The organism is Terribacillus aidingensis (assembly GCF_040703035.1).
Lineage (GTDB): Bacteria > Bacillota > Bacilli > Bacillales > Amphibacillaceae > Terribacillus.
The window spans coordinates 1,435,991-1,493,520 of sequence record NZ_CP159996.1; the positions used below are offsets into that span (position 1 = coordinate 1,435,991).

Annotated in this window: 64 protein-coding genes (2 of these 64 running past the window's edge); all 64 read left to right on the forward strand. The window is 44.9% G+C overall.

What is annotated here, in order from left to right; genetic code table 11:
• Positions 1–2,847: the 3' portion of a chromosome segregation protein SMC gene (smc, locus tag ABXS78_RS07690; protein ID WP_366249590.1), read on the forward strand. Its footprint begins 720 nt before the window's first position; only the last 2,847 of its 3,567 coding nucleotides appear in the window; its start codon lies off the left edge, out of view; the stop codon is at positions 2,845–2,847.
• Positions 2,848–2,862: 15 nt separating this feature from the next.
• Positions 2,863–3,873: a signal recognition particle-docking protein FtsY gene (gene ftsY / locus ABXS78_RS07695; RefSeq protein ID WP_366249591.1), complete on the forward strand. Its 1,011-nt coding sequence runs from the start codon at positions 2,863–2,865 to the stop codon at positions 3,871–3,873.
• 74 nt (positions 3,874–3,947) lie between these two features.
• A complete protein-coding gene (locus ABXS78_RS07700) occupies positions 3,948–4,274 on the forward strand; it encodes a putative DNA-binding protein (protein ID WP_095223094.1) in 327 nt (108 codons plus the stop codon).
• A 12-nt stretch (positions 4,275–4,286) separates the two neighbouring features.
• Positions 4,287–5,630: a signal recognition particle protein gene (gene ffh / locus ABXS78_RS07705; RefSeq protein WP_095223095.1), complete on the forward strand. Its 1,344-nt coding sequence runs from the start codon at positions 4,287–4,289 to the stop codon at positions 5,628–5,630.
• Between the two features lie 79 nt (positions 5,631–5,709).
• Positions 5,710–5,982, forward strand: a complete 273-nt coding sequence (rpsP, locus tag ABXS78_RS07710) for a 30S ribosomal protein S16 (protein ID WP_095217635.1) — start codon at positions 5,710–5,712, stop codon at positions 5,980–5,982.
• 14 nt (positions 5,983–5,996) lie between these two features.
• Positions 5,997–6,224 carry a KH domain-containing protein gene (locus ABXS78_RS07715; RefSeq protein WP_095223096.1) on the forward strand — a complete coding sequence of 76 codons (228 nt, stop codon included), beginning with the start codon at positions 5,997–5,999 and terminating at the stop codon, positions 6,222–6,224.
• A gap of 71 nt (positions 6,225–6,295) precedes the next feature.
• A complete protein-coding gene (locus ABXS78_RS07720; RefSeq protein ID WP_095223202.1) occupies positions 6,296–6,679 on the forward strand; it encodes a YlqD family protein in 384 nt (127 codons plus the stop codon).
• Between the two features lie 15 nt (positions 6,680–6,694).
• Positions 6,695–7,216 carry a ribosome maturation factor RimM gene (gene rimM, locus ABXS78_RS07725; protein WP_095223097.1) on the forward strand — a complete coding sequence of 174 codons (522 nt, stop codon included), beginning with the start codon at positions 6,695–6,697 and terminating at the stop codon, positions 7,214–7,216.
• Entirely contained in the window at positions 7,213–7,941 is a 729-nt protein-coding gene (gene trmD, locus ABXS78_RS07730; RefSeq protein WP_095223098.1) for a tRNA (guanosine(37)-N1)-methyltransferase TrmD, read from the forward strand. Before rimM ends, trmD begins: the two co-directional genes overlap by 4 nt.
• Positions 7,942–8,071: 130 nt before the next feature.
• Positions 8,072–8,416 (forward strand): 50S ribosomal protein L19, encoded by a 345-nt coding sequence (gene rplS, locus ABXS78_RS07735; protein WP_038560133.1) that lies wholly within the window; start codon positions 8,072–8,074, stop codon positions 8,414–8,416.
• 86 nt (positions 8,417–8,502) lie between these two features.
• Entirely contained in the window at positions 8,503–9,060 is a 558-nt protein-coding gene (lepB, locus tag ABXS78_RS07740; RefSeq protein WP_095223099.1) for a signal peptidase I, read from the forward strand.
• Positions 9,061–9,074: 14 nt separating this feature from the next.
• Positions 9,075–9,926: a ribosome biogenesis GTPase YlqF gene (gene ylqF / locus ABXS78_RS07745; RefSeq protein ID WP_366249592.1), complete on the forward strand. Its 852-nt coding sequence runs from the start codon at positions 9,075–9,077 to the stop codon at positions 9,924–9,926.
• Between the two features lie 81 nt (positions 9,927–10,007).
• Complete coding sequence (locus ABXS78_RS07750; RefSeq protein WP_366249593.1) at positions 10,008–10,784, forward strand: ribonuclease HII; 777 nt, start codon at positions 10,008–10,010, stop codon at positions 10,782–10,784.
• Between the two features lie 15 nt (positions 10,785–10,799).
• Complete coding sequence (locus tag ABXS78_RS07755; protein ID WP_366249594.1) at positions 10,800–12,575, forward strand: hypothetical protein; 1,776 nt, start codon at positions 10,800–10,802, stop codon at positions 12,573–12,575.
• Positions 12,572–12,847, forward strand: coding sequence for an EscU/YscU/HrcU family type III secretion system export apparatus switch protein (locus tag ABXS78_RS07760; RefSeq protein WP_366249595.1), 276 nt, complete (start codon positions 12,572–12,574; stop codon positions 12,845–12,847). The genes ABXS78_RS07755 and ABXS78_RS07760 overlap by 4 nt, the downstream gene beginning before the upstream one ends.
• A 200-nt stretch (positions 12,848–13,047) precedes the next feature.
• On the forward strand, positions 13,048–14,208 hold the full coding sequence (gene sucC / locus ABXS78_RS07765) for an ADP-forming succinate--CoA ligase subunit beta (RefSeq protein ID WP_095223104.1): 1,161 nt from the start codon (positions 13,048–13,050) through the stop codon (positions 14,206–14,208).
• Positions 14,209–14,226: 18 nt separating this feature from the next.
• On the forward strand, positions 14,227–15,129 hold the full coding sequence (gene sucD / locus ABXS78_RS07770; RefSeq protein ID WP_038560150.1) for a succinate--CoA ligase subunit alpha: 903 nt from the start codon (positions 14,227–14,229) through the stop codon (positions 15,127–15,129).
• 60 nt (positions 15,130–15,189) lie between these two features.
• Positions 15,190–16,086 carry a DNA-processing protein DprA gene (gene dprA / locus ABXS78_RS07775; RefSeq protein ID WP_366249596.1) on the forward strand — a complete coding sequence of 299 codons (897 nt, stop codon included), beginning with the start codon at positions 15,190–15,192 and terminating at the stop codon, positions 16,084–16,086.
• A 149-nt stretch (positions 16,087–16,235) separates the two neighbouring features.
• A complete protein-coding gene (topA, locus tag ABXS78_RS07780; RefSeq protein ID WP_366249597.1) occupies positions 16,236–18,314 on the forward strand; it encodes a type I DNA topoisomerase in 2,079 nt (692 codons plus the stop codon).
• 169 nt (positions 18,315–18,483) lie between these two features.
• Positions 18,484–19,788, forward strand: coding sequence for an FADH(2)-oxidizing methylenetetrahydrofolate--tRNA-(uracil(54)-C(5))-methyltransferase TrmFO (trmFO, locus tag ABXS78_RS07785; RefSeq protein WP_366249598.1), 1,305 nt, complete (start codon positions 18,484–18,486; stop codon positions 19,786–19,788).
• Positions 19,789–19,856: 68 nt separating this feature from the next.
• The gene (xerC, locus tag ABXS78_RS07790) at positions 19,857–20,765 is read left to right on the forward strand and encodes a tyrosine recombinase XerC (RefSeq protein WP_366249599.1); all 909 of its coding nucleotides are present in this window, start codon (positions 19,857–19,859) and stop codon (positions 20,763–20,765) included.
• A 15-nt stretch (positions 20,766–20,780) separates the two neighbouring features.
• A complete protein-coding gene (gene hslV, locus ABXS78_RS07795; protein WP_095223109.1) occupies positions 20,781–21,329 on the forward strand; it encodes an ATP-dependent protease subunit HslV in 549 nt (182 codons plus the stop codon).
• A gap of 2 nt (positions 21,330–21,331) precedes the next feature.
• Positions 21,332–22,720: an HslU--HslV peptidase ATPase subunit gene (gene hslU / locus ABXS78_RS07800; protein WP_095223110.1), complete on the forward strand. Its 1,389-nt coding sequence runs from the start codon at positions 21,332–21,334 to the stop codon at positions 22,718–22,720.
• A gap of 17 nt (positions 22,721–22,737) precedes the next feature.
• Positions 22,738–23,514, forward strand: a complete 777-nt coding sequence (codY, locus tag ABXS78_RS07805; protein WP_095223111.1) for a GTP-sensing pleiotropic transcriptional regulator CodY — start codon at positions 22,738–22,740, stop codon at positions 23,512–23,514.
• A gap of 411 nt (positions 23,515–23,925) precedes the next feature.
• Positions 23,926–24,324, forward strand: coding sequence for a flagellar basal body rod protein FlgB (flgB, locus tag ABXS78_RS07810; RefSeq protein ID WP_366249600.1), 399 nt, complete (start codon positions 23,926–23,928; stop codon positions 24,322–24,324).
• 2 nt (positions 24,325–24,326) lie between these two features.
• A complete protein-coding gene (gene flgC, locus ABXS78_RS07815) occupies positions 24,327–24,782 on the forward strand; it encodes a flagellar basal body rod protein FlgC (protein ID WP_366249601.1) in 456 nt (151 codons plus the stop codon).
• A gap of 13 nt (positions 24,783–24,795) precedes the next feature.
• Positions 24,796–25,095 carry a flagellar hook-basal body complex protein FliE gene (gene fliE / locus ABXS78_RS07820; protein WP_366249602.1) on the forward strand — a complete coding sequence of 100 codons (300 nt, stop codon included), beginning with the start codon at positions 24,796–24,798 and terminating at the stop codon, positions 25,093–25,095.
• 76 nt (positions 25,096–25,171) lie between these two features.
• Positions 25,172–26,785 (forward strand): flagellar basal-body MS-ring/collar protein FliF, encoded by a 1,614-nt coding sequence (fliF, locus tag ABXS78_RS07825; protein WP_366249603.1) that lies wholly within the window; start codon positions 25,172–25,174, stop codon positions 26,783–26,785.
• Positions 26,786–26,800: 15 nt separating this feature from the next.
• A complete protein-coding gene (gene fliG, locus ABXS78_RS07830; protein ID WP_095223116.1) occupies positions 26,801–27,814 on the forward strand; it encodes a flagellar motor switch protein FliG in 1,014 nt (337 codons plus the stop codon).
• Entirely contained in the window at positions 27,807–28,553 is a 747-nt protein-coding gene (gene fliH / locus ABXS78_RS07835; RefSeq protein WP_366249604.1) for a flagellar assembly protein FliH, read from the forward strand. Before fliG ends, fliH begins: the two co-directional genes overlap by 8 nt.
• The gene (gene fliI / locus ABXS78_RS07840; RefSeq protein ID WP_366249605.1) at positions 28,553–29,863 is read left to right on the forward strand and encodes a flagellar protein export ATPase FliI; all 1,311 of its coding nucleotides are present in this window, start codon (positions 28,553–28,555) and stop codon (positions 29,861–29,863) included. The genes fliH and fliI overlap by 1 nt, the downstream gene beginning before the upstream one ends.
• A 4-nt stretch (positions 29,864–29,867) precedes the next feature.
• Positions 29,868–30,314, forward strand: coding sequence for a flagellar export protein FliJ (gene fliJ, locus ABXS78_RS07845; protein ID WP_366249606.1), 447 nt, complete (start codon positions 29,868–29,870; stop codon positions 30,312–30,314).
• 3 nt (positions 30,315–30,317) lie between these two features.
• Positions 30,318–30,965, forward strand: coding sequence for a hypothetical protein (locus ABXS78_RS07850; RefSeq protein WP_366249607.1), 648 nt, complete (start codon positions 30,318–30,320; stop codon positions 30,963–30,965).
• A complete protein-coding gene (locus tag ABXS78_RS07855) occupies positions 30,958–32,343 on the forward strand; it encodes a flagellar hook-length control protein FliK (protein ID WP_366249608.1) in 1,386 nt (461 codons plus the stop codon). Before ABXS78_RS07850 ends, ABXS78_RS07855 begins: the two co-directional genes overlap by 8 nt.
• Positions 32,340–32,783 (forward strand): flagellar hook capping FlgD N-terminal domain-containing protein, encoded by a 444-nt coding sequence (locus tag ABXS78_RS07860; protein WP_095223122.1) that lies wholly within the window; start codon positions 32,340–32,342, stop codon positions 32,781–32,783. The genes ABXS78_RS07855 and ABXS78_RS07860 overlap by 4 nt, the downstream gene beginning before the upstream one ends.
• 24 nt (positions 32,784–32,807) lie before the next feature.
• Positions 32,808–33,635 (forward strand): flagellar basal body rod protein FlgG, encoded by an 828-nt coding sequence (gene flgG / locus ABXS78_RS07865; RefSeq protein ID WP_095223123.1) that lies wholly within the window; start codon positions 32,808–32,810, stop codon positions 33,633–33,635.
• A 38-nt stretch (positions 33,636–33,673) separates the two neighbouring features.
• Positions 33,674–33,892 (forward strand): flagellar FlbD family protein, encoded by a 219-nt coding sequence (locus ABXS78_RS07870; protein WP_095223124.1) that lies wholly within the window; start codon positions 33,674–33,676, stop codon positions 33,890–33,892.
• Complete coding sequence (locus ABXS78_RS07875; protein WP_095223125.1) at positions 33,882–34,295, forward strand: flagellar basal body-associated FliL family protein; 414 nt, start codon at positions 33,882–33,884, stop codon at positions 34,293–34,295. Before ABXS78_RS07870 ends, ABXS78_RS07875 begins: the two co-directional genes overlap by 11 nt.
• Before the next feature lie 32 nt (positions 34,296–34,327).
• Entirely contained in the window at positions 34,328–35,329 is a 1,002-nt protein-coding gene (gene fliM / locus ABXS78_RS07880) for a flagellar motor switch protein FliM (protein ID WP_095223126.1), read from the forward strand.
• The gene (gene fliY / locus ABXS78_RS07885) at positions 35,322–36,449 is read left to right on the forward strand and encodes a flagellar motor switch phosphatase FliY (protein ID WP_366249609.1); all 1,128 of its coding nucleotides are present in this window, start codon (positions 35,322–35,324) and stop codon (positions 36,447–36,449) included. Before fliM ends, fliY begins: the two co-directional genes overlap by 8 nt.
• A gap of 26 nt (positions 36,450–36,475) precedes the next feature.
• Entirely contained in the window at positions 36,476–36,838 is a 363-nt protein-coding gene (locus tag ABXS78_RS07890) for a response regulator (protein WP_095217667.1), read from the forward strand.
• Positions 36,839–36,854: 16 nt separating this feature from the next.
• Positions 36,855–37,541, forward strand: a complete 687-nt coding sequence (locus tag ABXS78_RS07895) for a flagellar biosynthetic protein FliO (RefSeq protein ID WP_366249610.1) — start codon at positions 36,855–36,857, stop codon at positions 37,539–37,541.
• Positions 37,534–38,199, forward strand: coding sequence for a flagellar type III secretion system pore protein FliP (gene fliP, locus ABXS78_RS07900; RefSeq protein ID WP_095223129.1), 666 nt, complete (start codon positions 37,534–37,536; stop codon positions 38,197–38,199). Before ABXS78_RS07895 ends, fliP begins: the two co-directional genes overlap by 8 nt.
• A 22-nt stretch (positions 38,200–38,221) precedes the next feature.
• Complete coding sequence (gene fliQ / locus ABXS78_RS07905) at positions 38,222–38,491, forward strand: flagellar biosynthesis protein FliQ (protein ID WP_038560224.1); 270 nt, start codon at positions 38,222–38,224, stop codon at positions 38,489–38,491.
• A 4-nt stretch (positions 38,492–38,495) separates the two neighbouring features.
• Positions 38,496–39,275: a flagellar biosynthetic protein FliR gene (fliR, locus tag ABXS78_RS07910; protein ID WP_095223130.1), complete on the forward strand. Its 780-nt coding sequence runs from the start codon at positions 38,496–38,498 to the stop codon at positions 39,273–39,275.
• Entirely contained in the window at positions 39,276–40,355 is a 1,080-nt protein-coding gene (gene flhB, locus ABXS78_RS07915; protein ID WP_366249611.1) for a flagellar biosynthesis protein FlhB, read from the forward strand.
• 18 nt (positions 40,356–40,373) lie between these two features.
• A complete protein-coding gene (gene flhA, locus ABXS78_RS07920; protein WP_095223132.1) occupies positions 40,374–42,407 on the forward strand; it encodes a flagellar biosynthesis protein FlhA in 2,034 nt (677 codons plus the stop codon).
• A complete protein-coding gene (gene flhF, locus ABXS78_RS07925; protein WP_366249612.1) occupies positions 42,404–43,504 on the forward strand; it encodes a flagellar biosynthesis protein FlhF in 1,101 nt (366 codons plus the stop codon). Before flhA ends, flhF begins: the two co-directional genes overlap by 4 nt.
• Complete coding sequence (locus tag ABXS78_RS07930; RefSeq protein WP_366249613.1) at positions 43,497–44,381, forward strand: MinD/ParA family protein; 885 nt, start codon at positions 43,497–43,499, stop codon at positions 44,379–44,381. The genes flhF and ABXS78_RS07930 overlap by 8 nt, the downstream gene beginning before the upstream one ends.
• A complete protein-coding gene (locus tag ABXS78_RS07935) occupies positions 44,353–45,429 on the forward strand; it encodes a chemotaxis response regulator protein-glutamate methylesterase (protein WP_366249614.1) in 1,077 nt (358 codons plus the stop codon). Before ABXS78_RS07930 ends, ABXS78_RS07935 begins: the two co-directional genes overlap by 29 nt.
• Positions 45,420–47,420, forward strand: coding sequence for a chemotaxis protein CheA (locus ABXS78_RS07940; RefSeq protein WP_366249615.1), 2,001 nt, complete (start codon positions 45,420–45,422; stop codon positions 47,418–47,420). The genes ABXS78_RS07935 and ABXS78_RS07940 overlap by 10 nt, the downstream gene beginning before the upstream one ends.
• A 12-nt stretch (positions 47,421–47,432) precedes the next feature.
• Positions 47,433–47,903 (forward strand): chemotaxis protein CheW, encoded by a 471-nt coding sequence (locus ABXS78_RS07945; protein ID WP_095223137.1) that lies wholly within the window; start codon positions 47,433–47,435, stop codon positions 47,901–47,903.
• The gene (locus tag ABXS78_RS07950; protein ID WP_366249616.1) at positions 47,903–48,547 is read left to right on the forward strand and encodes a chemotaxis protein CheC; all 645 of its coding nucleotides are present in this window, start codon (positions 47,903–47,905) and stop codon (positions 48,545–48,547) included. Before ABXS78_RS07945 ends, ABXS78_RS07950 begins: the two co-directional genes overlap by 1 nt.
• Positions 48,540–49,034 (forward strand): chemotaxis protein CheD, encoded by a 495-nt coding sequence (locus tag ABXS78_RS07955; protein ID WP_095223139.1) that lies wholly within the window; start codon positions 48,540–48,542, stop codon positions 49,032–49,034. The genes ABXS78_RS07950 and ABXS78_RS07955 overlap by 8 nt, the downstream gene beginning before the upstream one ends.
• 50 nt (positions 49,035–49,084) lie before the next feature.
• Complete coding sequence (locus ABXS78_RS07960) at positions 49,085–49,861, forward strand: FliA/WhiG family RNA polymerase sigma factor (RefSeq protein WP_366249617.1); 777 nt, start codon at positions 49,085–49,087, stop codon at positions 49,859–49,861.
• 36 nt (positions 49,862–49,897) lie between these two features.
• Positions 49,898–50,365, forward strand: coding sequence for a hypothetical protein (locus ABXS78_RS07965; protein ID WP_366249618.1), 468 nt, complete (start codon positions 49,898–49,900; stop codon positions 50,363–50,365).
• Between the two features lie 172 nt (positions 50,366–50,537).
• Positions 50,538–51,278 carry a 30S ribosomal protein S2 gene (gene rpsB, locus ABXS78_RS07970; RefSeq protein WP_095223141.1) on the forward strand — a complete coding sequence of 247 codons (741 nt, stop codon included), beginning with the start codon at positions 50,538–50,540 and terminating at the stop codon, positions 51,276–51,278.
• A gap of 83 nt (positions 51,279–51,361) precedes the next feature.
• Entirely contained in the window at positions 51,362–52,243 is an 882-nt protein-coding gene (gene tsf / locus ABXS78_RS07975; RefSeq protein WP_095223142.1) for a translation elongation factor Ts, read from the forward strand.
• 66 nt (positions 52,244–52,309) lie between these two features.
• Positions 52,310–53,035 carry a UMP kinase gene (pyrH, locus tag ABXS78_RS07980; RefSeq protein ID WP_366249899.1) on the forward strand — a complete coding sequence of 242 codons (726 nt, stop codon included), beginning with the start codon at positions 52,310–52,312 and terminating at the stop codon, positions 53,033–53,035.
• The gene (gene frr, locus ABXS78_RS07985) at positions 53,035–53,592 is read left to right on the forward strand and encodes a ribosome recycling factor (protein WP_366249619.1); all 558 of its coding nucleotides are present in this window, start codon (positions 53,035–53,037) and stop codon (positions 53,590–53,592) included. The genes pyrH and frr overlap by 1 nt, the downstream gene beginning before the upstream one ends.
• A 145-nt stretch (positions 53,593–53,737) precedes the next feature.
• Entirely contained in the window at positions 53,738–54,502 is a 765-nt protein-coding gene (locus tag ABXS78_RS07990) for an isoprenyl transferase (RefSeq protein ID WP_366249620.1), read from the forward strand.
• A 15-nt stretch (positions 54,503–54,517) separates the two neighbouring features.
• Positions 54,518–55,342: a phosphatidate cytidylyltransferase gene (locus ABXS78_RS07995; RefSeq protein ID WP_366249621.1), complete on the forward strand. Its 825-nt coding sequence runs from the start codon at positions 54,518–54,520 to the stop codon at positions 55,340–55,342.
• 25 nt (positions 55,343–55,367) lie between these two features.
• Positions 55,368–56,513 carry a 1-deoxy-D-xylulose-5-phosphate reductoisomerase gene (dxr, locus tag ABXS78_RS08000; RefSeq protein ID WP_095223147.1) on the forward strand — a complete coding sequence of 382 codons (1,146 nt, stop codon included), beginning with the start codon at positions 55,368–55,370 and terminating at the stop codon, positions 56,511–56,513.
• Between the two features lie 15 nt (positions 56,514–56,528).
• Positions 56,529–57,530 carry the 5' portion of an RIP metalloprotease RseP gene (gene rseP / locus ABXS78_RS08005; protein ID WP_366249622.1) on the forward strand. 255 nt of this gene lie beyond the right edge of the window, so 1,002 of the gene's 1,257 nt are visible here — the first part of the coding sequence; it begins with the start codon at positions 56,529–56,531; its stop codon lies off the right edge, out of view.

The following is a 57,530-nucleotide window of genomic DNA, read 5'->3' on the forward strand; positions in this document are numbered from 1 at the left end:
TGGCAAGCGGTTCTGCAAGAGCTTGAAGTGAACAAGCACGAGCTTGAAGTCCAGAAGCAGGCAATAGGCGAAAAAGAACAGCTGCTGGAATCGGAGAAGACAGAATTGCACGCGCTGGATGCTTCTCTCGACGAACTGCAAGCCTCCTTGCTAATTGTGACGCAAGAGCTTGAAAATCTGGAAGGCAAGAAACAGCTGTTGAATGAACGCTCCAAGCATCTGGCAGAAAACAAAGAAAAGCTGGAAAAAGATACAGAGCAGCTGGGAGTCACACTGGAGCAGCAGCTGAAACAGCTGGAGCAGGAACAAGCAGCCCTGGATGCGTTGGATTTGGAGAACAAAGCAATCAAATCAGATTTACGCTCATTGGACAAACAGCTATCCCGCACACAGGAAGATTTGAGTGAACAAATAGAAGAAAAGAAGAGTGATTATATCGATTTGCTGAATGAACAAGCAGCAAAGCGGAATGAGACGAACTCACTCAAACAGCAGCTCACTAGTATCGATGCGAAAAAAGAACGTCAGCGTACAAAATATAAAGATATCGTTTTGAATCGCGATGAAATCAGTGAAAAACGAGAACAATTGGCTGCAAGATTGAAAGATGCTACCGTAAGCCGCGAACAGGCTGAGGAAAAGGCAGATTCACTTCGGATGGAAGCAGCGCAAAAACGGGAGCAGTACCAGGAAGCACAGAGCAAACTGTACACCGGCTATCAGCATATCGAGAAGCTTCGTTCCAAGCAGGAGATGCTGCAGGAGATGAAAGAGGAGTTCCAAGGATTTTTCCAAGGAGTAAAAGCGATCCTCAAAGCGCGTCAGGATCAAAAGCTCGAAGGAATCAAGGGGGCTGTCATCGAGTTGATCGATGTACCATCCGCGTATGTCACAGCGATGGAAACCGCTCTTGGAGGTCAAGCTCAGCATATCGTGGTCGATACGGAGGCAAGTGCCCGTCAGGCAATCAATTGGCTGAAACAGACGCATAATGGCCGTGCTACATTTTTGCCGCTATCATCAATCCAGCCGAAACAGATACCGGCCAATGTGTTGGGGAATGCTTCCAATCGGGAAGGATTCATCGGTATTGCCGCAGATCTCATTAAGGTCGATCCCCAGTACAAGAGAGCAGTCGATTTTCTGTTAGGAAATGTGGTCATCGCAGAAGACTTGCAGCATGCCAATGCGATTGCTGCTGCTCTTGGCAGACGGTATCGCGTTGTTACACTTACGGGTGATGTAGTAAACCCAGGGGGATCTATGACTGGAGGAGCGCAAAAACGCAATAGTCAATCTCTGTTTACAAGAGAAAAGGAAATGCAGGAAGTGACGGAAAAACTGTCTGATTTCCAGGCCCGGACAGAAGTGTTCGAACGTAAAGTCGCACAGCTGAAAGAAGAACTTCAGCAGTTGGAGACTTCAGCAGAGGAAACCAGACAGAGCTTGAAGCAGCTGCAGGAATCGGAACAGGAACTCCAGGCAGCATTTACCGAAACAAGCATACGCTTCATGCATGCCAATGATAACCTCACCATGTATGACCAGGATAATGCGCAGTATGACGCTGAACGAGAAGAAGTGGAGAAGCGCATCGAGCACCTGCAGACTGAACTTGTCGATTTGGATCTCAAGCTTCAGGATATACAGCTGGAAATCAGTGAGCTGACGGAAGCTCACCAGGCTTGGCAACAGACAAAGGAAATTAAACGGGACGAACAGCAGGCCTTACAAATACGTTCTGCTGAAAGCCTTGCTAAGCTTGAAAATCAGCGACAGCGGCTCAGTGAGTTTACACAGCAGCTGGATCTTACCAAGCAGAAATATGAAGATCAGCAGCGGGTGCTGCAGCAAATGGCCGAAGTTGGCGAGAAAGGCCAGACAGAGGAAGAGATCACGGAACTGATCAGAGTGAAGCACCAGCATAAGCAGCAGACAACAACCTTGATCGAAGAGCGTAAAGCAGAACGGCAGGAGCGCTATGACTGGTTGCAGCAAGAGGAGCTTTCTGTCAAAGAAGCAAATCGTCTCCACCAAAATCTGGTGCAGCAAGTGCAAGATCAGGAAGTCCGGTCGAACCGTTTGGATGTAGAGCTGGAAAACCGACTGATGAACTTGCAGCAAACCTACTCCCTGACATTCGAAAAAGCATTGGCGTCGTTTGGTAGGGCAGAAGATATCGAAACTGCCCGCACCGAAGTGAAGCTGATCAAACGTGCTATCTCGGAACTCGGCAGCGTCAACGTTGGCGCGATTGAGGAATTTGACCGGATTAATGAAAGATACAGCTTCCTTACCGAACAAAAGGACGACCTTTATCAGGCGAAAGCGACATTGCTTGCCGTAATTGATGAAATGGATGAAGAAATGAAGCGTCTGTTCGAAGATGTGTTCAATAAAATCAAGGCGGAATTCACGGAAGTGTTCCGTTCGCTCTTTGGCGGAGGACACGCGGAGCTGAAACTGACTGATTCTGATAATCTGCTGGAAACAGGTGTCGATATTATCGCACAGCCGCCAGGTAAGAAACTGCAAAATTTAGGTTTGCTTTCAGGCGGAGAACGTGCCCTGACAGCAATTGCCTTGCTGTTTGCTATTTTGCGGGTAAGACCTGTGCCATTCTGTATTCTAGACGAGGTGGAAGCAGCTCTGGATGATGCAAACGTCAGCCGTTTTGCGCAGTACATGAAGCACTTCAGCGAAAAGACCCAGTTCATTGCCATAACCCACAGAAAGGGTACAATGGAGGAAGCGGACGTCCTTTATGGTGTGACGATGCAGGAATCGGGCGTTTCCAGATTGGTGTCCGTCCGGCTGGAGGATGCGCCTGAACTAGTGAAGGTATAAGAAAGGAAGAACAAAATGAGCTTTTTTCAGAAATTGAAAAATAAATTCTCTAATACAAACAATGAAGCAGAGCAGAAAACACCTGAAAAGTACAAAGAAGGACTGAAAAAGACGCGTACTTCCTTCTCTGATCGAATGAATAATTTGATGGCGCGTTATCGAAAAGTGGATGAGGACTTTTTTGAGGAATTGGAAGAAGTACTGATTGCTTCCGATGTAGGTGTGAACACAGTGATGGATCTGGTGGATGAGCTCCGCATGGAAGCGAAACGTCAGAATATCAAAGATACTATCCAGCTGAAAGATGTTATCTCAGAGAAACTGGTTGAAATTTACCAAGGTGATGAAGAGGAACAGCCGCAGAAGCTGAAAATCAATGAGGATGGCCTTACCATTTACTTGTTTGTCGGCGTCAACGGAGTCGGTAAGACGACTAGTATCGGTAAGCTGGCGTATAAGCTGAAGCAGGAAGGCAAGAAAGTCGTCATGGCTGCCGGGGATACTTTCCGGGCTGGAGCGATCGAGCAGCTGCAAGTATGGGGAGAGCGGACTGGTGTTGAAGTAATCCGCCATAATGCTGGAAGTGATCCTGCGGCTGTCATCTATGATGGTATTAAAGCGGCGCAGGCACGAGGGGCAGATGTTCTTCTATGTGATACCGCTGGTCGTCTTCAGAATAAAGTGAATCTGATGAATGAACTAAACAAAGTACATCGCGTCATCGAGCGTGAGGTTCCAGGAGCGCCGCATGAAGTGCTGCTCGTGTTGGATGCAACTACTGGTCAGAATGCTCTTGCACAGGCGAAGACATTCCAAGAGACAGCCAATGTGTCTGGTATTGTTTTATCCAAGCTGGATGGAACAGCTAAAGGTGGTATTGTCTTGGCAATCCGGAATGAAATGAACATCCCGGTCAAGTTCGTCGGTCTTGGCGAACAGATGGAGGATTTGCAGGAATTCGATCCGAATGCCTTTGTATATGGCTTATTCGCTGATTTGATGCAGGATGAGGAAGAAGCAGAATAGCAGTTTCTTGACAGCTGTGCACTTGGTTGGCTACAATTTTGTAAAGGCATTTCACTTAACAAGGGGTGCGGCGCATGTTAGAGAAAACAACTCGAATGAATTATCTATTTGATTTTTATCAGGCACTGCTTACTCCGAAGCAGCGCAGTTATATGGAAATGTATTATCTGGAAGATCTGTCGCTCGGGGAAATTGCGGAAACATTTGAAGTTTCCCGTCAGGCAGTCTATGATAATATCCGGCGTACCGAAGCGATGATTGAAAGCTATGAGAAAAAGCTTCATCTATACGATCGCTTCAAGGAGAGGAGTGCGCTGCTGGATGAGCTGGAAGAATTGATGGACTCCGGCAGCCAGCCCGATGCAAAAGATCTGATCCAAAAGATAAAAGAATTAGATTAGGAGGTCGATTCCATGGCATTTGAAGGATTAGCCGACCGACTGCAGAGTACGATACAGAAAATACGCGGGCGCGGTAAAGTTACAGAACAAGACGTAAAAGAAATGACAAGGGAAGTACGACTTGCTCTCTTAGAAGCAGACGTTAACTTCAAAGTTGTTAAACAACTGATCAACAAAATTAAAGAGCGGGCCATCGGCCAGGAAGTAATGGAGAGCCTTACACCTGGTCAGCAGGTTATCAAGGTTGTTCAGGAAGAACTGACACAGCTAATGGGCGGCGAGCAGAGCAAGATCGCTGTCGCAGACAGACCGCCGACTGTCATTATGATGGTTGGTTTGCAAGGTGCGGGTAAGACGACAACAACCGGCAAGCTTGCCAACCTTCTGCGCAAGAAGCATAACCGTAATCCATTGCTTGTTGCAGCTGACGTATATCGTCCGGCTGCCATCGACCAGCTGGAGACACTTGGCAAGCAGCTTAGCCTGCCTGTATTCTCAATGGGGACAGAAGCAAACCCTGTGGATATTGCGAATGAAGCAATCAAGAAAGCGAAAGAAGAGCATCATGATTATGTCATCATCGATACAGCGGGTCGTCTGCATGTGGATGAAAAGCTGATGGATGAGCTTACACAGATCAAAGCAGATGTAAAACCTGCGGAAATCTTCCTTGTTGTCGATGCGATGACAGGTCAAGATGCCGTAAACGTTGCGGAAAGTTTTGATAGCCAGCTCGATATCTCCGGCGTAGTCTTAACGAAGCTTGACGGTGATACACGAGGCGGTGCCGCATTGTCCATCCGCGCTGTTACCGGTAAGCCGATTAAATTCGTCGGTATGGGAGAGCGTACGGACCAGCTGGAAGCCTTCCATCCGGAACGTATGGCATCCCGTATCCTCGGGATGGGAGACGTGCTTTCCCTGATCGAGAAAGCACAGGAAAATGTCGATGAGAAGCAAGCGCGGGACTTGGAAGAGAAAATGCGCAGCATGAGCTTCACCTTCGACGATTTCCTGGAGCAGATGAGTCAGGTGAAGAAAATGGGACCGCTTGGTGATCTTCTCGATATGCTTCCTGGCGCAGGCAAGATGAAAGGCATGAAGAACGTCCAGCTTGATGAAAAGCAGCTTGTGTACGTCGAAGCGATCATCCAATCGATGACACGCAAGGAACGGCAGGAGCCGTCTTTAATCAATGCCAGCCGCAAGAAACGGATTGCAAAAGGCTCTGGGCGCAGTGTTTCCGAAGTCAATCGTCTGCTGAAACAATTCGAAGATATGAAGAAGATGATGAAGCAAATGACGAACATGCAAAAGGGTAAAAAAGGGCGCGGAATGAAATTTCCTTTTATGTAATGTAAAAACCCTTTACAGTGATTATTTAATCTGATACAATCATATCTTGTGAGAAACATTATTTTGGAGGTGCAACAACATGGCAGTTAAAATTCGTCTAAAACGTATGGGTTCTAAAAGAAACCCTTTCTATCGTGTCGTAGTTGCTGATTCTCGTTCTCCTCGTGACGGACGTATTATCGAGCAAATCGGAACATATAACCCAACAGTTAACCCAGCTGAGGTTAAATTGGATGAAGTAAAAGCTATGGACTGGATGGCTAAAGGCGCTAAGCCAAGCGACACAGTTCGTAACCTTTTCTCTAACGAAGGAATCTTGAAAAAGTTCCACGACTCAAAAAACCAGAAGTAAAGGGCTGATCGATTCTGAAAGCACTCATTGAAGCGATGGTTGCTCCGCTTGTTGATTTTCCTGAGCAGATCGTCGTGCATCAAAGGGAAGAGCAGCATAAGGTCATCTATCAGCTTCAGGTGCATGAATCTGATATTGGCAAAGTGATCGGCAAGGACGGCCGCAATGCTCGTGCCTTTCGCACAGTGCTGCGGGCTGCATCCGCTGATTATGAAAAACGCATTTATCTGGACATAATGTAAAAGGGAGAGGGAAACCTTTCCCTTTTTTACAATGTAAAAAAATGCTTTTCCAGCAGAAAGCCAGGTGTCCGATGAAGATTATCCGAAGCTTGCGCGTCGATGAAGTGATCACTGAATCCAGCAAAGCAGCCATCAGAGAACGTCTTCAAAAGACAGCGCGTCAACTTGACCAAGAGTGTCAACAGCTGTTGTTCGAGAAACGGAAACTCGAAAAGAAACAAGGTGTGTCCAAACAGGATGTGCACAAGCGTTTCCAGGCAGAAATCCGGAAGCGAGAGGAAAAAGCGGCTACGATCGCATTCCAGCTTACACAGCTGGACGTGCTGCCCATTGGCAGTGAGATCATGATCCAAGAGGTTGAAGCTCTTGTTGAAGTTGAAGTAGGCATGAAGTGGGACGAGCTTACAACGAAAAAAATCGTCATCCAAGATGGCATTGTCATCCGGATTGAATAATGAAGGTGAAAAACGATGGATATTAAAATGTTTAATGTAGGAAAAGTCGTCAATACACACGGGATAGCTGGAGAGGTCCGGGTCGTAAGGATCACGGATTTCGATGAACGCTTTGAGCCTGGAGAGGAACTGTATTGGTTCCAGGATGAAAACAGCAAGCCCCAAAAGCTGATTGTAAACACACACCGTAAGCATAAAACTTTCGATTTGCTTACTTTCCAAGGGTATACATCGATCAATCAAGTGGAAGAATTGAAGGGCGGTATCCTGAAAGTCCGTGAAGATCAGCTAAGTGATTTGGAAGAGGATGAGTTCTATTATCACGAGATTATCGGCTGTACAGTTGAGACAGCTGATGGAGAAATCCTTGGAAAAGTGAAAGAGATCCTGTCACCTGGTGCTAATGATGTCTGGGTTGTACAGCGGCCAAAGCAGAAGGATCTACTTATACCTTATATCGAACAAGTCGTCAAGCAGATTGATGTTGATAGTAAGCGCATCGTCATTGAACCGATGGAAGGATTGCTGGATCTATGAAAATCGATATTCTGACACTTTTTCCGGAAATGTTCGAAGGCGTGCTGCAGCATTCCATTCTGAAAAGAGCCCAAGACCTTGGAGCCTTTCAGCCCAATCTGGTGAACTTCCGGGAATTCACAACAAACAAGCATAAAAAAGTAGACGATTATCCATATGGAGGCGGAGCAGGTATGGTATTGGCGCCGCAGCCAATCTTCGATGCGATTGAGCATGTGACAGAGGGATCAGCTAAGCCCCGGGTCATTCTCATGTGTCCGCAAGGTGAACCGTATAATCAGAAAAAAGCAGAGGAATTGGCGAAAGAGGAGCATTTGATCTTCATTTGCGGTCATTATGAAGGATATGATGAACGCATCCGAGAAAATCTTGTAACAGATGAGATCTCTATCGGAGATTATGTGCTGACTGGGGGAGAAATTGGCGCGATGGCGGTTATGGACAGTGTAGTCCGTCTTCTGCCTGACGTATTGGGCAATGCTGCTTCTGCACCTGAGGATTCCTTCTCGACCGGACTGCTGGAACATCCCCACTATACACGTCCCGCTGACTTCCGAGGTATGCAGGTGCCGGAGGTGCTTACCTCTGGTGATCATGGCAGAATAGAAGCATGGCGCCGGGAACAGTCACTTTATCGAACAGCTACAAGAAGACCTGATCTGCTTTCGGATGCGGAGCTTTCTGACAAAGAACGCGATCAAGTGAAAAAGTGGCAAAAAGATTGAATAATACTTTGAATTCATAAGCCAAGTATGGTATATTAAATGCTGTGCTTACAACGGTAAGTGCCATATTACGATGTTCCGCTGTCGTATAATTGCGAGAATGAGCATTGGTGAGAAGGAGTTGAATAGAATGCAGGAATTAATTCATGACATTACAAAAGAACAGCTTCGCGCTGATCATCCTGAATTCCGTCCCGGAGATACGGTTAAAGTTCACGTTAAAGTAGTAGAGGGAACACGTGAGCGTATCCAGTTATTCGAAGGTGTCGTTATCAAACGTCAAAACGGTGGAATTTCTGAGACTTTCACAGTACGTAAGATTTCTTCTGGCGTTGGTGTAGAGCGTACTTTCCCAGTACACAGCCCACGTTTGGAAAAAATCGAAGTTAGCCGTCGTGGTAAAGTGCGTCGTGCGAAACTTTATTACCTACGTAAACTTCGCGGAAAAGCTGCTCGTATCAAAGAAATCCGCTAAGTACCAGAAAAGAGAGCTTGCGTCGTCAAGCTCTTTTTTTTGCTATATAGACCAAATAGATCTAATAGACAATTGGAGGCTTATAGATGGCCAAACAGAAAAATGAATGGCTAGATTGGCTGAAGGCTCTGATCATCGCTGTCATCATTGCGGTGGTCGTTCGGATGTTCCTGTTTGCTCCGATTGTAGTTGACGGACCTTCCATGCAGCCAACCTTGCATGATAATGACTTCATGATCGTGAATAAGATAAGCTATCGTTTCGGCGAACCAGATCGGAAGGATATTATAGTCTTCCACGCTACCGAATCGAAGGATTACATTAAACGGGTGATTGGCGTGCCGGGGGATCATGTCGAGATGATCGATGATACATTGTATATTAATGGTGAAATCGTTGATGAGCCTTATCTGGACAGTGAGAAAGCGGCGCTTGAGGATGGCGGTAATTTGACGAATGATTTCACTCTTGAAGATCTGCCAGGCAATTACGAGGAGATTCCAGAGGGCTATGTGCTCGTACTCGGGGATAATCGCAGAAACTCAACCGATAGCAGATACATCGGCTTAATACCGGAAGATCAGATTGTCGGTAAAGTACAGCTGACGTTCTGGCCGCTGGATCGCATCGGTCTGACAAAATAGGAGGAACATTTCTCGTGACGATTCAATGGTTTCCCGGCCATATGGCCAAAGCTAGAAGAGAAGTAGAAGAAAAACTGAAGCTCGTAGACTTTGTCATCGAGCTGGTGGATGCAAGGGCTCCGGAAGCATCACAAAATCCGATGCTTCGTAAAGTGCTCGGCGACAAACCTAAAATGGTAGTACTTATGAAGAAAGACTTGGCTGATAAATCAGTAACAGATGCTTGGATCCGATATTATGAGGAACAAGGTACTCCGGCTCTTTCTGTCAATGCTGATGAGAAGAACGACATTCAGCGCGTTGTCCAGCGTGCGCATGATATGCACGCTGCAAAACGGGAGAAATGGAAGCGCAGAGGTGTGCAGAATCCCCCGCCTGGTCGTGCGATGATCATCGGTATACCGAATGTGGGGAAATCGACACTCATCAATCGTCTTGCAAGCAAAAAGATCGCCAAGACAGGCGACCGTCCAGGTGTTACCACACAACAGCAGTGGATTAAAGTGAAAAAGGATTTCGAGCTGTTGGATACACCAGGTATCCTTTGGCCAAAATTTGAAGACCCACAGGTTGGGTTGGTGTTAGCTGCTATTGGTACGATCAAGGATCAAATCTTGCCGATGGAAGAAGTAGCAACATTTATCCTCAATTACTTGAAGGAGCACTATCCGACGCAGCTTGCAGAAAGATATGCCATTGAGGATATTTCCATGGACACAGTCGAAATGTTTACCCATATCGGCAAATTCAGAGGTGCGCTTGAAGCTGGCGGTGCAATCAATTATGAAAAAACGTATGAGATCATCATTCGGGATCTTCGTAGTAAGCGGATTACGAATGTGACATTTGAGAAGCCAACAGTGTAAGGAACGGACATACATATTTCTTTTATGTATGTCTTTATTTTTTGTCTACATAACCGATAAACAGAGAAAGGGAGATTGTGCATGAAAGATGTATTGACGATCCAGCAGATACGGACTCATTTACAGGAAGGGACATTTTCAGAAGAGATGTTTTCATCCTGGCAGGAGGATCATCGTACAGGTGTCCAGAAACTTCTGGATGCACATAGAAGGAAACAAGTAAAGGAACAGGAGCTTCGCGAGCAATATGATCGCATGTGCAGCTTCGAAAATGCCTATTATGCAAAAGGAAAACAGTATATCGCAGGCATAGATGAAGCAGGCAGAGGGCCGCTTGCAGGTCCGGTAGTTGCCGCAGCAGTAATCTTGCCAAGAGATGCTTACATAGCAGGTTTGAACGATTCCAAGCAGCTGAGCGAGGCAAAAAGGGAATTTTTATATGAGCAAATCATCGACAATTGTATTGCCTATGGAGTAGGTATCGTAACCAGCCAAAGAATTGATGAAATCAATATCTATCAAGCTGCAAAACAAGCGATGCTGGAGGCTGTCGATGAGTTGGAATATCAGCCTGAACACGTGCTGGTAGATGCTATGCCGCTCCCTGAATTGGCTTGTACTTATGAATCATTGATCAAGGGAGATCAGCGCAGTGTCTCTATTGCCGCAGCAAGTATCATTGCGAAAGTGACACGTGATCGAATGATGAAAGAAGCTGATACAACCTATCCAGGTTATGGTTTCAAAGATAACATGGGTTATGGGACTAAGCAGCATCTGGAAGCATTACGCAAGCAAGGGGTCACTCCATTACATCGATTAAGCTTTGCTCCTGTTAAGGATCTTTCCCGCGTCTAGGAAGGAAGTGACATTATGCATCATCTAAGTATCCAAAGCTCTCAAACTATCAAACAAGCTCAGCAGTCCCAACAGGAAAGAAATTTCCGGCCTGGAGAGGTCGTAACAGGGAGGATTACGAAGTTTTTTCCTGATAATAAGGCATTGCTCCAAATCGGGGCCCAGCAAGTTATAGCACAATTACAGACATCACTGACTGCAGGCAGCACCTACTGGTTTGAAGTGAAAGAAGGGGGCGAACGTCCTCTCATGCAGGTTCTGCCCCAAACAGCAGGGAAGCAAGCTGATGTGTCACAATTGATTGAGCTTGCAGGCATGAAACCGAATAAAATAAACACTAGCTTGGTAGAAGGCTTATTAAAGCAGCAAACAGCTTTTACGATGCCGCAGCTGAAACAAGCACTGGCTCTATTGCAGCAGAAAGAATTACAGCCCATAGAAGTTAGAAAGGAATCACTACAGCTAATGCTTCAGCGTCAGCTGCCTTTGACTGAAAATGTCCTGCAGGCCATCTCAGCGCGTCAGTCACAAGATATGACGGCTTCCCTTCGTGAGCTCAGCCGTACAATAGCCCCTGGGAGTGAAAAAACAACAGCACTTCAACAGATACTCGGGAAATTGGCACCCGCTGGACCAGCAGTACATGAACAACACCTTGTACAGCAGATCGTCCAAGAAGCAAAAGCAGGAAAACAGAGTACGTATCAAGCTATCCGCCCATTTTTTTCGGCTGCTGTGCCTACCTTTGCTGCTTGGCAAGGAGATTGGCAGGCATATGACGCACAAATGGATGAAATCAGGAGTGCTCCGCAGCAGTTAATACCGGACACGGGAAGCTCATCAAACAGATCAGCACGTTCACTGCCATTTTCACAAGTACTTGATAGTTTCATGTCCGAGATGCAGCTTGTCAGCAAGCAGTCTCCGGCTGCCCAAGAAAAGCTCCAGACTGCGCTGTCGACTGCACGACAGCTGCTTAGTATGTTCCCTGACCGGTCCTTGCCTGATGAGATGATCACCAGTCTGCGCACTGCTCTGGAACCGTTCCAGTCAGCTCCAAGGGTTCAGGAAATATACAGCCAGCTGACAAAAGGGAACATGGAAAACCAGCAGTTGCTAGCGAGGAGCACAGAACTAGTTCAGTTGCTCCAAGTGACTCAAATGAATGAGGAAAGCAAAGATGGAGATTTCTTCAAAAATCTGTTGCAGGATATCTTCCGACAGACTGGTTTTTCATATGAACAAACATTAAACGAAGCGGACGCTGCAGATCTTCCTTTGAAAGGTTTGCTCCTGCAGCAAGCAGCCCAGGGCAATGAAAGAGCTGAGCTTTCCTCTCAGCTTCTTCAGCAAATAACCGGAAGCCAGCTGCTTCAGGTTCAGGATGATAAGCAAATGGCTTACATTCAGCTGCAGCTTCCCGGGGCTCCGTTAGGGTTCGATAAAGATATCCTGATGGAGCTGGAGGGCAGAAAAGAAGCTGATGGACAGTTATCTTCTGAACACTGCCGTATTTTGTTTTATTTGCATCTACCTTTTCTTGATGACATGGTAGTGGATATGTACGTACAGAAAAAGGCTGTCAGTCTGCATATTTATACAGCAGCAGAAAAAACAGAACAAGTCATGCGTCCGCTTCAGAATAAGCTGAAAACTGCTCTTGATACGAGCGGCTATCATCTTTCTTCTGTAAAATATACGGTCAGCACTAATGCGAAAGAAGCAAGCCGTATCGATAAAAGCTTGAATGCTGTACATACCGAACAGAAAGGTGTCGACTTTCGTATATGACAGGGAAAAGGAATGTCCGCCAAGCGGCGGCCTTGAAATATGACACTGCCAAAAAGCAAGCTCCGGTACTTACAGCAAGCGGTAAAGGTCTGACAGCGGAGGCTATTATAAAACGTGCAGAAGAAAATGGTGTACCAGTACAGCAAGATCCTGCTTTAGTAGGTCTTTTGACGGAGCTGAAGGTAAACGAGATGATTCCGTCAGATCTTTATGAAGCGGTGGCCGAGGTCTTTGCATTCATCTACCAAGCAGACAAGCAGGCAGGAAAATAAGCGTTCGTTTAGCTGAACGCTTTTTCCATAAATTCTCTTATGAAAGCATTTTCATAAATTTTCAGTGAAAAGGCAACCCCTTCTTTATTCGCTCTTATAAGTTTTATGTAGATTCTGTCTTTTCCATAGTTTTTGGTAGACTTTTGCAGAAGAAATCGTTTACAATGGTCTTGCACGGAATCTGACGGGGAGGGTACAGAATGAATATTCATGAGTATCAAGGCAAAGAGGTTTTACGTGAATTTGGTGTGTCTGTTCCTGCTGGTAGAGTGGCATTCAGTGTCGAGGAAGCTGTGGAAGCGGCTGAAAGCCTGGGCACAAATGTATGCGTTGTCAAAGCGCAGATCCACGCTGGCGGACGCGGAAAAGCAGGCGGAGTGAAGGTAGCGAAAAGCTTGGATGAAGTTCGTACATACGCGGAGGAAATCTTAGGCAAGACGCTTGTAACGCATCAGACAGGCCCGGAAGGAAAAGAAGTGAAAAGACTTCTGATCGAAGAGGGCTGTGATATCCAGAAAGAATACTATATCGGTCTTGTTCTTGATCGCAGCACATCCCGAATCGTAATGATGGCGTCTGAAGAGGGCGGTACAGAGATTGAGGAAGTAGCAGCAGAGACACCGGAGAAAATCTTCCGGGAAGCGATCGACCCTGTTGTCGGTTTGACTGGCTATCAAGCTAGAAGATTGGCATTTGCTATTAATATTCCGCCGGAATCACTGAACAAAGCTGTCGGGTTCATGATGAGCTTATATCAGGCTTTCGTAGAGAAGGATTGCTCAATTGCTGAGATTAATCCGCTCGTTACGACTGGCGACGGTCAAGTATTGGCACTCGATGCCAAACTGAACTTTGACGAAAATGCACTATACAGACATAAAGATATTGTCGCGCTCCGCGACTTGGATGAAGAAGATGAAAAAGAAATCGAAGCATCCAAGCATGATTTGAGTTATATCTCCCTTGATGGGAATATCGGCTGCATGGTAAACGGTGCCGGCCTAGCGATGGCAACGATGGATATTATCAAGCATTACGGCGGAGATCCCGCCAACTTCCTCGATGTTGGGGGCGGTGCTACGACTGAAAAAGTGACCGAGGCCTTCAAGATCATTCTTGCTGATCAAAATGTTAAAGGTATCTTAGTCAATATCTTCGGCGGCATTATGAAGTGTGACGTTATTGCAGAAGGTGTAATCAGTGCATCCCGTCAAGTAGGATTGGATATTCCGCTTGTCGTACGTTTGGAAGGAACGAACGTAGAGCAGGGTAAGAAGCTGCTCGAGGAGTCCGGATTGAATATTACATCAGCAGCGTCCATGGCAGATGCAGCAGAAAAAATCGTCGCACTTGTAAACTAACGGGGGAGGTATATATTCATGAGTGTTTTTATAAATAAGGAAACAAGAGTGCTCGTACAAGGTATTACGGGGTCCACTGCGCTTTTCCATACAAAGCAGATGATTGAATACGGCACCCGGATTGTTGCCGGTGTCACGCCGAAAAAAGGCGGAACCGAAGTAGAAGGGGTGCCTGTATATAATACAGTAAAAGAGGCTGTTCACGAAACAGGTGCTACTGCTTCTGTAATTTATGTCCCAGCAGCTTTTGCAGCTGACGCGATTTTGGAAGCTGTGGACGCGGAGCTTGATCTGGTCATCTGTATTACGGAGCATATTCCAGTTATGGACATGGTTCGAGTAAAACGGGCGATGGAAGGCAAAAAGACAAGATTGATCGGTCCGAACTGCCCAGGTGTCATCACACCGGAAGAGTGTAAAATTGGTATCATGCCTGGATATATCCATAAAAAAGGACATATCGGTGTTGTATCACGCTCTGGAACATTGACGTATGAAGCAGTGCATCAGCTCACACAGGCTGGCATTGGTCAATCTACCGCGGTAGGTATCGGTGGAGACCCAGTGAACGGAACTGATTTCATCGATGTTTTAAAAGCATTCAATGAAGACAGAGAGACGAAAGCGGTCATCATGATTGGAGAAATCGGCGGTACAGCAGAAGAAGAAGCAGCCGAATGGATCCGTCAAAATATGAATAAGCCTGTCGTCGGCTTCATCGGCGGTGCCACAGCACCTCCAGGCAAACGTATGGGCCATGCTGGTGCCATCATTTCCGGTGGAAAAGGCACAGCAGACGAAAAAATCAAGGTCTTGGAAGCTTGCGGTGTAAAAGTTGCGGATACACCGGCAGTTATGGGAGAGACTTTGATTGAAGTGCTGAAAGAAAAGGGACTGTACGAAATCTGTCAAACGCATTAAGATGAAAGTGGACCGATCAATCGGTCCGCTTTCTTAGCTTTTTCAGACAGGAGTGGAAAATTGGAGAAACGTAAAAGATTATTGTTGCTGCACCGAGTGCTGCGGGGACGACGTAAGATCATGCAGCGAATCCTCACACTCGACCCTCAATTGGACATCCTTCTACATTCATCCTTCCAAGAACTGATGAGTCATTATCAGCTCCCCGAATCTTTTGCAATTACCTTGTTCAATGAACTGCAGGACGAAACGCATCGTGTCACCTTGGAACAGGACATGCAGACCTTTTGCACTCTGACTTGCCTTGATGAAGCTTATCCCGTTGCTCTAAGGCATATACCAGACCCACCGCTTGTACTTTATGCTGCTGGTAACATCGGGCTGCTTAGAAGTCTGCCTGCAATCAGCGTGGTTGGAACTCGTCGGCCAACCAAATCTGCTGCTGACAAAGTGGCTTATTTTGTGGATCCGTTAGCTGCTGCCGGGTGGACAATTGTCAGCGGTATGGCAAAAGGCATCGACAGTATGGCACACCACGCAGCAATTCGCAGCAATGGCAATACTATTGCTGTATTGGGAGGCGGGTTGCGTCAGTTATATCCTCGCTCGAATAGGGAATTATTTAACAATTTAGCCGACACACAGCTGGTTCTAAGTGAATATTTTCCTGATCAGCATCCGCAGCAGTATCATTTCCCGGAGCGGAATCGAATCATCAGCGCACTTGGTTTCTGCACCCTTGTGGTCGAAGCCAAAAAACATAGCGGTACAATGCATACCGTTATGCATGCACTGGAACAGGGGAGAGACGTATTCGCTATACCCGGAGATCCTCTGGAGGACCGAACAGCAGGCTGTCATCAGATGATTTCAGAGGGAGCTGGAATCATCTTTGAACCAGGTCAGCTGCTAGAGGAATGGGAACGTAATAAGTCAAAATGGATACACTTTATATAGTAGAAACTCGTTTTTTTATGTATGCTCTGTTACAAAAAATAGCAAGTTATGTTTGACAAAGGGAATATAAGTATTTAATAATAGGGAAGATTTATCGGACAATATATAAAATATAAACAGAAAAAGAAAACCTCTTGGGAGGAAACAATATGGCAGATTATCTTGTAATCGTGGAATCTCCAGCTAAAGCGAAAACAATTGAACGTTATTTAGGTAAAAAATATAAAGTGAAAGCAAGCATGGGACATATTCGGGACTTGCCGAAAAGTCAGATGGGTATCAATGTAGAGGAAGACTTTGAACCCCGCTACATCACCATCCGCGGAAAAGGGCCTGTGCTTAAAGAACTGAAAAGTGCAGCGAAGAAAGTAAAGAAAGTATATCTCGCAGCCGACCCCGATCGCGAAGGAGAAGCTATTGCTTGGCACTTGGCACATAGCTTGAACATCGATGAAACTTCTGATTGCCGTGTGGTCTTTAATGAAATCACAAAGGATGCGATCAAGGAATCGTTCAAACATCCGCGCAGCATCGATATGGATTTAGTCGATGCCCAACAAGCACGACGTATCCTGGATCGACTAGTCGGTTATAATATCAGCCCGCTGTTATGGAAGAAAGTGAAGAAGGGCTTAAGTGCGGGTCGTGTCCAATCTGTAGCCGTTAAGATGATCATGGATCGTGAAAATGAAATCAAAGAATTCATTCCAGAAGAGTACTGGTCGATCGATGCAGCTTTCCAATCCGGCAAAGACAACTTTGAAGGAGCATTTTACGGAGTTGATGGGGAGAAGGTTGGCCTCGCGTCCGAAGAAGAAGTCAATGAGATTCTTGGTAAATTGAACGGGAAAGATTTCCAAGTCGATAAAGTGAACAAAAGGGAACGCAAACGAAACCCAGCAGCTCCGTTCACGACTTCTTCCCTGCAGCAGGAAGCAGCACGCAAACTCAATTTCCGAGCCCGTAAGACAATGATGGTGGCGCAGCAGCTTTATGAAGGTATAGATTTGGGTAAAAAAGAGGGCGGTATCACAGGTCTGATCACTTATATGCGTACCGACTCCACGCGTATTTCCAACACTGCCAAAGAAGAATCAGCTAATTACATCAAAGAGACATATGGCGAGGAGTTCCTTGGTTCAGGCGCCAAAACGAAACAAACCGAAGGTGCTCAGGACGCCCACGAAGGTATTCGTCCAACATCGGCATTCCGTCACCCTGACAGCGTGAAGGCAATTCTGTCACGTGATCAATTCAGACTTTACAAGCTTATATGGGAACGTTTCATCGCAAGCCAGATGTCACAGGCTGTCCTGGACACGATGACCGTCCACCTTGTAAATGAAGGGGTAGAATTCCGAGCTACAGGATCCAAGGTTAAATTCAAAGGGTTCATGAAGGTGTATGTAGAAGGCAACGATGATAACAAGAGCGAAAAAGACAGGCTGCTTCCGAATCTGGAAGAAGGCATGACAGTGAAGGCGGAAGAGATCACACCGAACCAGCACTTCACACAGCCGCCTCCACGCTATACAGAAGCTCGGCTGGTCCGTACGATGGAAGAGCAGGGAATCGGCCGCCCATCTACATTTGCACCGACACTGGATACTATTCAGCGCCGCGGCTATGTCACGCTGGACAATAAGCGTTTCGTACCGACTGAACTAGGAGAAATTGTTATTGATATCCTGGAGGAATTCTTCCCGGAAATCATTGATTTGGAGTTCACGGTGAAGATGGAGGAAGACCTTGACCATATCGAGGATGGCAAAACGCAGTGGGTCACGATCATTGATGAGTTTTACAAAGGCTTCGATGTGAGGCTGGAAAAAGCAGAGCAGGAAATGGAGAAAATCGAAATACGGGATGAACCGGCCGGCATCGACTGTGAAGAATGCGGACATGGGATGGTATACAAGATGGGACGCTACGGCAAGTTTCTCGCTTGTTCCAATTTCCCGGATTGCCGCAATACGAAGCCGATTTTGAAAAAAATAGGGGTTACATGTCCGAAATGTAAGGAAGGCGAAGTTGTCGAACGTAAGTCGAAAAAGAATCGCGTATTCTACGGCTGTGATCGCTATCCGGACTGTGATTTCCTCAGCTGGGATAAACCTATTTCCAGACCATGTCCAAAATGTGCTTCCATGCTTGTCGAAAAGAAAGCGAAAAAAGGAACGCAGATTACATGCTCCAGCTGCGACTATAAAGAAGAAGTTCAGCAGTAGTACAAGAAGACTCCGGCTTAAGGAAAGCCGGAGTCTTTTGTTTGAATTGTTAAGACTTTGTGAAAACAAGAGCAGGAACCGGAAATAATTTGACACAGTTTTATACGAGGTCTATAATAACGGATTGGAAAGGGATTTTGCTTGACACACTTGAGGGGGAAATACCGAGATGACAAACGAATTCGTAACCGTTATCGGCGCAGGACTTGCTGGCAGTGAAGCGGCTTGGCAGCTGGCAAAGCGCGGCGTCAAAGTTCGTCTATATGAAATGCGGCCTATTAAGCAGACAGCGGCCCACCATACTGATAAGTTTGCTGAACTTGTATGCAGCAACTCTTTGCGGGCAAACAGCCTTACGAATGCAGTCGGAGTTCTAAAGGAAGAAATGCGGCAGTTGGACTCCATTATCATTAAAGCTGCAGATCACTGCCAGATTCCAGCTGGCGGGGCATTGGCGGTAGATCGTCATGAGTTCAGTGCATTTGTAACTGAACACGTAAAGAACCATCCGAATGTTACGGTTTATAATGAAGAGATTGCTTCACTTCCTGAAGGTCCGGTCATTATCGCTACTGGTCCGCTAACATCTGCAGATCTTTCCAATGCTTTAAAGGATCTTACAGGGGAAGAATATTTCTACTTCTATGATGCAGCTGCTCCAATCATTGAAAAGGACAGCATCAATATGGACAAAGTGTACCTCAAATCACGCTATGATAAAGGTGAGGCTGCATATTTGAACTGTCCGATGACGAAAGAAGAATTCAATCGTTTCTATCAAGCTCTTATTTCAGCTGAAACGGTACCTTTGAAAGAGTTCGAGAAAGAGATTTATTTCGAAGGCTGCATGCCGATTGAAGTAATGGCAGAACGCGGAGAAAAGACAATGCTCTTCGGTCCATTGAAACCGGTAGGATTGGAAGATCCGAAAACTGGGAAAAAGCCGTATGCAGTCGTTCAGCTTCGTCAGGATGACGCTGCAGGAACACTTTATAACCTCGTCGGTTTCCAGACACACCTTAAATGGGGTCCGCAGAAGGAAGTGATCCGTTTAATTCCTGGTTTGGAGGAAGCAGAAATTGTCCGATATGGTGTGATGCATCGCAACACCTTCCTAAATTCTCCGGACTTGCTGCGTCCGACGTATCAATATAAAGATCGTGATGATCTGTTATTTGCCGGTCAGATGACAGGTGTGGAAGGGTATGTCGAGTCTGCTGCATCTGGTTTGCTTGCAGGCATCAATGCAGCTAAAATCGCCGCAGGAGAAGCACCTGTCGTTCTGCCGCAGGAAACTGTCATCGGAAGTCTTGCGCACTATATCACGCATACGAACAGTAAGAATTTCCAGCCGATGAACGCTAACTTCGGTCTAATCAAAGAATTGGACAAGACGATCAAAAATAAGCATGATCGCAATCAGGCTTATGCTGACCGAGCGCTAGCTTCAATTCAGAATTTTTCTACAATTTGACTTTTAACGTTTGCTTCTGTGCTTGAAGTTGTGATAAGCTTTATACGCTTGAAGTGAGGCGATTAAAAATGAAAAACGCAGAACAGTTCGTACAAGAGTTCAAATCTTATCTGCAGGTGGAGAAACATGCTTCCCCGCATACGGTTTACTATTATCTGAATGATGTGAATTTTTTCCTGGAATTCCTGCATTCGGAATCTATTTCGTTTGAACAAGTAGATCCAAGTGTAGTACGCGTATTCCTTACACAATTATATGAGAAAAAGCTGTCAAGACGAACGGTATCACGAAAGATATCCAGTCTTCGTTCTTTTTACAAATTCCTGGAGCGGGAAGATGTTGTTACAGCAAATCCATTTCTGCGGCTGGTTCAGCCAAAGGCGCCTGCTTATGTACCAAGCTTCCTATACGAACAGGAGCTAGAGAAACTGTTCGACGCCTCCGATTTGGAATCCCCGCTGGGGCAACGGGATCAAGCTATCCTTGAATGTTTATATGGCACTGGTATGCGTGTCAGTGAATGTGCTGGCATTACATTGGGCGATATAGATTTGTCAATAGGGACCGTGCTAGTCCGCGGGAAGGGACGTAAGGAGAGATATGTTCCGTTCGGCAGTTTCATGGAAAGAGCAATTCAGAGATATTTACAGGATGGACGCAATCGTCTTTTGGAAAAGGCGAAGGAAGATACCGATAAACTGTTTTTGAACAGCAGAGGAAAACCGATTACGGAACGTGGGATTCGTCTCATCCTGAATAAACTGGTTGAGCAGTCCGCTGTACATATGCACCTGCATCCGCACAAGCTGCGCCACACATTTGCCACGCACATGCTGAATGAAGGTGCTGATTTGCGTGCTGTGCAGGAACTACTTGGTCATGAGCATCTGTCCTCTACACAGATTTATACGCATGTGACGAAAGATCGGCTGCGTACGATATATATGAATACCCATCCGAGAGCGAATCGGGAATAAAGGAGATGGAAAGCCATGAGTTCGGAATTTCATGCCACCACTATTTTCGCCGTACGTCATAAAGGTGAGTGCGCGATGTCTGGAGATGGACAGGTGACACTCGGCAACCAAGTTGTCATGAAGCATAAAGCAAAAAAAGTCAGAAGGCTATTCAAAGGCCAGGTGCTGGCAGGTTTCGCTGGTTCCGTAGCTGACGCGTTCACACTATTTGAGAAGTTCGAGGGGAAACTGGAAGCTTATAATGGCAACCTCGCCAGGGCTGCAGTGGAATTGGCGAAGGAATGGCGCAGTGACCAAGTCCTTCGGAAGCTGGAAGCGATGCTGATTGTGATGAACAAAGAGCAAATGTTTCTTGTATCAGGGACTGGGGAAGTCATTGAACCAGATGATGATATTCTGGCTATCGGCTCAGGCGGCAATTTTGCCTTAAGCGCAGGACGCGCACTGAAAAGATACTCAGAAGAGAAGTCTGCAGCTGAAATCGCTCGGGCTGCCCTTGAGATAGCTGGAGAGATCTGTGTATTCACGAACGATCAAATCACGTTGGAGACATTGGAGGCGTAATGATGGAGGCTAATTTGACCCCGAAACAAATCGTAGCGCAGCTGGATCGTTATATCATTGGTCAGCAAAATGCAAAGAGATCAGTAGCCGTGGCATTACGGAATCGTTATCGCCGCATGCAGCTCGATAGCGAATTGCGCGATGAGATAACACCGAAGAATATTCTGATGATCGGGCCGACAGGTGTTGGTAAAACAGAAATCGCCAGAAGGCTGGCGAAGCTGGTTGGGGCACCCTTTATTAAAGTGGAAGCTACAAAGTTCACAGAAGTCGGTTATGTCGGCCGTGATGTAGAATCGATGGTGCGGGATTTGGCTGAAGCATCCGTACGGCTTGTTCGGGAAAACAAGATGGAAGCTGTGCAGGATAAAGCAGGGGAACAAGCTAAGAAGCGCCTCGTCAAGCTGCTTGTACCTGAAACGAAAAAGCAGGCGAACAATTTCAAGAATCCATTCGAGATGCTCTTTAATCAGCAGCAGAGTGAAGAGCAAGAAGAAAAACCTTCTGATGAAATCGAATCCAAACGAGCTCGTACCGAGCGGATGCTCGAAATGGGCGAGCTGGAAGACACGATGGTGACAATAGAGATTGAGGAGCAGCAATCCTCGATGTTTGATATGCTCCAAGGTTCCGGTATGGAGCAAATGGGAATGAATATGCAGGACGCTCTAGGACAATTCATGCCGAAGAAGAAGAAAAAGCGTCGTTTGCCTGTATCTGAAGCACGGCCGCTTCTTGTACAGCAGGAAGCGCAAAAGCTGATCGATATGGACGAAGTATCACAGGAGGCAGTACAGCTTGTAGAACAAGCTGGCATCATCTTCATCGATGAGATTGATAAAGTCGCTGCCAAAGGCGACCAAGGTGCTAATGTATCCAGAGAAGGTGTCCAGCGAGACATTCTTCCAATCGTAGAAGGTTCTACTGTGACTACAAAGTACGGCCCTGTTAAGACAGATCATATTCTATTCGTCGCAGCAGGCGCCTTTCATATGGCAAAGCCTTCAGATCTTATTCCGGAGCTGCAGGGACGTTTCCCGATCCGTGTTGAATTGGAGAAACTATCTGTCGAGGATTTCAAGAAGATCCTTATCGAGCCTTCAAACGCTTTGCTGAAGCAATATAAGGCATTATTGGAAACAGAAGGTATAAATGTGGAGTTTACGGACGAAGCTGTTACCAGACTAGCGGAAGTGGCTTTTGAAGTGAACCAGGAAACTGATAATATCGGTGCTCGCCGTCTGCATACAATCTTGGAGAAGCTGCTGGAAGACTTGAGTTTCGAAGCGGCTGATATTACCATGGGGACAATCCAGATCACCCCGAGCTATGTAGATGACAAACTAGCATCAATTGCAAAAAACAAAGATCTGAGTCAGTATATTTTATAACATTACAGGAGGAAATCATGAAATTATTAGATAAAGCAAGAGATATAAACTTTATGCTGCAAAAGACAGCAGGAAAGGCTGTCAACTTCAACAATATGTCAGAGACGTTGCAACAGGTTATAGAGAGTAATATCTTCATCGTAAGCCGCCGTGGTAAATTGCTCGGCGTTTCGATTAACCAGGCAATCGAGAATGACAGAATGAAGCAAATGCTCGAAGAAAGACAATTTCCTAAAGAATATACAGAAGGACTATTCCAGGTTCAGCAAACAACTGCTAACATCGGTATCGACAGCCCTTACACAGCATTCCCTGTCGAGAACAAAGATCTTTTCCAGGGTGGCTTGACTACAATTGTACCGATTATTGGTGGTGGTGAACGCCTTGGTACATTGATTCTTAGCCGTCTTGCAGAAAACTTCAGTGATGATGATTTGCTGCTTGCTGAATACGGTGCTACAGTTGTCGGAATGGAGATCCTTCATCAGAAAACAGCAGAAATCGAAACAGAAGCACGCAGCAAAGCCGTTGTACAAATGGCGATCAGCTCCCTATCTTATAGTGAATTGGAAGCAATCGAGCATATCTTTGAGGAATTGGACGGCAGCGAAGGTTTGCTAGTAGCTAGTAAAGTAGCAGATCGTGTCGGCATTACACGTTCCGTTATCGTTAATGCATTACGTAAGCTGGAAAGTGCAGGAGTTATCGAGTCCCGTTCTCTAGGAATGAAAGGAACTTATATTAAAGTCCTTAATAATAAATTCCTAGTTGAATTACAAAAACATACAAGCTAAACTAGAAGAAGCAGGCCAAATAGCCTGCTTCTTTTATTTGGCTGTATTTGTGACTCTTATACTATGTTTTGTGTATTTGAACTCGTAAAATAGAAAGCCCTTACAAATATTTCCGTTTAGTGTAGGAAAAAGTGTTTAGAAATTACACATTTATAGGTAAGATAACTTGTCTGAAATAGGGAAACATTAGGTTTTAATCAGGTTATATAAAAAGTTAATACCTATATTACCCTGATTTCTGTAAGTCAATGGTTAATGTATAGGTATAAAGGATTAGTATGCTTAGACCATTTTTACATATATAAGAAAATTATCATAGAATATATAGACACATCTTCCTCGTTTCAATACAATTATCGTGTACATTAGAGCTAATTCGACGGTAAACATAGCACTCTGGGGGGGACTACGATGGACCTATATGGCAAAACGATTCAATCGTTGGATCGATCATTAGATTATGCCAATCTTAAAAATCAGACCATTGCTAATAATATAGCTAATGCAGATACACCTGGCTATAAGACAGAAACAGTTTCATTTAAAGATACATTGCAGGAAACGATGGGCGCAGGATTTACCGCAAAGCGTACGAATCCGAAACATTTGGTATTCGGCAGTACAGAGTCAGCATCCGAATTCCAGGTAACCAAGCAGGAGGATACCTCCTATACCAACAGTGGGAACAACGTAGATATCGATAAGGAAATGTCCGAATTAGCGGATAATCAGCTATACTATCAGGCGCTTGTTGACCGGATGAGCGGAAAATTCAACAGCCTATCAAAAGTAATTACAGGAGGTAATTAAGTTTGACGATTTTTTCTTCCTTAAATACTAGTGCAAGTGCGCTGACGGCGCAGCGTTTGCGGATGGATGTTGTATCATCCAATATTGCGAATGCAGAGACGACACGAGCAACCATTGACGAAAACGGGAACTATGTTCCGTACAGACGTAAGATGGTTTCCCTGGAGACTCAGAATACAAACAGTTTCTCTTCATTCCTTGAACGAGCACAAGGCAATTCAACTAGTTCTAACGGTGTAAGAGTTTCTGAAATCACTGAGGATGAAACGGAATTTCAGATGGTTTACAACCCAACTTCACCTGATGCAAACGATGAGGGGTATGTAGCAATGCCAAATGTTGACCCTTTGAAGGAAATGACAGATCTGATGAGTGCTACACGATCATATGAAGCTAACGTCACAGCCATGAATGCAACCAAGGGAATGCTTCAGAAAGCTTTGGAAATCGGAAAATAAAGGAGGATGACAAATGGCAGTTGAAGGAATCAGCGGATTGGCCGGCACGAGTGGTCTGACTAACATAAAGCAGGCAACGCCAGCTCAGGCACAATCAAGCTTTACGGAAAGCTTAAAATCTGCAATCGATAGCTTGAATGAAACACAGCAAGCATCGGATAAGATGACTCAAGATCTTGCTGCAGGAAAGATTGATAACCTGCATGATGTTATGATTGCGTCTCAAAAAGCAAGTGTAGCACTGGATGCAGCTGTACAAGTACAGAAGAAAGCAATCGATGCTTATACAGAAATGATGCGCATGTCTATGTAGAAGGATATAGGACGTATCCTCAGTCAAAGTAGATATGCTTTTATTATGAATTTGACCTATGCTTTGGGGGAACAAGATGAATCAGCGAATTGCAAGTTACAAAGAAAAGATAACTAGTTTTTGGCAGACAAGACCTGGATGGCAAAAAGCACTATTAATATGTACCCCGATTGTTCTTATTCTAATCATCGGAATCACATCTTTTTTTGCGAATAAAGAGACGATGGTTCCATTGTATAAAGATCTTTCTGCCCAAGAAGCTGGGAAGATAAAAGAAGAATTGGATGCACAGGGCGTAACGTATGAGCTTGAAGGAAATGGATCGACCATACTTGTACCAGATACACAGGCTGAAGGACTGCTTGTAGATTTAGCAGCAGAGGGTCTGCCGGAAACAGGCAGTATTGATTACTCCTTCTTCAGCAACAACGCTTCATGGGGTATGACGGATAACGAATTCGATGTTATTAAATTGGATGCCTTGCAGACAGAACTGTCTACGCTTTTGACCAATATAGACGGAATCAAGAGTGCTGAAGTACTGATAAATAAACCTACTGATCCCGTATTCGTAACAGACGAGCAAGAACAAGCCTCTGCATCGATCGTGTTGAATACAGAAACAGGGTATGACTTTCAGCCCGAACAGGTAGAAGCAATGTATCGATTGGTTTCGAAGACCGTGCCAAATCTACCTGAAGAAAATATTGTCATTACTAACCAGGATTTTGAGTACATCAACATGGATACAGCAAATGCTGGCGGAGATGCTTATACAAACCAGATGGGCATTAAGCAAGAAGTTGAACAAGGAATACAGCAGCGCGTGCAGCAAATGCTGGCTGCCATGGTTGGTGCGGAGAATGTTCGTGTGTCGGTAACAACGGATATCGACTTTGATCAGGAAACACGTACGGAAGAACTTGTTGAGCCAGTGGACGAAGAAAATAACGAAGGTCTGCCGGTAAGTGTGGAGACTATCACAGAAACATATGAAGGCGAACCAACGGAAGAGGGCGGGGTTGCAGGAACTGGTGAAGAAGAGGTTCCAAATGTAGCAGCCGAGGACGAAACTACCGGAGACGGCGCTTATAACAATGTGAAAGAATCTGTGAACTATGAATTTAACAAGATAAAGAAAGAAATTACCGAGAGTCCTTACAGCATCCGTGATATAGGCATTCAAGTTGCTGTTGACAGCAACAAGAACACTGAAGCCCAGAACGGAGAGGCTCAACAGCTTACACAGCAAGAACAAACACAAGTAGAAGAAAGCATTACCTCGATTCTGAATTCGATCGTGTCGACTTCTGTAGATGCAGAAGTAGCTCAGACCGTAAATCCTGAAAACAGTGTTTCAGTAGTCTTTCAGCCATTTGCTGCAAGTCAGGGCTCACAAGCAGATGATACAGCAGGTTCAGGAATTCCAGTATGGGCATATATTGCTGGCGGCGTTCTCTTGGCTGCTGTAGCAGTACTCGTATTCATGCTCATCCGCTCCAGAAGGAATCAAGAAGAGGAAGAAGATTTGCTGGAGGAAGAAGTGAGAGCAACACCTGTTGTTGTCGAAGAAATAGATGATACGCAAGAAACGGAATCCACACTGAAACAAAAACAACTGGAAAAATTAGCACAAGAGTCACCAGAGGACTTCGCAAAATTATTACGAAGCTGGATGGCTGAAGATTAAAGGAGCAATGAAGGAATGGCAGCTGTGAAAGGACGTTTGACAGGAAAACAGAAAGCGGCGGTCTTGATGATCTCTCTTGGAGCTGATACGGCTGCGAACGTATATAAGCATTTGACAGAAGAAGAGATAGAGCGCATGTCTCTCGAGATTTCTTCGGTCAAGAAAGTGGACAGTGCAGAGAAGGAATCTATCATTGATCAATTCCACCAGATTGCCATTGCTCAGGATTATATATCCCAAGGCGGAATCGCCTATGCAAAGTCAATCCTGGAGAAAGCTTTAGGAGAGGATGAAGCTGCTGCAATTATGAACAGGCTGACATCCACCCTGCAGGTAAGGCCATTTGATTTTGCGAGGAAAGCAGATCCAACGCAGGTTCTCAATTTTATTCAAAATGAGCATCCTCAGACAATTGCACTGGTGCTTTCTTATCTTGATCCGGAACAATCTGGTCAGATTTTGTCAGAGTTACCACAGGACATGCAGGCTGATGTTGCAAAACGAATCGCTACAATGAGCAGTACATCGCCTGAAATCATCAGTCAGGTAGAACAAATACTCGAGAAGAACTTGTCTGCAACTGCGACACAGGATTATACACAGACTGGCGGTATCCAAGCCGTTGTAGAAGTACTCAATGGAGTTGACCGCAGTACAGAAAGGACCATCCTTGATGAACTGGAAGTGCAAGACCCTGAGCTTGCAGAGGAAATCAAAAAGCGCATGTTTATCTTTGAAGATATTGTCACGTTGGATAATCGAGCGATACAGCGTGTCATTCGCGAAGTGGAAAATGATGACCTCAAGCTTTCACTGAAAGTGGCCAGCGATGAAGTCAAAGATATTGTATTCCAAAACATGTCTGACCGGATGGCGCAGACGTTCAAGGAAGAAATGGAATTCATGGGTCCTGTACGCTTGAAGGATGTAGAAGAAGCACAAAGCCGTATTGTTTCAGTTATTCGACGATTGGAAGAAGTTGGCGAGATAATCATATCCCGTGGCGGAGGAGATGACATCATTGTCTAATATCTGGCAATCAGTTGCAGTGAAAGAGTCAAAAGTAATTGGTATAAAACCTATTAAGATATCGCTTGAAACAGCTGATGGTACCGAAGAAGCTTTATCTTTCCAAGCTGAGAAGGAACGGTCAGAGCAGTACCTCCAGGAAGCCAAAACAGAAGCTGACCAAATGCTTACAGCTGCCAAAAAGGCAGTAGAAGAGCAAAGGATGCAATGGGAGTCAGAGCGGCAGGAATTTATCGAGCAGGCACAGCTGGAAGGATATCAGAAAGGTTTTGAAGCTGGACAACAGGAAGGTTTGCAATCCTATCAAGCCAAAATGGAAGAAGCACAAAAGTTGATCGAACTGGCGCAGCAAGACTATAAGGCAACGGTTGAAAGCAGTGAGGACGTACTGCTTGATCTTGGGCTAAAGCTTGCAGAAAAGATTCTTCATGCAAAGCTTGAAAAAGAGCCGGAAAGCTATCTATCGATCGTTAAGGGCGCGATTGCTGACTGGAAGGAACGGAGCGATCTACGCCTTTACGTTCATACAGATAGCTATGAACTTGTTCTGCAGCAGAAAGAAGAATTGACTTTACTCACTGGAAAAGACTTTGACCTTATGATTATGCCTCAGCATGATTTGCCTGTAGGCGGCTGTATCCTTGAAACCAAGCATGGAAGAATTGATGCGAGTATCGATTCTCAGCTGACCGTCCTGCGCGAGAAGCTATTTGAGATCAGGCGAGAGGAAACTATTTGATGTTAGGGCGATACGTTGAAGAGCTTGATAAATTAGATACCTATAAACGATATGGAAGAATCCATAGAGTTGTTGGATTGCTGATTGAATCACACGGTCCGGTCACAAGTGTCGGAGAAATCTGTTATATTCATCCTTCTTCAAGTTCTGGAGAAAGGTTTTTGGCAGAGGTCGTCGGATTTGATGACGAAAAAGTTCTGCTCATGCCTTTTGCTCCCTTGAAGGATGTCGGGCCTGGATGCCTTGTTGAAGCGACCAGTTCACCATTGTCGATCAAGATAGGTCATGGCTTGATTGGGAGCATAATTGATCCGCTAGGACAGCCATTAGATGGCAGTATGCTCCCTAAAGGCTTGAAATCCTTTACGACAGATCGTAATCCGCCGAATCCTATGACTAAGCCTCGAATCTTAGAACCGCTGGAAACAGGTGTACGGGTAATCGACAGTCTTTTGACAGTCGGTCAGGGACAGCGAGTTGGAATTTTCGCCGGAAGCGGCGTAGGTAAAAGTACGCTTCTGGGAATGATAGCCCGGAAATCAAGTGCCGATGTCAATGTCATTGCATTGATTGGAGAGCGCGGAAGAGAAGTTCGCGAATTTATTGAGAAGGATTTAGGCGAGGAAGGCATCAAAAGGTCGATAATCGTTGTGGCAACATCTGATCAGCCTGCTCTTATGCGGATTAAAGGTGCTTATACTGCAACTGCTATTTGTGAGTATTTCCGTGATCAAGGAATGCATGTCAACTTGATGATGGATTCGGTCACTCGGGTAGCGATGGCACAGCGTGAAATCGGTCTAGCCTCAGGCGAACCGCCAACGACAAAAGGTTATACACCCTCTGTTTTTGCAGCTTTGCCAAAACTGCTTGAAAGAACCGGTACAAATGAACTTGGGGCAATTACTGCATTCTACACCGTGCTTGTGGATGGTGACGACATGAATGAACCGATTGCCGATACAGTACGAGGTATTTTGGATGGTCACTTCGTTTTAGATCGGAAATTAGCGGAACAAGGGCAATTTCCAGCTTTGAATGTCCTTAAGTCAATTAGCCGGGTGATGCCGCAAATTACCGATGACGAAGTCTACCAGCTAGCACAGCGTTTACGGACAATGCTTGCACTATATGAAGAAAACCGTGAACTGATTCAAATCGGTGCATACAAAAGAGGCACGAATAATGAGATCGATGAAGCAATCGATTATCAAAAATCGATTCTGGATTTCCTAAAGCAAGGAATGCATGAGTTTACCAGTCGTCCAGACACAATTCAGCTCATGAAGCAGCTGATGGGAAAGGGATGATGTAATGGCTGAAGCAAAGGTATTCGAAAAGATATTGCGTATGAAGGAACGGGAACGAAAAACCGCACAGCAAGCTTTTGCAGAAAAGCAGCAGCAGTTCGAAGCAGCAGCAACTACTTTGTATGAACTGCTCAAAAAGAAAGAAGATGCCGAACAGCAGCTGTCCAATGGCTTAGCGGCTTCTGTTTCTATCCAGCAGCTGTCTGAACATCATGATTTCCTGGAAACGATCAACCGGCGTATTGACCGGGCCCAAATAGCTGTACAGTTCGCTCGTAACGCTATGATGGAAAAACAGGAGCTGTTATCGGAAGCATACATCGAAGTGAAAAAGATCGAAAAGCTTCTAGAGAAGAAGAGGCAGGAAGCATGGCGCAAGCAGCAGGAAGAAGAAAATAAGCAGATGGATGACATATCGATCCGCCAATTCTTAGCAAATGGAGCACGATAGTATATGGCAAAACAAAAACAAGATCAACCAAAGAAAAAAGGCAAAGGAAAAGGATTTATCCTCTACTTCTTATTACCTGTCGTACTGGCAGCAGCACTTGTGATTGCAATATTAGAGTTCTCAGGTGTATCTGTTGCAAAGCTGGCCTCTGGTATTCCGGTCATCGGGAACATGGTCAATGATGATTCTGCCGCAACATCGGGCAATACTGCAGATGCGGAAAAGCTGAAACAGCAGCTCAAGGATCAGCAAGCGACTATCGATATGATGAAAGAAACAGAGGATGCTAAAAATACGGAGATTGATGACTTGAATCAGCAAATCGTCAAACTGGAAAATCAAATTAACGGCACTGAACCCGAAGCTGATACGACTGCAGCACAAGCTGCTACTGCCGATGGGGAGACAGCTGCTGGAGAAGAACCAGCGACTCCATTTAAAGAAGCTGCATCATCCTTCAGTAAGATGGATGATGCAAAGGCAGCAGCAATCATCAGCAAGCTGGATAACGAGAAGGCTTTAGGTGTTCTTCAGGAACTGTCCGGTAAAAAACGGGGTACTGTTCTTGCTGCAATGGATCCGGAGGCAGCAGCTTCTTATACAAGTGCAATGGTCGACGATGCGGAAAAGGAGGCAGAAGCAGTTGAATAATGTCATTATGTCTATGCTCCCGACAAGCGCCACTCCTAATGTACCGCAGAAGACATCTGCACCGTCTGATGTGTTCCAAAGTTTATTCCAGCAAGTCAGTTCCAAAACAGGCGAACCGGATGTAAATAATCAAGCTGGCAGTGAAACGATGCTACTAGATGTACAAGACCAGCAGGATATGCAGGTTATTCTGGATGCATTATTCGACAAAGTTCCGGCCGATGACACCCTTGAGCTTGAAGAGCAGCCTGAAGATGCTTGGGAACTGCTGGAACAAGTATTAGGAGAAGATCAGCTAGCAGTTTATCTGCCGACACAATTAAAAGAAATGGCACAAAATGTTTTGGGAAGTATCAAACCGAAAGACAATGAGTCAGCGGTGAATGACCTAATGGCTCAGCTTGAGCATTTGCAGGAGCAGTTGTCTACGGGCAGTCTTCCTGTGACAGGCATGGTAAGCAATAGTGAAAAAGGAATGGTTTCTCTGCAAGCCATAGCTGCAGGTTCAAAATTTTCAAGTATCCCTTTGCCAAATATAAAAGATACACTAGCTTCCAAGTCTTCTATAGATAGTACTTCTGTCCAGAATGAAGTGAGTGATGAAGTTTCAGATGCCTTGTCAGCTAAATTAGATAGACGTGACACACTGTCTGTGCTATCGAATCGTTCGCTGACAGGATCCAGTCTGCTGGAATCCCAGGCTGCTAGAAATCAAACAGCATTGACGCAGCAGTCGGGGACAAAGCTAACAGAGACTGCTAACGCGGTTCGTCAGCTTGTGGACGCGGCTGCCGATAGTGGAAAAGAAAAAATACAGATGAGCACTGCAGTAACACAGCAGCGTGATTCTCAGGTTTTAGATCAAAAGCAAGTCAGCATGTTCCAGGTTCCAAAGCAGGAGCAGCTTATATTTCATTTGAAACAAGCTGATCAGACACCGGAGCAAGCTAGTGAGGAACTTATCCAAAAGCTTGAACAGGCAGTGAAGTTCAGCGGCATTTTATCTGACAGAAACGGCTTGAAGGAATTGTCTATTCAGCTGAAGCCGGGTAACTTAGGCGACTTACAAGTGAAATTAGTACGTGAGAACGGAGACATTACCGTTCAGATTCTCGCAACATCAAAACAGGCTAAAGACTTGCTGGAATCCAATATATCAAGTCTCAAGCATATGTTCTCTCCTCATCAGGTAACAATCGCTGAGCGAGCAGATCAATTCCAGACAACGTCTGCTGAAAGTTATGATCAGCAAACGTTCCAGGAAAAAGATGAGGAACAGGCGAATCAGCAGCAGAAACAGAAGGAAAATGTAGTTCATGAAGAAAACCAATCCACCTTTGCGGACATTTTGCTTGAACAAAAGGAGATTAAGATATGACGACTACAGGAGCAATAGACTCCAGCTATTATCTGGACTCACAAAAAACTAGAACTCCAAGTGCAACGCTGGATAAAGATGATTTTCTACAGATCTTGATGGTTCAGCTGCAAAATCAGGATCCTACAAGTCCAATGGATGATTCAAAGTTTGTGGACCAAATGACTTCCTTCACTAATCTGGAGCAGGTCATGAATATATCGGAAGCCGTCCAGTCTCTTGCCGGAAATCAGACAGTCATGTCGCCTGTGCTTCAGTACAGTCATATGATCGATAAACAAGTAACGTATAACGAATATGACTTAGATACAGGTGAGATCACCGACACCATTACAAGTAAGGTTACAGCTGTGACGCAGCAAGGCGGCTATGCCGTGCTGGAGCTCGAAAATGGAAAGTCAATTTATGCAGACGCAGTAACGAAGGTAAGCAACGAATAATAAATAAGAAAAGGATGATGAAGCATGTTACGTTCTCTTTACTCTGGTATTTCTGGTATGAAAGGTTTTCAGACAAACTTGGATGTGGTTGGTAACAACATCGCTAACGTAAACACGTCAGGATATAAGAAGAGCAGAATTACTTTCCAGGATATGATGAATCAGCAAATCAAGGCATCCAACGACCCTACAGCAACTACTGGCGGTACAAATGCCAGCCAAGTTGGGTTGGGTTCAAAGATTGGTTCAATTGATAATGTGCATACACAAGGTAACCGTCAAAATACTGATCGAACTCTTGATTTAGCCCTTGAAGGAGACGGTATGTTCATCGTTTCTTCTTCACCTACAGGTAATAACGATTTAACATCGGCTGAAGTTGGCTTTACTCGAGCAGGTAACTTCTATTTGGATGGAGACGGAAGAATTGTTAATAGCAGCGGGCTATTTCTGCTTGGTACTAACGGAGAGGCCATAACGGTTCCAGAAGGTGCTACAAGTCTAAGTATCAATTCACAAGGGCAAGTGACTTACAATGACGAAGACGGAACTCTTGAGGTAGCTGGCACTATCGGGCTGGCGAAGTTTTCTAATCCTGATGGATTAATCAAGAATGGGAACAGCACATATCGAAACACGCCTAACGCAGGTTTGCTTGGTGGTGGAACTATATCAGCTCCAGGTGAAAATGGTACAGCGAACGTCGTACCTGGGGCTTTGGAAATGTCCAACGTGGACCTTTCTGAAGAGTTCACGAATATGATTATCGCGCAGCGTGGATTCCAGGCAAATACTAGAATCATTACTACATCCGATCAGATCTTGGAAGAGCTTGTTAACCTGAAACGTTAAAAGGGGGGTGAAGGGAGTTAAAAGCTCCCTTTCATAGCATGATTCAGCTAACAAGATTAAATGGAGAATCATTAACATTGAATGCACTATTCATCGAACAGATACAATCCTTTCCTGACACAACGATCACACTTACGTCCAGCAAGAAGATCATTGTTCGGGAGTCGGAGATAGAAGTAGCTAGAAAAATACGCGAATTCTATCAATCTATCGGTTTGATTGGTGTGAAGGAGAAACAAGAAAAAAATGAACGCTAAAGTTATCATTATTATTTTATCGGTTGTCGTGATCTTAGGGGCTGGCGGATTTGTAGCATGGAATTTCTTCACGAGCCCTACGTCAGAGGCTAAAGAACCTTCGGCAACTGAGCTTGCTGAATATTCAGTAGCAACAGATGAGATCACCACTGATTTGGAGGATGGCAGTATCGTCCGGATCCAATTCCAGCTCATCACAGATGGCGAGAAAGCGAAGGAAGAAGTAACCGCACGACAGTTCCAGCTGAAAAATATCGTGATCAAGGAAATGACTGCGATCAACAAAGAGGATTTCCAGGCTGGATTGACGGACTTGGAAGAAAACCTTAAGAAAAAATTGAATGAAGAAATGCAAGAAGGCAAGATCGAAGATGTATATACGATCAGCAAAGTACTACAATAAACCACTGAAAAGCAGGAACGGAGGTGACGTGCATGGCAGAAGAGGTCTTATCACAGAATGAGATCGATGCACTGTTATCCGCTATATCTTCCGGTGAGATGGATGCAGATGAGCTGAAACAGGATGAGAAAGCCAAAAAGGTAAAAACGTACGATTTTAAACGAGCACTCCGTTTTTCGAAGGATCAGATCCGCAGCCTTACACGAATTCATGAGAATTTTGCCAGATTGCTGACTACGTTCTATTCGGCAAGACTGCGAACATTTGTCCAAATATCAGTCGCATCTGTGGATCAAGTGCCTTATGAGGAGTTCATACGATCCATTCCGACGATGACTATATTGAACACCTACAGTCTGGCACCGCTTGAGGGCAAGATTTTGATTGAGTATGATCCGACCATCGCTTTTGCGATGCTGGATAGGACTCTAGGCGGTCGCGGCAGCAGTGTAAATAAGATCAACAACTTGACTGAAATAGAAACGACACTCATGACGCAATTGTTCGAATCCGGAATGGAAAACTTAAAGTCGGCTTGGCAATCCGTAGAGGATGTTGATCCTATATTAGAAGAGTTCGAGGTCAACCCGCAATTTCTCCAGATGGTTTCACCGAACGAAACTGTTGTCGTTGTGACACTGAATTCCACAATCGGTGAAACATCCGGCATGATTAATATTTGTATCCCGCATGTTGTGCTGGAGCCGATTGTATCGAAGCTTTCTATACATTATTGGATGCAGGCTCCAGTAGACAGACAAGGAAATGAAACAGAGTTGCGGGATCTATCCGCAAGTATCCAGAAAGCTTCGATAGATTTGAAGGCGATCCTTGGAGAGACATCGATTCATGTGGAAGAGCTGTTCAACCTTAGGGAAGGTGATGTGCTAATGCTGAATCAGCAAATCGACCGACCTCTTGATGTTAGAGTGGATAATCAAGTGAAATTCAAAGCTCAGCCAGGTAAACAGAAAAATAAAATGGCGATACAAATAATGGAAGAGATTGAAACAGGGGGGGAAGAAAATGAGTGACAATATGTTGTCCCAAGAAGAAATAGATGCATTATTAAATGGACCAGCCGACAATCCGAGCAGCACAGATGATGAGCAGCACCTCCCTGAGGAAAATTTGGATTCTATGGAAGTGGATGCGCTTGGTGAGATTGGCAATATCTCATTTGGCAGTTCGGCAACAACACTATCGACACTATTAAATCAAAAGGTCGATATCACGACACCAAAAACTGCTGTAATTAAAAGATCCGATCTATATGATAAATTCCCACAGCCGAATGTGGCGATAGAGGTCAGCTATACAGAAGGATTTTCTGGGGCCAACCTTTTTGTTATTAAGCAGAGGGATGCAGCTATAATTGCAGACTTGATGCTTGGCGGAGACGGAAATGCTCCAGCTGAAGAATTCAATGAAATCCATCAGAGCGCTGTACAGGAAGCGATGAATCAAATGATGGGTGCAGCTGCAACAAGTATGAGTACTGTATTCAGTAAGAAAATTGATATTTCTCCGCCGTCAATCGCACTGATGGACCTTTCTGCTGGTACTGGTGCCGATAAACTGCCTGAGGATGAACAACTAGTAAGTGTCTCCTTTGATTTGAAGATTGGTAACCTGATAGATTCTTCTATCATGCAGCTTTTGTCAACTGAGTTTGCCAAGGATATGGTGAACGAGCTGTTGCAGCCAGCACCAGCAGAGCCGGAAGAAACAGCTGCACCACAGCAGCAAGCTGCTCCAAGTCAAACACAGCCGGCTATGCAGCAAGCTGCGCCACAACAGAGTGCACCGCAGCGGCCTGCTCAGCCAGCACCAAATGTGCAGCAAGCAGCATTTGCGAGTTTTGATACACCAGCAGCTCCGCCTGCTGAACAGCCTCGCAATCTCGACTTGCTGATGGACATTCCGCTGAAAGTATCGGTTGAGCTGGGCAGGACAAAACGTACTATAAGGGAAATCCTTGAGCTGTCTGTCGGTTCTGTTGTGGAATTGGACAAGCTTGCGGGCGAACCTGTGGATATACATGTAAATGATAAATTGATAGCTAAAGGCGAAGTTGTCGTCATCGAAGAGAATTTCGGTGTACGTGTTACTGACATCTTAAGCCAAACAGACAGATTGAAATCAATTAACTAATTTGACCATTGAGAGGAAGAGAAAATATGGGGAACAGAATTTTAATCGTAGACGACGCTGCATTCATGCGCATGATGATCAAGGATATCTTGACAAAGAACGGATTTGAAGTAGTAGGAGAAGCACAAGATGGCCAGCAGGCTGTAGAAAAATACAAAGAATTGACTCCGGATTTAGTAACAATGGATATTACAATGCCGGAAATGGACGGAATTGCTGCAATGAAAGAAATCAGAAGCCAATATCCTGATGCAAAAGTTATTATGTGTTCTGCTATGGGCCAGCAAGCGATGGTTATCGATGCTATTCAAGCCGGTGCTAAGGACTTTATCGTTAAACCATTCCAAGCAGATCGTGTTGTAGAGGCAATTCAAAAAGCATTAAGCTAAAAAAGGTGAGTAGGAAATGATGAAAAGAACAGTCTGGGCATGCATGCTCGTCGTATTGCTGCATCTTATCCTTTCTCCGGTTTCTGCTGAAGCGGCAGCAAGCGTGGAGGATTGTTTAAAAGAAGGTGCAGCCCAATCAGATGAATGCAAAGATATGAACGAAGCCGGAAATCAACAAGAAAATACACCAGCAGCAGATTCGGCTGATTCAGCAGCTGGAGGCACATCGACCTTTCTGAATCTGGTCAAGCTTGCATTGGCGCTAGTCGTCGTGCTCGGACTGATCTATGTCCTACTGAAGTTTTTGAATAAGCGAAATCGACTTTTTCAGCAGGTGCGGGCTATGGAGAACATTGGCGGAATCGCACTAGGCAACAACAAATCCGTCCAGATTGTCCGGGTCGGTGAAAAAGTATTCATGCTGGGTGTCGGCGACAATGTCGATTTGCTTACTGAAATAAAAGATGAGCAGACAATCAAGGAACTGAGCGAACAGGATCAGCAGGAAATGAAGGCATCTGCCTTATTGGCAAACATTCTTCCAGGCAGAAAACAGCAAGAAGAAAAGCACCAAGAGGAAAAAACGGAACAAAATGAGTCAGCCAGCAATTTTCAGGACTTGTTCAAAGAGGAACTAGGGAAGCTGAAGCAGTCACGAAACAGGTTGAATCAGCAGCAAAGGAAGGATACAGACAATGAATGATTTTATCAATATATTTTCTGGAACCGACCCCGAGAATGTATCTACCTCGGTCAAGTTGCTGTTATTATTGACGGTTTTTTCCCTGGCACCAGGAATACTGATTCTGATGACTTGCTTCACACGAATAGTGGTTGTGCTGTCGTTTGTGCGAATGAGTTTAGGTACACAGCAGACTCCGCCGACGCAAGTATTGATCGGGATAGCATTGTTCATGACTTTCTTTATCATGGCGCCGACTTTCAATGAGATTAATGATCAGGCTATTACGCCATTGATGAATGATGAAATATCACTCGATGAGGCTTATACAGAAGCCAGCGGTCCAATCAAGATGTTCATGGCGGAAGAAACACGACAAAAGGATTTATCTTTATTTATGAATTATGCCGGTATGGAAAGACCGGAATCAGTCGAAGATATTCCGCTATCAACGCTTGTCCCGGCTTTTGCAATCAGTGAGTTGAAGACAGCTTTCCAAATGGGTTTTATGATCTTCATTCCTTTTCTTGTCATTGATATGGCAGTAGCTAGTATTCTCATGTCGATGGGTATGATGATGCTGCCGCCAGTAATCATTTCATTACCATTCAAAATTTTGTTATTCATCCTGGTGGATGGCTGGTATTTGGTCACATCCTCGTTGCTGCGAGGGTTTTAGCGAATGAAGGAGCGTACGTACTATGAGCAGTGAATTTGTTATTTCCATCGCAGAACGCGGAATTTATACAGTACTGATTGTCAGCGGACCTTTGCTTATTCTGGCACTTGCAGTCGGTTTGATTGTCAGTATATTTCAAGCAACGACTCAGATTCAGGAACAGACGTTAGCGTTTATTCCTAAAATAGTCGCTGTATTAGTGGGTTTGGTTTTCTTCGGTCCCTGGATGCTGACAAGAATGGTCGAATTCACTGCAGGTATCCTAGAGAATCTGGATCGGTTTGTGGGCTGATTAGATGCTGTCGCAAATTGATTATACCGTTGTACCAGCATTTGCTTTAATCCTAGTTCGCCTTGTTGCTTTTTTTGTTACGGTACCACTGTTTTCATATAGAAACGTGCCAACAACATTCAAGATTGGGTTCAGCTTCTTCCTTGCTTTGATTATTTTCTTTACGATAGATCGCCCGACCATTCCAGTCGACCACACGTATTTCTTATTACTTTTCAAGGAAGCAATGGTAGGCCTGACAATTGGTTTGCTTGCTTTTATCGTCATCCAAGCAATAAATGTTGCTGGAGGATTGATCGATTTTCAGATGGGCTTTGCAATTGCCAATGTCATTGATCCTGTTACAAGGGCTCAAAGCCCGCTGACGGGACAATTCCTTTATACGATTGCTACACTGTTCCTGCTGTCTGTCAACGGTCATTTGCTCTTGATTGATGGAATTTTTTACAGTTATCAGTTGATTCCATTGGATGAGATGGTACCATTCGGCAATCAGTCAATTGTAGAACTGGTGCTCCGTACCTTCAGCCAAATGTTCCTCATAGCATTTCAGATGAGCATTCCTCTTGTCGGCTGTTTGTTTTTGGTTGATGTAGCTATTGGTATAGTTGCTAGAACAGTACCGCAGCTGAACGTATTTGTCGTAGGCCCTCCGATTAAGATATTGATAGCTTTTGTGCTGCTGTTCCTATCGATGGGTATCTATATGTCAGTAGTTCGGCAGCTGTTCGACTATATGCTTGTAGCAATGCGCGATTTGATGGTGCTGTTTGGAGGGGCTTAAATGAAATATCGTTTAGACCTGCAGTTTTTCGCTGGTGAAAAGACAGAGAAGGCGACTCCTAAGAAACAGCAGGATACTAGGAAAAAAGGACAAGTAGCCAAGAGTCAAGATGTCAACACTGCCATATTGCTTTTATTTTCTTTGGGTGTCTTAGCGCTGATGGGCGGCTATTTCAAGAATCAGTTCCTCCAGCTCTTCACACATGTTTTCGATCATTATCTCAATCAGGATATTACCGCGAATACTGTGCAGACACTTCTGGTGGAGATGAGCATATCCCTTGCGAAAATAGTCGGTCCAGTCATGGGAATTGCTATTCTGGCTGGTCTGGTCTCTAATTTTGCACAGTTCGGATTGCTGTTCAGCGGGGAAGCAATAAAATTTGACTTGAAGAAAATAGATCCAATTCAAGGAGCGAAGCGGATTTTTTCAGTCCGGGCTTTGGTCGAGTTACTAAAATCCCTTCTTAAGATTGGGCTGGTAGGCGCGGTCACATTCTATGTGCTTTGGCAGAACATGGATACTGTGATGACTATGTTCCTGAAGTCTCCTGAAAACGCAATGCAGTTTTTTGGGAAAATAACTTTATACATGGGTTTTGCAGCAACGATTGCCCTATTGTTTATAGCAGTTCTGGATTATGCATATCAGCGATTTGATTTCGCAAAGAATATTCGGATGTCCAAGCAGGATATCAAGGATGAGTATAAAAACATGGAAGGAAATCCATTGATTCGTTCCAAGATAAAAGAAAAACAGCGCCAAATGTCCATGATGAGGATGATGAGTGAGGTTCCGAAGGCCGATGTGGTCATTACGAACCCGACACACTTTGCAATTGCTATCCAATATGACGACAAAAAGTCTGATACACCAATCGTCATTGCAAAAGGAATGGATCATGTAGCGCTGAAAATAAAGGAAATCGCGAAGGCGAACAATGTAACGATGGTAGAAAACAGACCGCTGGCACGCGGATTATATAAGAATGTAGAGCTGAATCAGCCGATAAAGGAAGAATTCTTCCAGGCGGTTGCGGAAGTGCTCGCCTTTGTGTACCGCACAGAGCGTAAAATGTAAGAGAAGAGGAATTACAACATGAAACTTAAGGATATGTCAGTACTTATAGCAGTTATATTAGTGATCGTCATGCTGATCATCCCATTGCCGGATTGGCTTCTCAGCGTTCTGATCCTGACGAATATCTCGCTTGCTTTGATCGTCATTCTGGTGGCGATGAATACGGAGGAAGCGTTGCAATTCTCAATCTTCCCAACTCTCTTACTTTTGCTTACGCTATTCAGGCTGGCATTGAATATATCGACTACGAGAGCAATCCTTTCAGAAGGACATGCCGGGGGTGTAGTAGAGACTTTCGGCAGCTTTGTAATCGGTGATAATCCGCTTGTCGGTTTTGTTGTTTTCATCATTTTGGTTATCATCCAATTCCTGGTCATCACAAAAGGGTCAGAGCGGGTATCTGAAGTAGCAGCCCGGTTCACACTTGATGCAATGCCAGGTAAGCAGATGAGTATCGATGCCGATTTGAATGCTGGCATGATATCAGATGTAGAAGCTAAAAAGCGCCGTGAAAAAGTGGAAAATGAAGCGGATTTCTACGGAGCAATGGATGGTGCAAGTAAATTCGTTAAAGGTGATGCTATTGCCGGAATCATTATTGTATTGATCAATATCGTATTCGGATTGATTATCGGGATGATGCAAATGGGCATGACCTTCCAGGATGCTATTAATACGTTTATGCGACTTACTATCGGTGATGGACTGGTCACACAAATACCGGCTATCTTGATTTCTACTGCAACAGGTATCGTGGTGACACGCGTAGCTTCGGAAGGGAACCTGGGCAGTGATGTTACAAAGCAGCTCTTCCGATACCCAAGTTTGTTATATATTGCGGCAGGGACAATCTTCATGCTCGGCTTGACACCGATCAACTTTTTCCTGACAACGACGATTGCTGCCATACTTGCCGGATCTGGTTACTTCTTGTCCAGGATTCAGAAAAAGCAGGAGACAGTCGCAGAAGTCACAGAGGAAGTGCAAGAGGAAGCGACAATGAAGTCTTCGGACAATGTTGTGAATCTATTAAGCATGGATCCTATCGAATTCGAATTTGGTTATGCGCTCATACCGCTGGCGGATACGAATCAAGGAGGCGACTTGCTTGATAGAATTGTCATGATACGCAAACAGCTGGCAATCGAGCTTGGTATCGTTATTCCGGTTGTACGGATACGCGATAATATTCAGCTTGGCCCGAATGAATACCGTTTGAAGATAAAAGGAAATGAAGTAGCAGCTGGTGAAGTGCTGCTGGATCATTACTTAGCAATGAGTCCAGGTGTGGAAGATGATGGTCTGGATGGAATTGAAACACTCGAACCAGCTTTCGGCTTGCCTGCTAAATGGATCAGCGAGGACACGAAGGATGATGCGGAGCTTTCAGGCTACACGGTAGTTGATCCTCCTTCCGTCGTATCTACTCATCTTACGGAAACAATTAAGCGCCATGCGCATGAACTGCTCGGCAGACAGGAAACAAAGCAGCTTATCGATCACTTAAAGGAATCGTACCCAATATTGGCAGAAGAAGTAACACCGGATCCGCTTTCAGTTGGAGACGTACAAAAGGTACTGGCAAAGCTGCTGCGGGAGCATGTATCGGTTAGAAATCTGCCGGTTATATTCGAAACACTCGCTGACTTCGGCAGGATGACGACGGATACGGATTTGTTAGCGGAATATGCACGCCAAGCACTTGCACCGCAAATAACGAAGCAATATGTACAGAATAGTCAGCCGCTGCAGGTCATTACCGTATCCGGAGCTGTTGAGAAGGTCATAGCAGATCATATCCAGCAAACAGAGCATGGAAATTATTTGTCACTGGATCCTGAATCTCAGCAGAAAATCGTACAGTCAGTTATGGAACAAGCAGAACGTTTGTCTTTACGGGAAGAAACAGTAATTGTGTTGTGCTCTCCTACAATCCGGATGTATATGCGACAGCTGCTCGATCGCAGTCTGCCGCATGCAGTCGTTCTGTCCTACAACGAATTGGATAATACAACAGAAATCAGGAGTGTCGGGATGGTGAATGTCGCATGAAAATGAAGAAATATACAGCTGCCACAATGCCCGAAGCAATGATTCAGATAAGACGTGAATTAGGTAAGGATGCAGTCATCCTACGAACAAAAGAACTGACAAGCGGCGGATTTCTCGGACTATTTAAAAAGAAACGGATTGAAGTCATTGCGGCTTTGGACAAGCAGGATGTGGCCAGCAGCGCTCGCACAGTGTCATCAGCTATTTCATCTGCTGTGTCTCTTGAGAAGAAAGAGACAAATCAAGCAGAAACAGATTTTTCAGCTGAAATAGCAGATCTTAAAAAGGAATTAAGGTCTGTGCTTACTAACCAGACCCGACATTATGCCCTGCCATTGCAAGGATTGTATGATCGACTGCTTCATAACGAGGTTCATCCACAGATCGCTTCTGGTCTTATGGAACGCCTCTTGGAAGATGCTGTGAATGAGGATGAGGAACAAAGACTGCTTGATACGCTTATAAAGCGATTTGATAAGGTCCAGCAGCCCGCACGATTCGAAAAGAAATTTATACATCTTGTAGGTCCGACTGGTGTTGGTAAGACGACAACGATTGCAAAGCTTGCGGCAAAAAGCGCTTTAGTCGATAAAAAAAGGGTTGCTTTTATTACGACTGACACGTATAGAATTGCCGCAATCGATCAGCTGCGAACATACGCCAAAATACTGGAAGTTCCGCTTGAAGTTGCATATACGCTTGAAGATTATCAAGCTGCCAGGGAAAAGCTGGCAGATTATGATGTGGTATTCGTCGATACAGCAGGGAGAAACTTCAAAGATTCCGCCTTTGTAAAAGAGCTTGAGCAAACGCTTGATTTGCAGAATGAAGCGGAAACGTATTTAACTTTGTCCATAACGACAAGAGCCAGCGATCTTTCGGAGATTTACGAACAGTTTGCACACCTGCCGATCAAGCAGTTCATTTTCACTAAATTAGATGAAGCGAGCCGTTACGGAGGTATCCTGAATTTGGTGCAACAAGCACATATTGGGGTGGCGTATCTAACCCACGGTCAGGATGTACCGGATGATATTATCACACCATCCGCGTCTTACTTGGCAAAACGTGTAATGGAGGCGACAGCCCGTGCATGATCAAGCAGCTAAACTCCGGGCAAGTGTTCAGCGCACTTCACTTGGAAGAACCATAGCTGTTGCCAGCGGAAAAGGCGGAGTAGGCAAATCGAATTTCGCTCTTAACTTTTCGTTAGCCTTAAGCAATCTTGGAAAATCAGTCTTGCTTATCGACTTGGATTTAGGAATGGGGAACATCGAGATATTGCTTGGCAAATCGGCCAAGCATTCCTTTGTGGAAATGATTCAAAATCGTTTAAAACTGGAACAAATCGTGGAAGCAGGACCTGATAATCTTGACTTCATTGCTGCTGGTGCAGCGATGAATGAACTCTTTCATATGGATGGTGCCGGATTCGCCCATTTTCAAAAAGAGTTTGAAAGAGCACAGCAAGTCTATGACTTTGTGTTCCTGGATATGGGGGCTGGATTAACAGAAGAAAGTGCATCGTTCATCTTGGCCGCGGATGAAAGTATCGTTGTAACGACAACTGAACCGACTAGTATGATGGATGCATATGCCCTGATAAAACATATCAAACAGCGCGATGCTGAGCTGCCGATGCACCTGCTTGTAAATCGTGCAATCGACAAGCGCGAGGGACAGGATACAGCAGCTCGGATGAAGGAAGTAATACAGACATTTCTTCATATCGAGATAATGCTATTAGGTATCCTGCCGGAAGATAAACAGGTTCCAAAGTCGGTAAAAATGCAGGAGCCATTCCTAAATCACAAGGATACAAAAGCGGGTCCAGTCATTAAGCGGCTTGCAGCCAGCTATCTGAAGCCTGCAGCAGAATCAACAGCTATAGAAAGAACATCGTTTATTGGCAGATTGAAAGATATATGGATGGGAGGAACTCGTAATGGGAAAGATCCGCGTTTTGGTCGTTGATGATTCCGCTTTTATGCGGAAAATCATTTCGGATTTACTGAGCAGTGATGATCGCTTGGAAGTTATCGGAACAGCACGCAATGGTAAGGATGGCCTGGACCAAATCAGCCAACTGAAACCAGATGTAGTAACGATGGATGTGGAAATGCCGATCATGAACGGACTGGATGCGCTGAAGCAAATCATGCTGAAGCACCCTCTGCCGGTTGTCATGCTCTCCAGCTTGACGAAGCAAGGTGCAGATATGACCATTCATGCCATGTCGCTCGGTGCAGTTGATTTCATTGCAAAACCGTCTGGTTCCATATCTTTGGACCTGGATAAAGTGCGGGACGAACTAGTCGTCAAAGTCGTGGCAGCAGCTTCCTCTCGTCTATCAATCAGGGAACAAGTAAAAGCTGCTGAGGTTAAAGTTTTCGCAAAGGCTCCCGAGAAGAAACGGGCTGATCGTAATTTGGTAGCGATTGGTACTTCTACTGGAGGTCCAAGAGCTCTGCAGGAAGTAATCGGAAAACTGCCCGCTGCACTGGCTGCTCCTGTTGTTGTCGTTCAACATATGCCAGTAGGATTCACGAAGTCCCTGGCAGAAAGGCTGGATAGTCTCAGTGCAATAAAAGTCAAGGAAGCCGAACAAAATGAAACTTTAAGAAATGGCGTGGTTTATATCGCGCCAGGCGGATATCATCTTACGATTGTGCAGGCAGATAGCAGACTTATTGCCAAACTGACATTGGAAGACCCTGTGAAGGGGCATCGGCCTTCTGTAGACAGAATGTTCGAATCTATCAGCAGTTTGGAAAATGTGGATGTATGTACCGTTATTATGACAGGCATGGGAGCGGATGGAACCGAGGGGCTGCGAAAAATCAAGAATAGACAGCCATCTGTCTACAGCATCGGTGAATCGGCAGAGTCTTGTGTTGTTTACGGTATGCCGAGAGCGGCAGCAGAGGCCGGACTGTTGCATCATGTTTGTCCAGTCCAGTCAATCGCCTCTGCAATCCAGCAGAGAATCAATCTATTAGAGGGGGTCAACAAATGGAAGTAGATCAGTATTTAGGTGTATTCATCGAAGAAAGCAAAGAACATCTTCAAGCTTTGAATCAGCATTTGCTAGAACTTGAAAAGCAGCCGGAAGATATTGGAGTAGTCAATGAAATTTTCCGTTCCGCTCATACGCTGAAAGGCATGTCGGCTACGATGGGTTATCAGGATTTAGCCAATTTGACGCATCAAATGGAAAACGTACTAGATGCAATTCGTAATCATCAGATTAAAATCAACCCAGAGATTCTTGATGTGGTTTTTGAGGCTGTAGATAGTCTGGAAGAGATGGTCCTCGATATTGAATCCGGTGGAGCAGGAACAAAAGAGGTAAGTGAGTTGGTCAGCCAGCTTGCGGCAATTGAATCTGGTGAAGCACCGCTTCAGGTAGCTGCAGCAGTTGCAGAGGAAAAGGTTAGTGATACCTCAGGTCTTATTCTGGATGAATTCGAGCTGGCTGTATTACGGGAAAGCGAAGAAAAAGGATTCCAAACCTTCTATACAAAAGTTACGTTACGTGAAGATTGTATGCTGAAGGCTGCCCGGGTTTACATGGTATTCGAAGTACTTGAATCTTTGGGAGAAGTAGTTAAGAGCAATCCGGAGGTTTCCCAGCTTGAGGATGAAGCATTCGACCTGACGTTTGAAGTGTTATTCGTGACAAAAGAGAAGAAAGAACTTATCGAGGAGAAGGTCCTGAAAGTATCTGAGATAGATGCTATCTCCATCCAAAACTTTTTCATCGATACATATAAGCACGCACAAGATGAAGGAAAAGAAGAAGTAACTGCTTCTGCGCATGAAGAAAAGGTACAAGAAACAACAAATGAGAAAAAAGCCCAGCAAAGCAACAAGACGATTCGTGTGAATATTGAACGCCTGGATATTCTGATGAATCTGTTTGAAGAGCTAGTCATAGATCGCGGCAGACTTGAACAGATTGCCGAGGATGTGAAGCATCCAGAACTGCACGAGACAGTTGAGCGGATGGCTAGAATCTCTGGTGACCTTCAAAGTATCGTACTGACTATGCGGATGGTTTCGATTGATCAAGTTTTCAACCGCTTCCCGCGTATGGTAAGGCAGCTTGCAAAAGATCTTGGCAAGAAAATTGATCTGCAGATCGAAGGCGCTGAAACAGAGCTTGACCGTACAGTAATCGATGAAATTGGTGACCCGCTTGTACATTTGATTCGCAACAGTCTGGATCATGGCGTTGAAACTCCGGAAGTAAGACGTGAGCTAGGCAAGCCAGAAACAGGAACAATTAAACTGAAAGCCTACCATTCCGGTAATCATGTTTTTATTGATATTACCGACGATGGTGCCGGAATTAACCGGAAGAAAGTAACGGAAAAAGCAATTAAAAATGGACTTATCACAAAAGAACAAGCAGCAATCATGACTGATAATCAAGTATTCGGCTTGATCATGCAGAGCGGCTTTTCAACAGCTGACACTATTTCAGATATTTCAGGTCGCGGTGTTGGTTTGGATGTTGTCCGCAATACGATCGAATCACTTGGCGGAACTATTACAATCAATTCCGAAGAAGGAAAAGGATCAATATTCAGCATAGAATTGCCGCTGACATTATCAATTATCAGTGTCTTGCTTGTTGAGATCCAAAAAGAGAAATATGCTGTTCCGCTATCTTCTATCATCGAAACAGCAATTATCCCGAAAGCGGATATCATGTATGTCCATAATCAAGCAGTAATCGATTTCCGGGGCAGAGTCGTTCCGCTTGTTTCCTTGAAAGACGTTTTCCAAGTACCTGAAGTGAAAGAAGAGGCGGATCACTATTCTGTTGTCATCATTAAAAAAGGTGACAAATCAGCTGGATTGATTGTAGATGGATTTATCGGTCAGCAAGAAATCGTCCTTAAATCCTTAGGAAACTACTTGACTGAAATCTTCGCTATCTCTGGAGCTACCATCTTGGGAGATGGCCAAGTAGCACTTATCATCGACAGCAATGCGTTAATCAAATAAGGAGGGTTCATCATGGCAGAAGAAATCGTACAAGATGTAAAAGTTATTGTTTTTCAGTTGAAAAATGAAGAATATGCAGTACCTGTGACACAGGTTGGGTCTATCGAGAAGATGGAACATATTACGAGAGTCCCGAACACAGAAAGCTTTATCAAAGGTGTTATCAATATGCGCGGTGTTGTGACGCCAATCGTTGATTTGCGAAGCCGTCTCGGCCTTGAAGAGACACCGGTCGATGAAAATACAAGAATCATCATTGTGGATCTGGATGACACGTCAATCGGTTTGATTGTGGATGCAGCGAATGATGTCGTGGATATTCCAGTAGATAAAATAGAAGAGGCGCCGCAAGTCATTGGAGCGATCAACATTGATTACATCGACGGGGTAGTGAAACTTGAGGACAGACTTGTCATTTTACTTGATCTGCGAAAAGTCTTGAAATTCCATGAAATCGAAGCAATCAAGTCCATCGAAAGCTGATGTATGATCTTCGCTATATAACGGAAGATCAGCTGGATGCATTAAAAGAAGCAGGAAACATTGGTGCAGGGAATGCAGCTACAGCGCTTTCTACTTTGCTCCGCCAAGACATCGATATGAAAGTGCCAGCTGTCCGAATCTGTCACTTTAATGAATTGATTGAATCGATTGGCGGGGCTGAGCAGCCGCTGGCAGCTATCTATCTCAGGATTCAGGGAGATGCGCCAGGAAATATGTTCTTTTTACTCCAGCCAGCTGAAGCAGAGTTATTCGTTCATTATATAACGGGGAATGAGAGCTTTTCATGGTCCAGCACGACCCATGATGACATAAACCTTTCCGCTTTGCATGAAATGGGAAACATACTCGCTGGAAGCTATCTATCTGCGATTAGCGACTTCGCCAAAGTGAATATGCAGCCTTCAGTTCCACAAATCAGTGTCGATATGGGAGGCGCTATTTTAGCGAATGGTTTAATTGAGATAGCTCAGGAAAGCGATTATACCGTGGTTATTGATACGGTCATCTCACTGAGCGATCCGAATGAGCAGCAGCACATGATTGAGGGGAAATTTCTGCTGCTATTGGATCCAGATGCATTCGGTCATTTATTCCATGCTTTAGGAGTCGAGGCAGATGACTGAGGCCGAAATCTTGCATGTCGGAATAGCTGATGCAAAAATCGCTTCCTATCCGCAGCATCTTCGGACAGCCGGACTTGGATCTTGTGTCGGTGTTGTCGTTTACGATAAGCAAAGAGGAATTGCTGGCTTGGCGCATGTCATGCTCCCAGACTCTAGTTTAGCTAAACAGACTCAGATGAACCGCAACAAATATGCAGATACAGCTATGGACGACCTGATTGCCAATCTGCTGCGCCAAGGCGGAAGCAGGAGTCGTTTTAAAGCGAAGCTTGCAGGCGGAGCCCAGATGTTCTCCTTCATGTCCAGTGACGAGAAAATGCGAATTGGTCCTCGTAATATCGAAGCGGTGGAACAGAAGCTGCGGGAATACCGCATCCCCATCGAAAGCAAGGATGTCGGGGGCAGCAACGGACGCACGATTGAATTTAATACAGATACATGTGGTTTGAGGATTAAAACAGTTAGCAAAGAGGAAGAGATCATATAATGGAGCAGCTTCATTCTTATGACGTAACAGCAAACAAAGGAGGGGGTTTCATGATCAATTATGGATCAGAAACAGAACAGCAGTATTGGAACAGCTGGTTTTATAAAAAAGACAGCGATGCTGCCAATGAATTGATGCGAATGTATATGCATGTAGTCGATTACCATACGCAGCGCATCGCTGCGCACCTTCCCTCCAGTGTGAGCAGAGATGATGTCAGAAGCTTCGGTTACACAGGATTGTATGATGCTTTACAGAAGTTCGAGCCAAGCCGGGATTTCAAATTTGAAACATATGCTTCCTTCCGTGTAAGAGGGGCAATAATGGACGGTCTGCGGAAGGAAGATTGGCTTCCGAGAACCGTACGTGATAAAGTGAAGAAAATAGAAGCGGCTGCCAGTAAGCTCGAACAAACGCTGGAACGGAAACCGACCAGCGTGGAGATTGCGAAACAGACGGGCTTAAGCCGTGAGGAAGTAGAAGAAGCGGTGCGGGATGCACTGTTCTCAAATGTTCTTTCCATGGATGATAAACCTGCACGGCCCAAGCAAGACACCCAGGAAACAAGCTATGTCCTTCCTGATCTCAAGACTCCTCAGCCTGAAGATACAGTGCTGCAGAAGGAACTTGTTCTGCAGCTGACAGACAGCATCAAGCAGCTGAATCAGCATGAACAGCTTGTTATCAGTCTATTCTATAAGGAAGAATTAACGTTTACAGAAATCGGTCACATACTGGAATTGACAACGTCACGAATATCCCAGATTCACAAACGTGCCATATTCAAATTACGGGAATCACTAGCCAAGCTTTCAGCGATCAGCTGAAAGCTATTTCCCTATTTTACAGAAAGAAGGTTTTTCATGCTAACACTACTTGTCTGTGCCAGTCTTCTCCTTCATGTACTGACCTTCATTGCTATCCGCGCGCTGCAAACAAACATACAGCAGCAGGAAACCCGCCATCAGACGGATAAACAAGCGTATGAAGCGATGTTAGGCTCCATACTTGATGAATTGAAAGAAGAAAATGACCGGCTTCTTCAAGCGGAACCTCCGCCACGGGAAGTCAACACGAAAAAAAACATGGTGGATATAATCAGCGGATCTTCTCCTGCTTCAGAAGATACACCTTCTGTTTCCGATTACAAACCTCCCCAGCCAGCAGAGGAGGAAGATCAAGTATCCATGTCCAATCTCGGACGTGTCTTGCAGCTTCATGACCAGGGACTGGATTCTACAGAGATTGCAAAACAGCTCGGAATGGGGAAGACAGAAGTAGAATTGATTCTGCTAATGAAGAAAAATGGTGAAAATAGCAGAAAAAGTTGAGAAAGTACAAAAACATGTCTAAGATGCTTGATTGATGGTAATAGCTGTGCTATATTTATTTTTGGTGTTAATACACACGTCTGCCGATTTTTACGGGAGGTGCTGACAAGTTGTCAGTTCCCGATAAAAGATGAAGCAGTCGGAGGAGAAAAAACCATTAGGAGGAAACACTATGTCAGTCATTTCAATGAAACAATTGCTTGAAGCTGGTGTTCATTTCGGTCACCAGACTCGCCGTTGGAACCCGAAAATGAAGAAATATATCTTCACTGAGCGTAACGGCATCTACATCATCGACCTTCAGAAAACTGTGAAGAAAGTCGATGAAGCTTACAACTACGTGAAAGAACTTGCTGCTGATGGCGGTACAATTCTATTCGTAGGTACGAAAAAACAAGCACAGGAATCTGTGAAAGAAGAAGCGATCCGTTCTGGTCAGTACTTCGTTAACCAACGTTGGTTGGGTGGTACGCTTACTAACTTCCAGACAATCCGCAAACGTATCAACCGTTTGAAATCCATCGAGCGCATGGAAGAAGACGGTACTTTCGAAGTACTTCCTAAAAAAGAAGTAGTAGGTTTGCTTAAAGAAAAAGAACGTCTTGTTAAATTCCTTGGCGGTATCAAAGACATGGAAAGAATTCCTGACGCTCTATTCGTTATCGACCCACGCAAAGAAAGAATCGCAATTGCAGAAGCTCACAAATTGAACATTCCAATCATCGGTATCGTTGATACTAACTGTGATCCGGATGAGATCGATTACGTGATCCCTGCGAATGACGACGCTATCCGCGCTGTCAAATTGCTTACTTCCAAAATGGCGGACGCTATCCTGGAATCCAAGCAAGGTGAAGAATTGGAAGACCAAGAAGCTCCAGCTGAAGAAGCTACAGAAGCTGTAAGCGAGTAATGGATGAAGGGTGATAAGGGGGGACCTTTTATCACCCTTTTTTCAAGAAATAAATTGTCCAAACCCTTAAGGAGGCATTTATGATGGCAATCACGGCACAAATGGTAAAAGAATTGCGCGAAAAAACTGGCGCAGGTATGATGGATTGTAAAAAAGCTTTGACACAAACAGATGGTGACATGGAGAAAGCAATTGATTACCTTCGCGAGAACGGTATTGCGAAAGCAGCTAAAAAAGCAGATCGTATCGCTGCTGAAGGTTTGACTTTCATCGCTACAGAAGGCAATCATGCTGTATTGCTTGAAGTGAACTGTGAAACTGACTTCGTTACTAAGAACGATCAGTTCAAAACACTTTTGAACGATCTTGCTCAACATATCCTTACTAACAAACCAGCTAGCGTAGAAGAAGCTTCAGAACAAAAAATCAACGCTGACCAAACTGTTGGTGAATACATCAATGCTGCTATCGCGAAAATCGGTGAAAAGATTTCCCTTCGCCGCTTTGCACTAGTAAGCAAAGAAGACAACCAAGCTTTCGGCGCATATACACATGGCGGCGGACGCATCGGTGTATTGGCATTGCTTGATGGCACAACTGATGCAGAGCTTGGTAAAGATGTTGCAATGCACATCGCTGCGGTAAACCCTCGTTACGTTTCCCGTGATGCAGTGGCTGCTGATGAAGTAGAGCGCGAGCGCGAAGTATTGAAAACACAAGCACTTAACGAAGGCAAGCCAGAAAACATCGTTGAAAAGATGGTAGAAGGCCGCCTTGGCAAATTCTTCGAAGAGATCTGCTTGCTTGAACAAAGCTTCATCAAAGATCCAGATCAAAAAGTGAAGAAATACGTATCCGACAAAGGTGCTTCTGTAGTTAACTTTGTTCGTTATGAAGTGGGCGAAGGTATGGAAAAACGTGAAGATAACTTCGTTGACGAAGTAATGAGCCAAGTTAAAAAATAAGTACGACAAAAAGAGGGGACACTTTGTGTTCCCTTTTTTACAAAATACATACCTTTGGAGGCAATGATGACAACAGCACGCTACAAACGAATCGTATTGAAACTAAGTGGAGAAGCATTAAGCGGCCAAGTCGGCTATGGTATTGAACCTTCCGTCATCCGTTCCATTGCAGAACAAGTAAAAGAAGTAGCCGAAATGGGAGTAGAAGTTGCAGTCGTCGTAGGCGGCGGTAACATCTGGCGCGGAAAAGTCGGCAGCGAAATGGGAATGGACCGTGCAAATGCTGACTATATGGGTATGCTGGCAACAGTGATGAACTCACTAGCGTTACAGGATAGCTTAGAGAACTTAGGTATTCCGACAAGAGTGCAGACATCTATTGAAATGCGCCAGGTAGCTGAGCCTTATATCCGACGCAAGGCGATTCGTCACCTTGAAAAAAAACGTGTCGTCATCTTTGCAGCTGGTACAGGAAACCCTTACTTCTCGACTGATACGACAGCAGCCTTAAGAGCAGCTGAGATCGAAGCTGAAGTAATCCTGATGGCAAAGAATAATGTTGATGGCGTGTACAATGCAGATCCTAAATTGGTAGCAGACGCTGTGAAGTATGACTCCCTGACTTATTTGGATGTCCTGAATGAAGGACTTGGAGTCATGGATGCGACAGCTTCCTCTCTATGTATGGATAATGATATCCCGCTACTTGTGTTCTCTATCAGCGAAAAAGGAAACATTAAAAGAGCAGTTTCCGGTGAGAATATCGGAACAATTATAAGGGGGAATAAATAATGTCAACAGCAATCATTTCTGATGCAAAAAGCAAAATGGCACATGCAGTACAGGCTTTCTCCAGACAGCTGGCGACTGTACGTGCAGGACGTGCGAATCCTTCTCTTTTGGATAGTGTATATGCAGATTATTATGGTGCTTCCACACCGTTGAACCAGTTAGCAAGTATCACTGCTCCAGAAGCACGTATGCTTGTTATCACACCTTACGATAAAACGGCAATCTCCGATATCGAGAAAGCTATCCAAAAGGCTGATCTTGGACTATCTCCTTCCAGTGACGGTAATGTAATCCGTCTCAGCATCCCTGCTCTGACAGAAGAGCGAAGAAAGGATTTAGTGAAAGTCGTTTCTAAATACTTGGAAGAGGCGAAAGTTCAAATTCGTAATATTCGCCGTGACAGCAACGATCAATTGAAGAAAGCTGAAAAGAATAAAGAGATCACAGCGGATGATTTGAAAGGCTTCCAGGATGAAGTGCAGACGGAAACAGATAAGCACATCAGCCAGCTTGAAGGTCTTGCAAAAGACAAAGAAAAAGAAATAATGGAAGTTTGACCCTTAACCATGTAAAATAAGTACTACAAGACCCTCTTGCTAAAGGGGGTTTTTGCTCTTTTTGTGACATACAAGAGCAGTACTGCACAGGGCGCCTCTGGCTCTTTTCAGTCAGCAGAGAAAATAGCCCAATGGAGGATTCAAAATGATTAAACTTCCTTTTTTCAATAGGAAAAGAAGAATAGAGTTACAGCCGTCGACACTGAAGCTTGAGAATATCCCGGAACATGTGGCCATTATCATGGATGGAAATGGACGCTGGGCGAAAAAGCGCGGACTTCCCCGGATCGCTGGACACAAGGAAGGGATGACAACTGTCCGGCGGATTGTAAAGGCTGCAAACAGGATCGATGTGAAGGTACTTACACTATATGCCTTTTCCAAAGAAAACTGGAAACGGCCGCAGGCGGAAGTGGACTTTTTGATGAAGCTCCCAAAGGAGTTTCTTACAACTTACTTGCCTGAGCTTATCGAAGAGAACGTTAAAGTACAGACTATAGGGGATCTGGACGGTTTACCTTCCTTCACTAGGGAAGCAGTCAAGGAAGCGATGGAGCAGACGAAGCACAATGACGGTCTTATCCTGAACTTCGCATTGAATTATGGCGGACGGTATGAGCTTGTTCATGCTGTGCAAAATATGATGCAGGATATATCTGACAAGAAGCTGCAAATGGAAGATATCGATGAGTCATGTATCTCCCGCTACTTATATACTGAAAAATTAGCAGACCCGGATTTGATAATCCGTACAAGCGGCGAGCATCGGTTAAGCAATTTTCTGCTTTGGCAGAGCGCTTATTCAGAGCTATGGTTCACGGAAGTATTGTGGCCTGATTTCGATGAATTGCTGTTCGAACAGGCAGTCAGTGATTTCCAGAACAGAAAACGGCGCTATGGCGGTATTTGAGGTGAATATTAAACAATGAAGCAACGATTGATCACAGCGGTTATTGCAGGCATATTCTTCATGATTTTTGTATTGCTTGGCGGGGCATGGTTCGAAGCGTTCATTTATTTGATCGCGACCATAGCCTTCATCGAGCTGCTGCGTATGCGCAAAATCGCGAAATATAAAGTACCATCCATCGTGAGTGTGCTCCTGCTATGGGGCCTTTTAGCCCCGGATTTGGGCATGATCAACACAATGTTCGATTTACATATCAATAAAACGGACATCCTTTTATTCTCCGTTATCCTTCTCTTGAGCTATACGGTACTGGCAAAGAACCGATTCACTTTCGAAGATGCAGGCTTCCTGCTGATTACAGTAGTGTATATCGGTTTTGGCTTCCTCTATTTCATTATTACGAGGAATGCTCCGGATGAAATAATCGGAGATCATATTGTTACCGGATTGTCCAAGTTCATATTTGTCTTGGTTGTCATTTGGGCAACTGATTCGGGAGCTTATTTCTTCGGAAAAGCTTTCGGTAAACATAAGCTATGGCCTACTATCAGTCCGAACAAAACAATTGAGGGAGGCATAGGCGGCCTCGTTCTCGGCTGTATAGCAGGAATTGTATTCCAGTTTATTTCCCCTGTGAGCAGCTCCCTTTTAATTGTGGCGGGTGTATGTATTCTGATTGCTGTCTTCGGTCAGCTTGGAGATATGGTCGAATCTGCTTTCAAACGTCATTATCTTGTAAAAGATTCTGGGAAAATCCTGCCGGGACACGGCGGAATTTTGGATCGTTTCGACAGTATGATTTTTGTTTTCCCAATCCTGCATTTAATTCAATTCATTTAATAGAGTATAAAGAGGAGCGTGTCCGATGAAAACAATCGCATTATTAGGTGCAACCGGTTCGATCGGTCTGCAGACATTGGATGTCATCCGCAACCATCCGGAGGCATTTCGGCTGCACAGTATGGCATTTGGCCGTAACATTGAAAAAGCGATGCCGCTTATCAAGGAATTCGAGCCTGCTGTAGTAGTTGTACAGGACGAACAGACCAAAGAGAAACTTCATCAGACACTTCCGAATGCAGAAATACTGGTTGGTTCCGCTGGAATGGTAGCAATTTCATCAGCAGGTGAAGTGGATGTCGTCGTAAATGCAGTCCTTGGCAGTATCGGACTGGAAGCGACGCTCGAAGCAATACGTGCCAAGAAGCAAGTCGCATTCGCGAATAAGGAGACGCTTGTGTCAGCCGGACACCTTGTAATGGCTGAAGCAAAGAAACATGGTGTCAATCTGCTTCCGGTAGATAGTGAGCATGCTGCAATATTCCAATGTCTGAATGGAGAGAAGCTTGAGGATGTGAATAAGCTGATCATTACTGCTTCTGGAGGCAGTTTCCGTGATAAAACAAGAGATGAGCTCAAGCATGTAACATTGGAGGACGCTCTGCGCCATCCGAACTGGAGCATGGGACAAAAAATAACCATCGATTCTGCAACAATGATGAACAAGGGCTTGGAAGTCATCGAAGCACATTGGCTATTCGGTATCGATTATGATGATATCGAGGTTGTCCAGCACCGCGAGAGTATCATCCATTCCATGGTAGAGTACAAGGATTACAGTGTCATCGCCCAGCTTGGTACACCTGATATGCGGGTTCCGATCCAGTACGCCCTTACCTACCCTGAAAGACTTGATTTAGCAGTTTCAAAAAGGTTAAACTTAGTGGAAATAGGCAAACTCCACTTTGAAGAAATGAGTATGGAACGATTCCCTTGTTTGCGTATGGCATACGAAGCAGGCAGAGCCGGCGGCACTGCTACTACCGTATTGAATGCTGCAAATGAGGAGGCTGTGGCCCTGTTTCTTGCGGGAAAGATCTCTTTCCTGACAATCGAGGATTATGTAGCACGCGCATTAGATGCACATGCCTATGAATCTTTCCCTTCTTTGGAAACAATCATGGAAACAGATCGTCTCACGCGGAGTCAAGTGAGGTCCTATATCCAATAAAGGCAGGTGCCCATTGTGACAACTATTATTGCGTTTATCCTAGTGTTCGGACTGCTCGTTTTCGTGCACGAACTCGGACATTTGATTTTTGCGAAGCGAGCCGGCATGCTAGCTCGTGAATTCGCCATCGGTTTTGGACCGAAGATCTTTTCCTGGATGAAGAATGAGACACTTTACACAATCAGACTTCTTCCGATTGGGGGATATGTCCGCGTTGCCGGTGAAGATCCGGAGATCGTGGAATTAAAGCCTGGTCATCATATCGGTCTAGAATTCAATGACAAACAGGAAGTAACGAAGATTATCGTCAATAATAAATCCAAGCATCCGTATGCACGTGTCATTGAAGTTGAAAGTGCGGATTTGGACCATAACCTAATGATATATGGTTATGAAATAGGGGAGGAAGAACGACTGTCTTTCCCTGTCCACGAAAAGGCTATGTACGTGATGGACGAGACAGAAACACAAATCGCTCCGTATAACCGCCAATTCGCTTCAAAGAACAAGCGCCAGCGGGCGATGCAATTGTTTGCCGGTCCAATGATGAATTTCCTGCTCGCACTTGTGCTGTTTTTCATCCTGGCCCTGATACAGGGGGTGCCAGCTGATAATGCAGCTGTAGGTACTGTTCAAGACGGTTCTGCAGCACAAGAAGCTGGAATCCAATCAGGTGATGAAATTACAGCAATCGATGGTACACCTGTACAAACTTGGGAAGAATTCACGACTATTGTTCGAGAGAACCCTGAAAAAGAGCTTGAGGCAACAATCGTACGGGACGGCCAGGAACAGCAGCTGATGATGACTCCTGCACTTGTGGAAAATGGCGATCAGAAAATTGGTCAGATCGGTGTAACACTCGCAATGGAGAAGAGTTTCTTAGGAGCGATTCCTTATACTTTCCAGCAAACATGGGAATTCGGAACGATGATCATAACCAATTTGGGACAGCTCATAACTGGTCAGCTTAGTATCGATGCGCTTTCCGGCCCAGTTGGTATATATGATGCGACA

Excerpts from the sequence above, each read along its gene's own strand:
- fliY (WP_366249609.1), top strand. The coding sequence starts at position 35,322 with ATGAGTGACAATATGTTGTCCCAAGAAGAAATAGATGCATTATTAAAT.
- flhA (WP_095223132.1), top strand. The coding sequence starts at position 40,374 with ATGAAACTTAAGGATATGTCAGTACTTATAGCAGTTATATTAGTGATC.
- ABXS78_RS07950 (WP_366249616.1), top strand. The coding sequence starts at position 47,903 with ATGTATGATCTTCGCTATATAACGGAAGATCAGCTGGATGCATTAAAA.
- fliM (WP_095223126.1), top strand. The coding sequence starts at position 34,328 with ATGGCAGAAGAGGTCTTATCACAGAATGAGATCGATGCACTGTTATCC.
- ABXS78_RS07720 (WP_095223202.1), top strand. The coding sequence starts at position 6,296 with ATGAAGATTATCCGAAGCTTGCGCGTCGATGAAGTGATCACTGAATCC.
- ABXS78_RS07940 (WP_366249615.1), top strand. The coding sequence starts at position 45,420 with ATGGAAGTAGATCAGTATTTAGGTGTATTCATCGAAGAAAGCAAAGAA.
- rpsB (WP_095223141.1), top strand. The coding sequence starts at position 50,538 with ATGTCAGTCATTTCAATGAAACAATTGCTTGAAGCTGGTGTTCATTTC.
- flhB (WP_366249611.1), top strand. The coding sequence starts at position 39,276 with ATGAAATATCGTTTAGACCTGCAGTTTTTCGCTGGTGAAAAGACAGAG.
- ABXS78_RS07935 (WP_366249614.1), top strand. The coding sequence starts at position 44,353 with ATGGGAAAGATCCGCGTTTTGGTCGTTGATGATTCCGCTTTTATGCGG.
- ABXS78_RS07965 (WP_366249618.1), top strand. The coding sequence starts at position 49,898 with ATGCTAACACTACTTGTCTGTGCCAGTCTTCTCCTTCATGTACTGACC.
- ABXS78_RS07990 (WP_366249620.1), top strand. The coding sequence starts at position 53,738 with ATGATTAAACTTCCTTTTTTCAATAGGAAAAGAAGAATAGAGTTACAG.
- fliR (WP_095223130.1), top strand. The coding sequence starts at position 38,496 with ATGCTGTCGCAAATTGATTATACCGTTGTACCAGCATTTGCTTTAATC.
- ABXS78_RS07700 (WP_095223094.1), top strand. The coding sequence starts at position 3,948 with ATGTTAGAGAAAACAACTCGAATGAATTATCTATTTGATTTTTATCAG.
- ABXS78_RS07755 (WP_366249594.1), top strand. The coding sequence starts at position 10,800 with ATGCATCATCTAAGTATCCAAAGCTCTCAAACTATCAAACAAGCTCAG.
- fliP (WP_095223129.1), top strand. The coding sequence starts at position 37,534 with ATGAATGATTTTATCAATATATTTTCTGGAACCGACCCCGAGAATGTA.
- fliJ (WP_366249606.1), top strand. The coding sequence starts at position 29,868 with ATGGCTGAAGCAAAGGTATTCGAAAAGATATTGCGTATGAAGGAACGG.
- trmFO (WP_366249598.1), top strand. The coding sequence starts at position 18,484 with ATGACAAACGAATTCGTAACCGTTATCGGCGCAGGACTTGCTGGCAGT.
- flgG (WP_095223123.1), top strand. The coding sequence starts at position 32,808 with ATGTTACGTTCTCTTTACTCTGGTATTTCTGGTATGAAAGGTTTTCAG.
- ABXS78_RS07945 (WP_095223137.1), top strand. The coding sequence starts at position 47,433 with ATGGCAGAAGAAATCGTACAAGATGTAAAAGTTATTGTTTTTCAGTTG.
- ABXS78_RS07860 (WP_095223122.1), top strand. The coding sequence starts at position 32,340 with ATGACGACTACAGGAGCAATAGACTCCAGCTATTATCTGGACTCACAA.
- hslU (WP_095223110.1), top strand. The coding sequence starts at position 21,332 with ATGGAGGCTAATTTGACCCCGAAACAAATCGTAGCGCAGCTGGATCGT.
- ffh (WP_095223095.1), top strand. The coding sequence starts at position 4,287 with ATGGCATTTGAAGGATTAGCCGACCGACTGCAGAGTACGATACAGAAA.
- lepB (WP_095223099.1), top strand. The coding sequence starts at position 8,503 with ATGGCCAAACAGAAAAATGAATGGCTAGATTGGCTGAAGGCTCTGATC.
- ABXS78_RS07955 (WP_095223139.1), top strand. The coding sequence starts at position 48,540 with ATGACTGAGGCCGAAATCTTGCATGTCGGAATAGCTGATGCAAAAATC.
- hslV (WP_095223109.1), top strand. The coding sequence starts at position 20,781 with ATGAGTTCGGAATTTCATGCCACCACTATTTTCGCCGTACGTCATAAA.
- fliQ (WP_038560224.1), top strand. The coding sequence starts at position 38,222 with ATGAGCAGTGAATTTGTTATTTCCATCGCAGAACGCGGAATTTATACA.
- codY (WP_095223111.1), top strand. The coding sequence starts at position 22,738 with ATGAAATTATTAGATAAAGCAAGAGATATAAACTTTATGCTGCAAAAG.
- pyrH (WP_366249899.1), top strand. The coding sequence starts at position 52,310 with ATGACAACAGCACGCTACAAACGAATCGTATTGAAACTAAGTGGAGAA.
- ABXS78_RS07895 (WP_366249610.1), top strand. The coding sequence starts at position 36,855 with ATGATGAAAAGAACAGTCTGGGCATGCATGCTCGTCGTATTGCTGCAT.
- flgB (WP_366249600.1), top strand. The coding sequence starts at position 23,926 with ATGGACCTATATGGCAAAACGATTCAATCGTTGGATCGATCATTAGAT.
- rplS (WP_038560133.1), top strand. The coding sequence starts at position 8,072 with ATGCAGGAATTAATTCATGACATTACAAAAGAACAGCTTCGCGCTGAT.
- ABXS78_RS07750 (WP_366249593.1), top strand. The coding sequence starts at position 10,008 with ATGAAAGATGTATTGACGATCCAGCAGATACGGACTCATTTACAGGAA.
- flhF (WP_366249612.1), top strand. The coding sequence starts at position 42,404 with ATGAAAATGAAGAAATATACAGCTGCCACAATGCCCGAAGCAATGATT.
- fliG (WP_095223116.1), top strand. The coding sequence starts at position 26,801 with ATGGCAGCTGTGAAAGGACGTTTGACAGGAAAACAGAAAGCGGCGGTC.
- fliI (WP_366249605.1), top strand. The coding sequence starts at position 28,553 with ATGTTAGGGCGATACGTTGAAGAGCTTGATAAATTAGATACCTATAAA.
- ABXS78_RS07875 (WP_095223125.1), top strand. The coding sequence starts at position 33,882 with ATGAACGCTAAAGTTATCATTATTATTTTATCGGTTGTCGTGATCTTA.
- ABXS78_RS07995 (WP_366249621.1), top strand. The coding sequence starts at position 54,518 with ATGAAGCAACGATTGATCACAGCGGTTATTGCAGGCATATTCTTCATG.
- ABXS78_RS07850 (WP_366249607.1), top strand. The coding sequence starts at position 30,318 with ATGGCAAAACAAAAACAAGATCAACCAAAGAAAAAAGGCAAAGGAAAA.
- ABXS78_RS07870 (WP_095223124.1), top strand. The coding sequence starts at position 33,674 with ATGATTCAGCTAACAAGATTAAATGGAGAATCATTAACATTGAATGCA.
- rimM (WP_095223097.1), top strand. The coding sequence starts at position 6,695 with ATGGATATTAAAATGTTTAATGTAGGAAAAGTCGTCAATACACACGGG.
- ABXS78_RS07890 (WP_095217667.1), top strand. The coding sequence starts at position 36,476 with ATGGGGAACAGAATTTTAATCGTAGACGACGCTGCATTCATGCGCATG.
- sucC (WP_095223104.1), top strand. The coding sequence starts at position 13,048 with ATGAATATTCATGAGTATCAAGGCAAAGAGGTTTTACGTGAATTTGGT.
- ABXS78_RS07760 (WP_366249595.1), top strand. The coding sequence starts at position 12,572 with ATGACAGGGAAAAGGAATGTCCGCCAAGCGGCGGCCTTGAAATATGAC.
- ABXS78_RS07960 (WP_366249617.1), top strand. The coding sequence starts at position 49,085 with ATGATCAATTATGGATCAGAAACAGAACAGCAGTATTGGAACAGCTGG.
- frr (WP_366249619.1), top strand. The coding sequence starts at position 53,035 with ATGTCAACAGCAATCATTTCTGATGCAAAAAGCAAAATGGCACATGCA.
- trmD (WP_095223098.1), top strand. The coding sequence starts at position 7,213 with ATGAAAATCGATATTCTGACACTTTTTCCGGAAATGTTCGAAGGCGTG.
- sucD (WP_038560150.1), top strand. The coding sequence starts at position 14,227 with ATGAGTGTTTTTATAAATAAGGAAACAAGAGTGCTCGTACAAGGTATT.
- fliE (WP_366249602.1), top strand. The coding sequence starts at position 24,796 with ATGGCAGTTGAAGGAATCAGCGGATTGGCCGGCACGAGTGGTCTGACT.
- rpsP (WP_095217635.1), top strand. The coding sequence starts at position 5,710 with ATGGCAGTTAAAATTCGTCTAAAACGTATGGGTTCTAAAAGAAACCCT.
- ftsY (WP_366249591.1), top strand. The coding sequence starts at position 2,863 with ATGAGCTTTTTTCAGAAATTGAAAAATAAATTCTCTAATACAAACAAT.
- dxr (WP_095223147.1), top strand. The coding sequence starts at position 55,368 with ATGAAAACAATCGCATTATTAGGTGCAACCGGTTCGATCGGTCTGCAG.
- fliF (WP_366249603.1), top strand. The coding sequence starts at position 25,172 with ATGAATCAGCGAATTGCAAGTTACAAAGAAAAGATAACTAGTTTTTGG.
- topA (WP_366249597.1), top strand. The coding sequence starts at position 16,236 with ATGGCAGATTATCTTGTAATCGTGGAATCTCCAGCTAAAGCGAAAACA.
- tsf (WP_095223142.1), top strand. The coding sequence starts at position 51,362 with ATGGCAATCACGGCACAAATGGTAAAAGAATTGCGCGAAAAAACTGGC.
- xerC (WP_366249599.1), top strand. The coding sequence starts at position 19,857 with ATGAAAAACGCAGAACAGTTCGTACAAGAGTTCAAATCTTATCTGCAG.